Annotated in this window: 55 protein-coding genes and 1 pseudogene (2 of these 56 cut by a window edge); 24 read left to right on the top strand and 32 right to left on the bottom strand. The window is 61.5% G+C overall.

Annotation, left to right across the window (positions count from 1 at the left end):
- From lpdA to sdhC, 7 genes are all read right to left on the bottom strand, one after another.
- Positions 1–772: the 5' portion of a dihydrolipoyl dehydrogenase gene (gene lpdA / locus H0Z09_RS20100; RefSeq protein WP_186692878.1), read on the bottom strand. It extends 665 nt beyond the left edge of the window; 772 of the gene's 1,437 nt are visible here — the first part of the coding sequence; it begins with the start codon at positions 770–772; its stop codon lies off the left edge, out of view.
- 99 nt (positions 773–871) lie between these two features.
- On the bottom strand, positions 872–2,092 hold the full coding sequence (gene odhB / locus H0Z09_RS20095; protein WP_076950482.1) for a 2-oxoglutarate dehydrogenase complex dihydrolipoyllysine-residue succinyltransferase: 1,221 nt from the start codon (positions 2,090–2,092) through the stop codon (positions 872–874).
- A gap of 44 nt (positions 2,093–2,136) precedes the next feature.
- The gene (locus H0Z09_RS20090) at positions 2,137–4,968 is read right to left on the bottom strand and encodes a 2-oxoglutarate dehydrogenase E1 component (protein WP_186692876.1); all 2,832 of its coding nucleotides are present in this window, start codon (positions 4,966–4,968) and stop codon (positions 2,137–2,139) included.
- 262 nt (positions 4,969–5,230) lie between these two features.
- The gene (locus H0Z09_RS20085; RefSeq protein WP_003172807.1) at positions 5,231–5,935 is read right to left on the bottom strand and encodes a succinate dehydrogenase iron-sulfur subunit; all 705 of its coding nucleotides are present in this window, start codon (positions 5,933–5,935) and stop codon (positions 5,231–5,233) included.
- Between the two features lie 11 nt (positions 5,936–5,946).
- The gene (sdhA, locus tag H0Z09_RS20080) at positions 5,947–7,719 is read right to left on the bottom strand and encodes a succinate dehydrogenase flavoprotein subunit (RefSeq protein ID WP_186692874.1); all 1,773 of its coding nucleotides are present in this window, start codon (positions 7,717–7,719) and stop codon (positions 5,947–5,949) included.
- A 3-nt stretch (positions 7,720–7,722) separates the two neighbouring features.
- Positions 7,723–8,091 carry a succinate dehydrogenase, hydrophobic membrane anchor protein gene (gene sdhD / locus H0Z09_RS20075; RefSeq protein ID WP_065884231.1) on the bottom strand — a complete coding sequence of 123 codons (369 nt, stop codon included), beginning with the start codon at positions 8,089–8,091 and terminating at the stop codon, positions 7,723–7,725.
- On the bottom strand, positions 8,085–8,459 hold the full coding sequence (gene sdhC, locus H0Z09_RS20070; RefSeq protein ID WP_076950479.1) for a succinate dehydrogenase, cytochrome b556 subunit: 375 nt from the start codon (positions 8,457–8,459) through the stop codon (positions 8,085–8,087). The genes sdhD and sdhC overlap by 7 nt, the downstream gene beginning before the upstream one ends.
- Before the next feature lie 364 nt (positions 8,460–8,823).
- Here sdhC and gltA point away from each other — a divergent pair, with 364 nt between their 5' ends.
- Positions 8,824–10,113: a citrate synthase gene (gene gltA, locus H0Z09_RS20065; protein ID WP_003233249.1), complete on the top strand. Its 1,290-nt coding sequence runs from the start codon at positions 8,824–8,826 to the stop codon at positions 10,111–10,113.
- Between the two features lie 267 nt (positions 10,114–10,380).
- Here the strand turns inward: gltA and H0Z09_RS20060 are convergent.
- From H0Z09_RS20060 to H0Z09_RS20050, 3 genes and pseudogenes are all read right to left on the bottom strand, one after another.
- A pseudogene (locus H0Z09_RS20060) lies at positions 10,381–12,038 on the bottom strand (cation acetate symporter).
- Positions 12,035–12,346 carry a DUF485 domain-containing protein gene (locus tag H0Z09_RS20055; protein WP_003190001.1) on the bottom strand — a complete coding sequence of 104 codons (312 nt, stop codon included), beginning with the start codon at positions 12,344–12,346 and terminating at the stop codon, positions 12,035–12,037. The pseudogene H0Z09_RS20060 and the gene H0Z09_RS20055 overlap by 4 nt, the downstream one beginning before the upstream one ends.
- 256 nt (positions 12,347–12,602) lie before the next feature.
- Entirely contained in the window at positions 12,603–13,454 is an 852-nt protein-coding gene (locus H0Z09_RS20050) for a glycine betaine ABC transporter substrate-binding protein (protein WP_186692871.1), read from the bottom strand.
- Between the two features lie 332 nt (positions 13,455–13,786).
- On the opposite strand from H0Z09_RS20050, the gene H0Z09_RS20045 reads away from it, so the two are divergent.
- Positions 13,787–15,340, top strand: coding sequence for a glycosyl hydrolase family 17 protein (locus tag H0Z09_RS20045; protein ID WP_186692869.1), 1,554 nt, complete (start codon positions 13,787–13,789; stop codon positions 15,338–15,340).
- A gap of 89 nt (positions 15,341–15,429) precedes the next feature.
- On the opposite strand, the gene H0Z09_RS20040 is transcribed toward H0Z09_RS20045, so the two are convergent.
- A complete protein-coding gene (locus tag H0Z09_RS20040; protein WP_186692867.1) occupies positions 15,430–15,798 on the bottom strand; it encodes a hypothetical protein in 369 nt (122 codons plus the stop codon).
- Positions 15,799–16,034: 236 nt separating this feature from the next.
- Here H0Z09_RS20040 and H0Z09_RS20035 point away from each other — a divergent pair, with 236 nt between their 5' ends.
- Positions 16,035–17,333 carry a serine/threonine protein kinase gene (locus H0Z09_RS20035; RefSeq protein ID WP_076950474.1) on the top strand — a complete coding sequence of 433 codons (1,299 nt, stop codon included), beginning with the start codon at positions 16,035–16,037 and terminating at the stop codon, positions 17,331–17,333.
- Entirely contained in the window at positions 17,326–18,114 is a 789-nt protein-coding gene (locus tag H0Z09_RS20030; RefSeq protein WP_186692865.1) for an MlaA family lipoprotein, read from the top strand. The genes H0Z09_RS20035 and H0Z09_RS20030 overlap by 8 nt, the downstream gene beginning before the upstream one ends.
- A gap of 55 nt (positions 18,115–18,169) precedes the next feature.
- Here the strand turns inward: H0Z09_RS20030 and H0Z09_RS20025 are convergent, their stop codons facing one another.
- Positions 18,170–19,084 (bottom strand): DUF808 domain-containing protein, encoded by a 915-nt coding sequence (locus H0Z09_RS20025; protein ID WP_186692863.1) that lies wholly within the window; start codon positions 19,082–19,084, stop codon positions 18,170–18,172.
- A gap of 135 nt (positions 19,085–19,219) precedes the next feature.
- On the opposite strand from H0Z09_RS20025, the gene H0Z09_RS20020 reads away from it, so the two are divergent.
- Both H0Z09_RS20020 and H0Z09_RS20015 read left to right on the top strand, forming a co-directional pair.
- The gene (locus H0Z09_RS20020) at positions 19,220–19,825 is read left to right on the top strand and encodes a TetR/AcrR family transcriptional regulator (RefSeq protein WP_076950519.1); all 606 of its coding nucleotides are present in this window, start codon (positions 19,220–19,222) and stop codon (positions 19,823–19,825) included.
- 180 nt (positions 19,826–20,005) lie between these two features.
- Positions 20,006–20,464 carry a transposase gene (locus tag H0Z09_RS20015; RefSeq protein WP_186692861.1) on the top strand — a complete coding sequence of 153 codons (459 nt, stop codon included), beginning with the start codon at positions 20,006–20,008 and terminating at the stop codon, positions 20,462–20,464.
- Positions 20,465–20,606: 142 nt separating this feature from the next.
- Here the strand turns inward: H0Z09_RS20015 and H0Z09_RS20010 are convergent, their stop codons facing one another.
- Complete coding sequence (locus tag H0Z09_RS20010; RefSeq protein WP_076950470.1) at positions 20,607–21,047, bottom strand: heme-binding protein; 441 nt, start codon at positions 21,045–21,047, stop codon at positions 20,607–20,609.
- A gap of 266 nt (positions 21,048–21,313) precedes the next feature.
- Here H0Z09_RS20010 and gcl point away from each other — a divergent pair, with 266 nt between their 5' ends.
- The 8 genes from gcl (at position 21,314) to H0Z09_RS19970 (ending at position 30,752) form a co-directional block, all read left to right on the top strand.
- Positions 21,314–23,089 (top strand): glyoxylate carboligase, encoded by a 1,776-nt coding sequence (gcl, locus tag H0Z09_RS20005; protein WP_186692859.1) that lies wholly within the window; start codon positions 21,314–21,316, stop codon positions 23,087–23,089.
- Between the two features lie 10 nt (positions 23,090–23,099).
- A complete protein-coding gene (gene hyi / locus H0Z09_RS20000) occupies positions 23,100–23,903 on the top strand; it encodes a hydroxypyruvate isomerase (RefSeq protein ID WP_186692857.1) in 804 nt (267 codons plus the stop codon).
- Between the two features lie 100 nt (positions 23,904–24,003).
- A complete protein-coding gene (locus H0Z09_RS19995; protein WP_346656803.1) occupies positions 24,004–24,915 on the top strand; it encodes a 2-hydroxy-3-oxopropionate reductase in 912 nt (303 codons plus the stop codon).
- Positions 24,916–25,107: 192 nt separating this feature from the next.
- Positions 25,108–26,388 (top strand): glycerate kinase, encoded by a 1,281-nt coding sequence (locus H0Z09_RS19990; RefSeq protein ID WP_186692853.1) that lies wholly within the window; start codon positions 25,108–25,110, stop codon positions 26,386–26,388.
- Complete coding sequence (gene pyk / locus H0Z09_RS19985) at positions 26,378–27,793, top strand: pyruvate kinase (RefSeq protein WP_186692851.1); 1,416 nt, start codon at positions 26,378–26,380, stop codon at positions 27,791–27,793. Before H0Z09_RS19990 ends, pyk begins: the two co-directional genes overlap by 11 nt.
- A 121-nt stretch (positions 27,794–27,914) precedes the next feature.
- Positions 27,915–28,790 carry an urea transporter gene (locus H0Z09_RS19980; protein ID WP_186692849.1) on the top strand — a complete coding sequence of 292 codons (876 nt, stop codon included), beginning with the start codon at positions 27,915–27,917 and terminating at the stop codon, positions 28,788–28,790.
- A gap of 31 nt (positions 28,791–28,821) precedes the next feature.
- A complete protein-coding gene (locus tag H0Z09_RS19975; RefSeq protein ID WP_186692847.1) occupies positions 28,822–29,646 on the top strand; it encodes an ion transporter in 825 nt (274 codons plus the stop codon).
- Positions 29,647–29,747: 101 nt separating this feature from the next.
- Positions 29,748–30,752, top strand: coding sequence for a sulfate ABC transporter substrate-binding protein (locus tag H0Z09_RS19970; RefSeq protein ID WP_186692845.1), 1,005 nt, complete (start codon positions 29,748–29,750; stop codon positions 30,750–30,752).
- A gap of 38 nt (positions 30,753–30,790) precedes the next feature.
- Here the strand turns inward: H0Z09_RS19970 and H0Z09_RS19965 are convergent, their stop codons facing one another.
- Positions 30,791–32,149 (bottom strand): hypothetical protein, encoded by a 1,359-nt coding sequence (locus H0Z09_RS19965; protein WP_186692843.1) that lies wholly within the window; start codon positions 32,147–32,149, stop codon positions 30,791–30,793.
- Positions 32,150–32,475: 326 nt separating this feature from the next.
- On the opposite strand from H0Z09_RS19965, the gene H0Z09_RS19960 reads away from it, so the two are divergent.
- Positions 32,476–33,672 (top strand): MFS transporter, encoded by a 1,197-nt coding sequence (locus H0Z09_RS19960; RefSeq protein WP_186692841.1) that lies wholly within the window; start codon positions 32,476–32,478, stop codon positions 33,670–33,672.
- Positions 33,673–33,681: 9 nt separating this feature from the next.
- On the opposite strand, the gene H0Z09_RS19955 is transcribed toward H0Z09_RS19960, so the two are convergent.
- Positions 33,682–35,178, bottom strand: coding sequence for a M57 family metalloprotease (locus tag H0Z09_RS19955; RefSeq protein WP_186692839.1), 1,497 nt, complete (start codon positions 35,176–35,178; stop codon positions 33,682–33,684).
- A gap of 407 nt (positions 35,179–35,585) precedes the next feature.
- Between H0Z09_RS19955 and H0Z09_RS19950 the strand changes: the two genes are divergently transcribed.
- Positions 35,586–36,482 (top strand): LysR family transcriptional regulator, encoded by an 897-nt coding sequence (locus H0Z09_RS19950; protein WP_186692837.1) that lies wholly within the window; start codon positions 35,586–35,588, stop codon positions 36,480–36,482.
- 167 nt (positions 36,483–36,649) lie between these two features.
- On the opposite strand, the gene phnN is transcribed toward H0Z09_RS19950, so the two are convergent.
- From phnN to ccmA, 11 genes are all read right to left on the bottom strand, one after another.
- On the bottom strand, positions 36,650–37,222 hold the full coding sequence (gene phnN, locus H0Z09_RS19945) for a phosphonate metabolism protein/1,5-bisphosphokinase (PRPP-forming) PhnN (protein ID WP_186692835.1): 573 nt from the start codon (positions 37,220–37,222) through the stop codon (positions 36,650–36,652).
- A gap of 357 nt (positions 37,223–37,579) precedes the next feature.
- On the bottom strand, positions 37,580–37,975 hold the full coding sequence (locus H0Z09_RS19940; protein ID WP_186692832.1) for a hypothetical protein: 396 nt from the start codon (positions 37,973–37,975) through the stop codon (positions 37,580–37,582).
- Between the two features lie 16 nt (positions 37,976–37,991).
- Entirely contained in the window at positions 37,992–39,176 is a 1,185-nt protein-coding gene (gene ccmI, locus H0Z09_RS19935) for a c-type cytochrome biogenesis protein CcmI (RefSeq protein ID WP_186692821.1), read from the bottom strand.
- A complete protein-coding gene (locus tag H0Z09_RS19930) occupies positions 39,169–39,642 on the bottom strand; it encodes a cytochrome c-type biogenesis protein (protein WP_186692812.1) in 474 nt (157 codons plus the stop codon). Before H0Z09_RS19930 ends, ccmI begins: the two co-directional genes overlap by 8 nt.
- Positions 39,639–40,175, bottom strand: a complete 537-nt coding sequence (locus H0Z09_RS19925; protein WP_076950452.1) for a DsbE family thiol:disulfide interchange protein — start codon at positions 40,173–40,175, stop codon at positions 39,639–39,641. Before H0Z09_RS19925 ends, H0Z09_RS19930 begins: the two co-directional genes overlap by 4 nt.
- On the bottom strand, positions 40,172–42,160 hold the full coding sequence (locus tag H0Z09_RS19920; protein WP_186692810.1) for a heme lyase CcmF/NrfE family subunit: 1,989 nt from the start codon (positions 42,158–42,160) through the stop codon (positions 40,172–40,174). Before H0Z09_RS19920 ends, H0Z09_RS19925 begins: the two co-directional genes overlap by 4 nt.
- 3 nt (positions 42,161–42,163) lie before the next feature.
- On the bottom strand, positions 42,164–42,619 hold the full coding sequence (ccmE, locus tag H0Z09_RS19915; protein WP_049709262.1) for a cytochrome c maturation protein CcmE: 456 nt from the start codon (positions 42,617–42,619) through the stop codon (positions 42,164–42,166).
- Positions 42,616–42,792, bottom strand: coding sequence for a heme exporter protein CcmD (gene ccmD, locus H0Z09_RS19910; RefSeq protein ID WP_061435869.1), 177 nt, complete (start codon positions 42,790–42,792; stop codon positions 42,616–42,618). Before ccmD ends, ccmE begins: the two co-directional genes overlap by 4 nt.
- A complete protein-coding gene (locus H0Z09_RS19905; RefSeq protein WP_076950449.1) occupies positions 42,789–43,544 on the bottom strand; it encodes a heme ABC transporter permease in 756 nt (251 codons plus the stop codon). Before H0Z09_RS19905 ends, ccmD begins: the two co-directional genes overlap by 4 nt.
- An 84-nt stretch (positions 43,545–43,628) precedes the next feature.
- Positions 43,629–44,297, bottom strand: coding sequence for a heme exporter protein CcmB (gene ccmB, locus H0Z09_RS19900; protein WP_076950518.1), 669 nt, complete (start codon positions 44,295–44,297; stop codon positions 43,629–43,631).
- Positions 44,294–44,929: a cytochrome c biogenesis heme-transporting ATPase CcmA gene (gene ccmA, locus H0Z09_RS19895; protein ID WP_076950448.1), complete on the bottom strand. Its 636-nt coding sequence runs from the start codon at positions 44,927–44,929 to the stop codon at positions 44,294–44,296. Before ccmA ends, ccmB begins: the two co-directional genes overlap by 4 nt.
- Positions 44,930–45,129: 200 nt before the next feature.
- On the opposite strand from ccmA, the gene H0Z09_RS19890 reads away from it, so the two are divergent.
- Complete coding sequence (locus H0Z09_RS19890; RefSeq protein WP_186692808.1) at positions 45,130–46,707, top strand: flagellar hook-length control protein FliK; 1,578 nt, start codon at positions 45,130–45,132, stop codon at positions 46,705–46,707.
- Entirely contained in the window at positions 46,704–47,033 is a 330-nt protein-coding gene (locus tag H0Z09_RS19885; RefSeq protein ID WP_186692805.1) for an EscU/YscU/HrcU family type III secretion system export apparatus switch protein, read from the top strand. The genes H0Z09_RS19890 and H0Z09_RS19885 overlap by 4 nt, the downstream gene beginning before the upstream one ends.
- Before the next feature lie 641 nt (positions 47,034–47,674).
- Here H0Z09_RS19885 and glp read toward each other — a convergent pair.
- Together glp and moaB are read right to left on the bottom strand one after the other, a co-directional pair.
- Positions 47,675–48,901 carry a gephyrin-like molybdotransferase Glp gene (gene glp, locus H0Z09_RS19880; protein WP_186692803.1) on the bottom strand — a complete coding sequence of 409 codons (1,227 nt, stop codon included), beginning with the start codon at positions 48,899–48,901 and terminating at the stop codon, positions 47,675–47,677.
- Positions 48,885–49,424 carry a molybdenum cofactor biosynthesis protein B gene (moaB, locus tag H0Z09_RS19875; RefSeq protein ID WP_076950445.1) on the bottom strand — a complete coding sequence of 180 codons (540 nt, stop codon included), beginning with the start codon at positions 49,422–49,424 and terminating at the stop codon, positions 48,885–48,887. The genes glp and moaB overlap by 17 nt, the downstream gene beginning before the upstream one ends.
- Positions 49,425–49,500: 76 nt before the next feature.
- On the opposite strand from moaB, the gene mobA reads away from it, so the two are divergent.
- Positions 49,501–50,103, top strand: coding sequence for a molybdenum cofactor guanylyltransferase MobA (gene mobA / locus H0Z09_RS19870; protein WP_186692801.1), 603 nt, complete (start codon positions 49,501–49,503; stop codon positions 50,101–50,103).
- 79 nt (positions 50,104–50,182) lie between these two features.
- Positions 50,183–50,404 (top strand): YgdI/YgdR family lipoprotein, encoded by a 222-nt coding sequence (locus H0Z09_RS19865; protein ID WP_010211805.1) that lies wholly within the window; start codon positions 50,183–50,185, stop codon positions 50,402–50,404.
- 125 nt (positions 50,405–50,529) lie between these two features.
- Here the strand turns inward: H0Z09_RS19865 and H0Z09_RS19860 are convergent, their stop codons facing one another.
- The 3 genes from H0Z09_RS19860 to H0Z09_RS19850 all read right to left on the bottom strand — a co-directional run bounded on the left by H0Z09_RS19860 (position 50,530) and on the right by H0Z09_RS19850 (position 52,140).
- On the bottom strand, positions 50,530–51,420 hold the full coding sequence (locus H0Z09_RS19860; RefSeq protein ID WP_186692799.1) for a pseudouridine synthase: 891 nt from the start codon (positions 51,418–51,420) through the stop codon (positions 50,530–50,532).
- A 73-nt stretch (positions 51,421–51,493) separates the two neighbouring features.
- Entirely contained in the window at positions 51,494–51,829 is a 336-nt protein-coding gene (locus tag H0Z09_RS19855; protein ID WP_076950442.1) for a transcriptional regulator, read from the bottom strand.
- A 74-nt stretch (positions 51,830–51,903) separates the two neighbouring features.
- Positions 51,904–52,140, bottom strand: a complete 237-nt coding sequence (locus H0Z09_RS19850) for a glutaredoxin family protein (protein ID WP_076950441.1) — start codon at positions 52,138–52,140, stop codon at positions 51,904–51,906.
- Between the two features lie 170 nt (positions 52,141–52,310).
- On the opposite strand from H0Z09_RS19850, the gene H0Z09_RS19845 reads away from it, so the two are divergent.
- Complete coding sequence (locus H0Z09_RS19845) at positions 52,311–54,047, top strand: monovalent cation:proton antiporter-2 (CPA2) family protein (RefSeq protein WP_186692797.1); 1,737 nt, start codon at positions 52,311–52,313, stop codon at positions 54,045–54,047.
- On the opposite strand, the gene H0Z09_RS19840 is transcribed toward H0Z09_RS19845, so the two are convergent.
- Complete coding sequence (locus H0Z09_RS19840) at positions 54,034–55,242, bottom strand: ammonium transporter (protein ID WP_186692785.1); 1,209 nt, start codon at positions 55,240–55,242, stop codon at positions 54,034–54,036. The two genes, H0Z09_RS19845 and H0Z09_RS19840, sit on opposite strands and share 14 nt — an antisense overlap.
- Before the next feature lie 347 nt (positions 55,243–55,589).
- Here H0Z09_RS19840 and H0Z09_RS19835 point away from each other — a divergent pair, with 347 nt between their 5' ends.
- The 3 genes in view from H0Z09_RS19835 to H0Z09_RS19825 are tightly spaced (at most 4 nt apart) and all read left to right on the top strand, a layout consistent with a single transcriptional unit that may run on beyond the window.
- Positions 55,590–55,904 (top strand): YqjD family protein, encoded by a 315-nt coding sequence (locus H0Z09_RS19835; RefSeq protein ID WP_076950439.1) that lies wholly within the window; start codon positions 55,590–55,592, stop codon positions 55,902–55,904.
- A 4-nt stretch (positions 55,905–55,908) separates the two neighbouring features.
- Positions 55,909–56,292 carry a phage holin family protein gene (locus tag H0Z09_RS19830; protein WP_076950438.1) on the top strand — a complete coding sequence of 128 codons (384 nt, stop codon included), beginning with the start codon at positions 55,909–55,911 and terminating at the stop codon, positions 56,290–56,292.
- On the top strand, positions 56,289–56,579 hold the 5' portion of the coding sequence (locus H0Z09_RS19825) for a hypothetical protein (RefSeq protein WP_186692783.1). Its footprint extends 48 nt past the window's final position; only the first 291 of its 339 coding nucleotides appear in the window; its start codon is at positions 56,289–56,291; the stop codon falls past the right edge of the window. The genes H0Z09_RS19830 and H0Z09_RS19825 overlap by 4 nt, the downstream gene beginning before the upstream one ends.

Here is a 56,579-nt window from a genome sequence, read left to right as displayed (position 1 = left end):
TCACGACCACTTCTTCGCCGTTGACCTTGGAACCGGTAACGCGGGCACCCAGCTTGATGTCCAGACCTTGTTTGGTCAGGGTCTTGTAGGCTTCCTTGGACACTGCGGTGTCGGCAGCCAGCAGGAACGTGTCCAGGGCTTCCAGCACGGTCACTTCGGAACCCAGGCGGGACCATACCGAACCCAGCTCCAGGCCGATCACGCCGGCGCCGATCACGCCCAGACGCTTAGGCACTGCCTGGAATTCCAGGGCGCCGGTCGAATCGACGATCACGTTCTGGTCAACAGGAGCAGGCGGAATGTCGATTGGGCGCGAGCCTGGGGCCAGGATCACGTTTTCGGCTTCGATGACTTCCACCGAACCGTCCGGCTTGGTGATTTCAACTTTCTTGCCGGCCAGCAGCTTGCCGTGGCCTTGCAGGGAAGTGACGCCGTTGGCCTTGAACAAGGTCGCAACGCCGGAGGTCAGGCCTTTGACAATGTTGGCTTTACGGCCAACCATCGCAGGTACGTCCATGGTCACGCCGGCATGGTTGATGCCGTGAATCGCGAAACCATCCTGGGCTTCGTGGAATTTCCAGGAGCTGTCCAGCAGCGCCTTGGAAGGAATGCAGCCAACGTTCAGGCAAGTACCGCCCAGCGCCAGTTTGCCTTCCTTGTCGGTGTATTTTTCGATGCAAGCAGTCGAGAGGCCCAGTTGTGCGGCCTTGATAGCGGCAACGTAGCCGCCAGGGCCTGCACCAATCACTACAACGTCAAATTTCTGTGTCATGAAAATAGATCCTCTATTCAGCGACAAGCTTCAAGCGTCAAGCTGCGAGCCAAGCTGATTTTCCTTACAGCTTGCAGCTCGCAGCATGAAGCTGCTTTATCAGATGTCCAGCAGCAGACGAGCCGGGTCTTCCAGCAGATTCTTGATGGTCACCAGGAAAGTCACGGCTTCTTTACCGTCGATCAGGCGGTGATCGTAAGACAGCGCCAGGTACATCATCGGGCGGATCACGACCTGGCCGTTGATGGCCATCGGACGCTGGATGATGTTGTGCATGCCCAGGATTGCGGCTTGTGGCGGGTTGACGATCGGGGTCGACATCATCGACCCGAAGGTACCACCGTTGGTGATGGTGAAGGTACCACCGGTCATCTCATCGATGGTCAGTTTGCCGTCACGGGCTTTCTTGCCGAAGCCGGCGATGCCGCCTTCGATTTCAGCCAGGCTCATCAGTTCGGCATTACGCAGTACCGGAACCACCAGGCCACGGTCGCTGGAGACGGCAACGCCGATATCAGCGTAGCCATGGTAAACGATGTCGGTGCCATCGATGGAAGCGTTGACCGCCGGGTAGCGCTTCAGCGCTTCGGTAGCCGCCTTCACGAAGAAGGACATGAAGCCCAGGCGCACGCCGTTGTGGGACTTCTCGAACAGGTCCTTGTACTTCGAGCGCAGGGCCATGACTTCGGTCATGTCGACTTCGTTGAAGGTGGTCAGCATCGCCATGTTCGACTGTGCTTCAACCAGACGCTTGGCCACGGTGGCCCGTACGCGGGTCATCGGCACGCGCTTCTCGGTGCGGTCGCCGGCAGCGAACACAGGCGCGGCGGCAGCCGGTGCAGCCGCCTTGACGGGCGCGGCGGCCGGGGCGTTTTTCTTGGCTTCAACAGCGGCAACCACGTCTTCCTTGGTCACGCGGCCATCTTTGCCGGTGCCTTTGATGGACGCCAGGTTGATGCCGTTCTCGTCAGCCAGCTGGCGAGCAGCCGGTGCAGCGATCGGGTCTTCGCCACCCGCGGCCGGAGCGGCGGCTGGAGCCGAAGCGGCAGCCGGTGCGGCGGCGGCAGGCGCAGCAGCAGCGCTGCCCTCTTCGATCGAGCCCAGCACCTGGTTCGACAGAACGGTCGCGCCCTCTTCGGCAACGATTGCGCCCAGCACGCCGTCAGCTTCGGCCAATACTTCCAGCACGACCTTGTCGGTCTCGATGTCGACGATCAGGTCGTCACGCTTGACGGCCTCGCCTGGTTTCTTGTGCCAGGTGGCAACGGTGCCATCGGCAACCGATTCCGGGAATGACGGGGCTTTGATTTCGATAGCCATTATCTGTGGGTCCTTAAAATTCGGTTTCAGTCAGCGCGAAGGCGTTAAACAGTGAAGGCATCTTGCAGCAGTTTTTCCTGCTGTTCGGCGTGCATCGACGCATAACCACAGGCAGGTGCAGCAGAAGCATCACGACCGGCGTACTCCAGGCCCAGGGCCTTGTTATGGTTGCCGATGCTGCGACGCAAATGATGCTGGCTGCTGTACCACGCGCCCTGGTTCATCGGTTCTTCCTGGCACCACACCACGTTGGTGAGGTTGGTGTAAGGCGCGATGGCCTCCATCAGGTCGTCTTCCGGGAACGGGTAAAGCTGCTCGATACGCACAATGGCGATGTCTTCGCGGCCTTCGGCACGGCGTTTTTCCAGCAAGTCGTAGTAAACCTTGCCGCTGCACAGGACCAGGCGAGTCACCTTGGCCGCGTCCAGCGTGTCGATTTCCGGAATAACGGTCTGGAACGAACCATCCGCCAGGTCTTCCAGGGTCGAGACCGCCAGTTTATGCCGCAGCAGCGACTTCGGTGTCAGCACGACCAGCGGCTTGCGCAGCGGGCGGATCACCTGGCGACGCAGCAAGTGGTAGATCTGCGCCGGGGTCGTCGGCACGCACACCTGGATGTTGTGCTCGGCGCACAGCTGCAGGTAACGCTCCAGACGGGCCGAGGAGTGCTCGGGACCCTGGCCTTCATAACCGTGTGGCAGCAGCATGGTCAAACCGCACAGGCGGCCCCACTTGTGCTCGCCGCTGGTGATGAACTGGTCGATCACCACCTGGGCACCGTTGGCGAAGTCGCCGAACTGGGCTTCCCAGATCACCAGCGCCTGAGGCGTGGTGGTCGAGTAGCCATATTCGAACGCCAGTACGGCTTCTTCGGACAGGAACGAATCGTACAGGTCGAAACGCGGCTGGCCTGCGTACAGGTTCTGCAACGGGATGTAGGTGCCCGCGTCTTTCTGGTTGTGCAGCACGGCATGGCGGTGCGAGAACGTACCGCGGCCGATGTCCTGGCCGGTCATGCGGATCGGGTGACCTTCGAACGCCAGGGTTGCGTACGCCATGGTTTCGGCGTAACCCCAGTTGATCGGCAGGCCGCCGGCTTGCATCTTCTGACGATCTTCGTAGATTTTCGAGACCTGGCGCTGAACCACGAAGCCTTCCGGAATTTCCAGCAGCTTGGCGGACAATTCCTGCAAGGTCTTCAGATCGAAGGTCGTATCGTGACGCGCAGTCCAGGCATGGCCCAGGTACGGACGCCAGTCGACGAACAGCTCTTTGTTCGGCTCTTTAACCAGGCTTTTTACAACATGCAGACCATTGTCCAGCGCGTTGCGGTATTCATCGATCTTGGCCTGAACACGCGCCTCATCAACAATGCCGGCCTTGGTCAAGCTTTCGGCATACAGCTCACGGGTGGTGCGTTGCTTGGCGATCTGCTGGTACATCAACGGCTGGGTGCCGCTTGGTTCGTCGGCTTCGTTGTGACCGCGACGGCGGTAGCACACCAGATCGATCACCACGTCACGCTTGAACTGCATGCGGTAGTCGATAGCCAGTTGGGTCACGAACAGCACGGCTTCCGGATCATCACCATTCACATGGAGGATCGGCGCCTGGATCATCTTGGCAACGTCGGTAGCGTACTCGGTGGAACGCGCGTCCAGCGGGTTGCTGATGGTGAAGCCAACCTGGTTGTTGATCACGATGTGAACGGTACCGCCCGTCTTGAAGCCGCGGGTCTGCGACATCTGGAAGGTTTCCAGGACCACGCCTTGACCGGCGAATGCCGCGTCACCGTGGATGGAAATCGGCAGGACCTTTTCACCGGTGGTGTCATTGCGACGATCCTGGCGAGCACGGACCGAACCCTCGACCACTGGAGAAACGATTTCCAGGTGGGATGGGTTGAAGGCCATGGCCAGGTGAACTTCACCGCCGGTGGTCATCACGTTGGACGAGAAGCCCTGGTGGTATTTAACGTCACCGGAACCCAGTTCGACCTTCTTCTTGCCTTCGAACTCGTCGAACAGATCGCGCGGGTTCTTGCCGAAGGTGTTGACCAACACGTTCAGGCGACCCCGGTGGGCCATGCCGATCACGACTTCCTTGGTGCCGTACGAACCGGAACGCTGGATCATCTCGTCGAGCATCGGGATCAGGCTTTCGCCGCCTTCCAGGCCGAAACGCTTGGTGCCCGGGTATTTGGTACCCAGGTATTTTTCCAGGCCCTCGGCCGCGGTGACGCGCTCAAGCAGGTGGCCGCGGACGTCGGCGGACAGCACCGGACGGCCACGCACACCTTCCAGGCGATGCTGGAACCAGTGGCGCTGCTCGGAGTCGGTGATGTGCGTGAACTCAGCGCCGATGGTGCGGCAATATGTCTGCTGCAACGCTTCGTGAATTTCGCGTAGGCTCGCTTCCTCTTTGCCGATGAACAGGTCGCCGGCACGGAAGGTCGTATCAAGATCGGCATTGGTCAAGCCGTAATGATTGATCGACAGGTCAGCCGGCGCAGGACGCTGCCAGAGCCCCAGCGGGTCAAGCTGGGCCGCCTGGTGGCCACGCATCCGGTAGGCCTGGATCAGTCGCAATACTTCAACTTGCTTCTTCTCGTGCTCACTGCTCACGCTACCGGCGGAAACCGGTTGGGCGCGGCGCTGGTTCTTTGCCAGCAGCACAAACTGATCGCGAATCGTTGCGTGCGATACATCGGTGGCAGCGTTGCCGTCTGAAGACAACGTCTGAAATTTGGTGCGCCATTCTTCTGGCACAGCGTTAGGGTCGTGCAGGTAGAGCTCATAAAGCTCTTCCACATAGGCAGCGTTACCACCTGAAAGATAGCCGCTGTTCCACATGCGCTGCATCACGCTTTCTTGCATGCTTGGTCACCCTCGATTTGGGGACACCACCGGCGAAAACACCGAGTTTGCTTGCAAAAGGCCAAGTGCAGCGACCAAAACAAGCCACTTAGGATCACGCTGATAGTTCGGGTACCAACCCGAATGCCCCTGCTTGTCTCATTTCTTCAAAATAAGAGCCGCGGCTTTGTAAGTCGCTGCTCAAGTTAAAACTACGGCGCCGGTTGAAGCCTGCGCCGCAGCATTTACGGGCACAACGGTCCTGCCTTTACTACAACGCCGGTTACACGCCGCTCTGCAGCAGCATGTTACGGATGTGACCAATGGCCTTAGTCGGGTTCAGGCCTTTGGGACATACGTTGACGCAGTTCATGATCCCGCGGCAGCGGAATACGCTGAACGGGTCATCCAGCGAAGCCAGACGCTCGGACGTCTTGGTGTCACGGCTGTCTGCCAGGAAGCGGTACGCTTGCAGCAGGGCAGCCGGGCCCAGGAACTTGTCCGGGTTCCACCAGAAGGACGGGCAGGAGGTCGAGCAGCAAGCGCACAGGATGCACTCGTACAGACCGTCGAGCTTCTCGCGCTCTTCCGGGGATTGCAGACGCTCGATGGCCGGAGCCGGCGTGTCGTTCTGCAGGAACGGCTTAACCTTCTCGTATTGCTTGTAGAAGATGCTCATATCGACGACCAGGTCACGGATAACCGGCAAACCTGGCAGAGGACGAACGATCAGCTTGTTACCCTTGACCACGGCGGACAGCGGAGTGATGCACGCCAGGCCGTTTTTGCCGTTGATGTTCATGCCGTCGGAACCGCACACACCTTCACGGCAAGAGCGACGATAGGAGAAACCTTCGTCCTGCTCTTTGATCAGTGCCAATACATCCAGCACCATCAGGTCTTTACCACCGGTATCGACCTGGAACTCCTGCATGAACGGCGCAGCGTCCTGATCAGGGTTGTAGCGATAAACACTGACTTTCAACATGGCAGCCACCCTTAGTAAGTCCGAATCTTCGGTTCAAACGTCGGCACCGTCTTCGGCGAGAAGTTCACGGCACGCTTGGTCACGCGCTTGTCACCCGGGAAGTACAGGGTGTGGCACAACCAGTTCTCGTCGTCGCGGTCTTCAAAGTCTTCACGGGCGTGAGCACCACGGGATTCTTTACGAACCTCGGCGGCGATGGCCGTCGCTTCAGCCACTTCCAGCAGGTTTTGCAGCTCAAGGGCTTCGATACGAGCGGTGTTGAACGCCTGGCTCTTATCGTTGATCTTGACGTTGGCGATGCGCGCGCGCAGATCGGCCAACTGGGCGATACCCTTTTGCATGTATTCGCCGGTACGGAACACACCGAAGTAGTTCTGCATGCAGCTTTGCAGCTCGCGACGCAGGGTGGCCACGTCTTCGCCATCCGTGCGCTCGTTCAGAGCATTCAGACGCGCCAGGGCGGTTTCGATGTTGGCGTCGGTCGCGTCATCGTATTCGATGCCGTCGGTCAGCGCCTTTTCCAGGTGCAGGCCGGCAGCGCGGCCGAATACCACCAGGTCGAGCAGCGAGTTGCCGCCCAGGCGGTTGGCACCGTGTACCGATACGCACGCCACTTCGCCAACGGCGAACAGACCGTGGATGATCTCGTCCACGCCTTCGGCGTTCTGGGTGATCGCCTGGCCGTGAATGTTGGTCGGCACGCCGCCCATCATATAGTGGCAAGTCGGAACAACCGGAACCGGAGCAACCACCGGGTCAACGTGTGCGAAGGTCTTGGACAGCTCGCAGATGCCAGGCAGACGGCTGTGCAGCACTTCTTCGCCCAAGTGATCGAGCTTGAGCAGTACGTGGTCGCCGTTCGGGCCGCAACCGTTGCCGGCGATGATTTCCTTGACCATCGAACGGGCAACCACGTCGCGACCGGCCAAGTCTTTCGCGTTCGGAGCGTAACGCTCCATGAAACGCTCGCCGTGCTTGTTGATCAGGTAACCACCTTCACCACGGCAACCTTCTGTAACCAGTACACCGGCGCCGGCGATGCCGGTCGGGTGGAACTGCCACATTTCGATGTCTTGTACCGGCACGCCGGCACGCAGCGCCATGCCAACGCCGTCGCCGGTGTTGATCAGGGCGTTGGTGGTCGACGCGTAGATACGGCCTGCACCGCCCGTCGCCAGCACGGTAGCCTTGGCGCGGATGTAGGTGGTTTCACCGGTTTCGATGCAGATGGCAATCACGCCGACGAACTCGCCCTTGCCGTTCTTTACCAGATCGACAGCGTAGTACTCGTTCAGGAACGTGGTGCCGGCTTTCAGGTTGCCCTGGTAAAGCGTGTGCAGCAGCGCGTGGCCGGTACGGTCGGATGCGGCGCAGGTACGGGCAGCCTGCCCGCCTTTACCGTAGTCCTTCGACTGACCGCCGAATGGACGCTGGTAGATACGGCCTTGCTCGGTACGGGAGAACGGCAGACCCATGTGATCCAGCTCGAACACCGCGGCCGGGCCTTCCTGACACATGTATTCGATAGCGTCCTGGTCACCGATGTAGTCGGAACCCTTGACGGTATCGTACATGTGCCAGCGCCAGTCATCGTTCGGGTCGGCGGAGGCGATGGCGCAGGTGATGCCACCCTGGGCCGATACGGTGTGGGAACGGGTCGGGAACACCTTGGTGATCACGGCGGTCTTGTGACCGCCCTGGGCCAGCTGCAGCGCAGCGCGCATGCCGGCCCCGCCGCCACCAATAATGATGGCGTCGAATGAAATAGTTGGAATGTTAGCCATGAATCAGATACCCCAAAGAATCTGCACACCCCAGACGAAGTAAGCGAACATCGCGATGCCGCATACTGCCTGGAAGAGGAAACGGACTGCGGTCGCGGACTTGCCCAGCGCCATCGGCGTCAGGTAGTCGGTCGCGATGGTCCACATGCCGACCCAGGCGTGAGCGCCCAGGGCTACAAGGGCCAGCAGGCTGAAGATTCGCATCGCATTGTGGGCGAACAGGCCGTGCCATTGCTCAAAGCCGATGCCCGGGTTTGCGACGAGGTATCCGATCAGGAAAATGAAATAAGCCGCGAGAACGACCGCAGACACACGCTGTGCCATCCAGTCATAGAGGCCCGAACGCGACAGATTCGTAACGCTGGTTACCATATCCAAACTCCTGCCAGAACGATCAGCACCACGGAAATGGCGATGATGATTTTCGAGCCCAGGCGGCCGCCTTCCAGCGTCTCACCGATGCCCATGTCCATGATCAAGTGGCGCACGCCGGCTACCAGGTGATACAGCAGAGCGGACAGGAGGCCCCATGCTACGAACTTGGCCAGCGGGCTGGTCAAGTATGCCTTCACCTCGGCAAAACCTTCCTCGGAACCCAGGGATTTGCTCAATGCATAAAGCATGATGCCCAGGCCCAGGAACAGGATGATGCCGGAAACACGGTGCAGGAACGACGTAACGCCGGTGATGGGGAGTTTGATGGTCCTTAGGTCTAGGTTTACAGGTCGTTGGCTATTCACGGCTTTTTTTTCACACTTAAGAGCCCCTAACAATCAGGGCAAAGTTGTCGGGGAGTGCACTGGTCAGGTAAGCACCACCCAGGGAGTGCGACCCCCAATGAAAGCAAGCCCAAGAGCCCTTGGCGGTCGGTGGCCGAGTATAGACAGTTAGGTTACTAATGACAACGCGCGCTCCTCACCCTAATAGCGGATTGCGCTGGGGGGATAAAAGGCGTAAACGGCGTTCAATTTCGACGAAATAGTAGGGTTAAAGCCTTCTGGGGCAAGACTTTAGGCAAATTGACATCTGAATTTATCTCACTATAGTGGTGCGGGCCCTGCGTGGGGGGCTGTCTGATGATTTGAAGCATAAATAGGAGGCCACATGGCTGACAAAAAAGCGCAGTTGATCATCGAGGGCGCAGCCCCCGTCGAGCTGCCCATTTTAACCGGCACCGTTGGTCCCGATGTTATCGACGTACGGGGCCTGACGGCCACGGGCCGTTTCACTTTCGACCCAGGCTTCATGTCGACCGCCTCTTGCGAGTCGAAGATCACCTATATCGATGGCGACAATGGCATTCTGCTTCACCGCGGCTACCCGATCGAGCAACTCGCCGAACAGTCGGACTACCTGGAAACCTGCTACCTGCTGCTAAATGGCGAATTGCCAACAGCCGAGCAGAAGGCCCAGTTCGTCAGCACCGTGAAGAACCACACCATGGTTCACGAGCAGTTGAAGACCTTCTTCAACGGCTTCCGTCGCGACGCCCACCCGATGGCCGTCATGTGCGGCGTAGTCGGCGCCCTGTCGGCCTTCTATCACGACTCCCTCGACATCAATAACCCGCAGCATCGCGAAATTTCCGCGATCCGCCTGGTTGCCAAGATGCCGACCCTGGCCGCAATGGTTTACAAGTACTCCATGGGCCAACCCATGATGTACCCGCGCAACGACCTGACGTACGCGGAAAACTTCCTGCACATGATGTTCAACACGCCGTGCGAGATCAAACCGATCAGCCCGGTGCTCGCCAAGGCCATGGACCGGATCTTCATCCTCCACGCCGACCACGAGCAGAACGCCTCCACCTCTACCGTGCGTCTGGCGGGCTCTTCGGGTGCCAACCCGTTCGCCTGTATCGCCGCCGGCATCGCCGCACTGTGGGGCCCTGCCCACGGCGGTGCGAACGAAGCCGTATTGACCATGCTCGATGAAATTGGCGATGTCTCCAACATCGACACGTTCATCGCCAAGGCCAAGGACAAGAACGATCCGTTCAAGTTGATGGGCTTCGGCCACCGGGTCTACAAGAACCGCGACCCGCGCGCCACCGTCATGAAGCAGACCTGCGACGAAGTGTTGAAGGAACTGGGTATCAAAAACGATCCGCAACTCGAACTGGCCATGCGCCTGGAAGAGATCGCCCTGACCGACCCGTACTTCATCGAACGCTCGCTGTACCCGAACGTCGACTTCTACTCGGGGATCATCCTCAAGGCGATCGGCATTCCAACCAGCATGTTCACCGTGATCTTCGCACTGGCGCGGACCGTTGGCTGGATCTCCCACTGGAAAGAAATGCTCTCCAGCCCGTACAAGATTGGCCGCCCGCGCCAGCTGTACACCGGCTACGAGTCGCGTGACATTACCAAGCTGGAAGATCGCAAGTAAGCACTTGAGTTTTACTGAATAAGGCCTCCTCTGGAGGCCTTATTCATTTGTGCAATCTGTAGTGAGCGGGCTTGCCCCGCGCTGGGTGGCGAAGCCGCCCCATCTGAGGCACTCAGTTCTCCAATTAGAACCGAGGCGCATGGGTTTGGGGCGGCTTCGCCGCCCAGCGCGGGGCAAGCCCGCTCACTACAGACCAACCCTCACCGATATTCAGGTAAAAAAATGCCCCGACCATTCGACCGGGGCATTTCCTATTGCGCTACAACCTTAGTGGTTAACCGCCCCACTCGCCCCCAGGCCAGTCTGCGAACGAACAAACTGCGGGAAGAACAGCGCACGCTCTTTCTCTGCCGCCGCCGACTTGTCGGTGATGGAGAAGAACCAGATGCCGACGAACGCAATGATCATCGAGAACAGCGCCGGGTACTCATACGGGAAGATGGCTTTTTCATGATGCAGGATCGAGACCCAGATGGTCGGACCCAGCACCATCAGGCCGACGGCACTGACCAGGCCCAGCCAGCCGCCGATCATTGCGCCACGGGTGGTGAGGTTCTTCCAGTACATGGAGAGCAACAGCACCGGGAAGTTGCAGCTGGCGGCAATCGAGAACGCCAGGCCGACCATGAACGCGATGTTCTGGCTTTCGAACAGGATGCCCAGGCCGATCGCCAGTACCGCCAAGGCGATGGTGGTGATCTTCGAGACGCGAATCTCATCCTTGTCGTTGGCCTTGCCTTTCTTGATCACGCTGGCGTACAGGTCATGGGACACCGCCGAGGCACCCGCCAGGGTCAAACCGGCAACCACTGCCAGGATGGTGGCAAATGCCACGGCCGAGATGAAGCCCAGGAAGATACTGCCACCCACCGCGTTGGCCAGGTGCACCGCCGCCATGTTGTTGCCGCCGAGCAAGGCGCTGCAGCATCCTTGAACGCGGGGTTGGTGCTGACCAGCAGGATCGCGCCGAAGCCGATGATGAAAGTCAGGATGTAGAAGTAACCGATGAAGCCTGTGGCATACAGCACGCTCTTGCGCGCTTCCTTGGCATCGCTCACCGTGAAGAAGCGCATCAGGATATGCGGCAGGCCGGCGGTACCGAACATCAACGCCAGGCCTAGGGAGAAGGCCGAGATCGGATCTTTCACCAGGCCGCCGGGGCTCATGATCGCTTCACCTTTAGGGTGAACCTTGATCGCCTCGGCGAACAGCATGTTGAAGTCGAAGTTGACGTGCTTCATCACCATCAGCGCCATGAACGAGGCACCGGACAGCAACAGCACGGCCTTGATGATCTGCACCCAGGTGGTCGCGAGCATGCCACCGAACAGCACATACAGGCACATCAGGATACCCACCAGGATGACCGCGACATGGTAGTCCAGGCCAAACAGCAGTTGGATCAGCTTGCCCGCGCCCACCATCTGCGCGATCAGGTAGAACGCCACCACCACCAGCGAACCGCACGCCGACAGGCTGCGGATCTGGGTTTGCCCCAGGCGGTAGGATGCCACGTCGGCAAAGGTGTACTTACCCAGGTTACGCAGGCGCTCGGCGATCAGGAACAAAATGATCGGCCAGCCCACCAGGAAGCCGATCGAGTAGATCAGGCCATCGTAGCCGGAGGTGTAGACCAGTGCGGAAATCCCCAGGAAGGACGCAGCCGACATATAGTCACCGGCAATCGCCAAGCCATTCTGGAAACCGGTGATCTTGCCGCCTGCCGCATAGTAGTCGGCCGCCGACTTGTTACGCTTGGACGCCCAGTAGGTGATGCACAGGGTGGCCCCCACAAACGCAACGAACATCACGATGGCCGAGACGTTCAGGGGTTGCTTTTGCACGGCACCGGTCAATGCGTCCGCGGCCCAGACGGCCGGGGCAAACAGCGAAGCGCCGAATACTGCCAGTAGACGCCGGATCATTGCGCAGCCTCCTTGAGAATCGCATTGTTCAGGTCGTCAAACTCGCCATTGGCCCGGCGCACATAGATGCCGGTCAGGATGAAGGCGGACACAATCAGCCCGACGCCCAGGGGAATGCCCCAGGTAATCGACGAACCGGGGCTGATCTTGGCCCCCAGTACTTGTGGCCCATAGGCGATCAACAGGATGAAAGCGGAGTAAAGCCCTAGCATGATCGCCGAGAGAATCCAGGCGAACCTTTCCCTTTTTCTCACCAGCTCCTTGAAACGCGGGCTGTTTTGAATCGAGAGGTAAATGCTGTCGTTCATTGTTTTTATCCTCGCAGCACAGCTTTTTATTATTTTGGAACATGGCCACTGTATGCGGCTGTGGGGCAGGTTCCAGACGACCTTAGTAGTAGATCGAGTGTAGCGAGGGTTGGCGGGTGTGCAGAAACAATTAAGGGTGCAGAAATTAATGTGGGAGGGGGCTTGCTCCCGAAGGCGTCGTGTCAGTTAAACAGGTGTGACTGACACGACGCTTTCGGGAGCAAGCCCCCTCCCACAGGGGTTGTATCAGCGCTGGTTACTTAGCGATCCACTCGGCGACGCGTTCCGGGTGCTTGGCCACCCAATCCTTGGCTGCGGCATCCGGCTTGGCGCCTTCCTGGATAGCGAGCATGACTTCGCCGATTTCATCCTTGGAGGCCCACTGGAATTTCTTCAGGAAGGCTGCGACTTCCGGCGCTTTCTTCTCCAGGCCCTTGCTGCCGATGCTGTTGACGGTTTCAGCAGCACCATAAATCCCTTTTGGATCGTCCAGGAAACGCAGTTTCCACTTGGCGAACATCCAGTGCGGCACCCAACCGGTGACGGCAATCGAGTCCTTTTTGTCTTCGGCACGGGTCAACTCGGCGATCATCGCAGCGCCCGAGCTGGCTTGCAGTTTGTAATCGAGACCGTACTGCTTGATGGCTTCGTCGGTCTTGAGCATCACGCCTGAACCGGCGTCGATACCGACGATCTTGTTCTTGAAGGTGGTGTCGGTCTTGAGGTCTTCGATGGACTTGGCCTTGACGTACTCCGGCACGATCAGGCCGATTTTCGCATCCTTGAAGTTGGGGCCGTAGTCGACCACCTTGTCCTTGTTCTTGGCCCAGTATTCACCGTGGGTCACCGGCAGCCAGGCGGAGAGCATGGCATCGAGCTTGCCGGTGGCAACGCCCTGCCACATGATCCCGGTGGCGACCGCTTGCAGTTTCACGTCATAACCGAGCTTCTGCTTGATCACTTCAGCCGCCACGTGGGTGGTGGCAACGCTGTCCGACCAGCCATCGACATAGCCGATGCTCAGGGTTTTGCTGTCGGCGCTGGCCAGTGTGGAGCTCATCGCAACTACCAGAGTGGCAGCTGCGCCCAAGAGTCGTCGCATCTTCATAGTACTTCCCCGAAAGTGCTGCGCCCGGCGGATGCCGGGCGGCGTCAACCTGTTGTTATGTGGTGCACCGCGCCCCCTTCACGCGCATCGATCCGGCTGCTACGGCATCAGTGGAGTGCTGACAGTTTGATCATCAACCTGCCGGGGTCTTCGACCTGCTCTGTCAGCGACCTTATCCAAGCAGGAAACGACATCACCTGGCCAGTAGGACGTTTTGCGCGACTTGACGTCAAAATCCCGCCCGAACTTTGCATGTCAAAATCATGCAGCCCCACTGGCGCGGAGCAAATCCGGGTAAGATGCGCGCCTTTGCTCCCCCAGATAAGCCGACCATGCCCGCGACTGCCCGCTTCCCTGCCCTGCCCTATTTCTTCGCCTTGATCCTCGGCCTGCTGGCCCTGGCCGGCTACTGGTATGGCCTCGGCCGGCCCGTTGTGCTGCCCGATGTCGCCAGCGCCACGCACAAGATGCAGTGCGCTTCGTACACGCCCTTCGACAAAGACCAATCGCCGTTCGACCAGCCCTTCACGCTGCGCCCGGAACGCATGGACGCTGACCTTGCCCTGCTTGCCACGCGCTTCGAGTGCATTCGCACCTATTCCATGACCGGCCTGGAAGCCTTGCCGGACATGGCGCGCCGGCATGGGCTCAAGGTGATGGCCGGCGCCTGGGTCAGCAGTGACCCGGTGGCGACCCAAAAGGAGATCGAGCAACTGATCGCTGCGGCCAACGCCAGTCCGGACGTCGTGACTTCAGTGATCGTCGGCAACGAAGCGCTGCTGCGCAAGGAAGTCACCGCCACGCAGTTGGTGAAGCTGATCCAGACCGTCAAGAGCCGGATCAAGCAACCGGTGACCTACGCCGACGTGTGGGAGTTCTGGCTGCAACACCCGGAAATCGCCCCGGCGGTGGATTTCCTGACCATTCACCTGTTGCCGTACTGGGAAGATGATCCGTCCGGCATCGACCAGGCCCTCAAGCACGTAGGCGATGTGCGCCAGACCTTTGGCCACAAGTTTGCCCCCAAGGACATCCTGATCGGTGAAACCGGCTGGCCCAGTGAAGGCCGCCAGCGCGAAACGGCCGTGCCGAGCCGGGTCAACGAAGCCCGGTTCATGCGCGGTTTCGTGGCCATGGCCGAGGCCAATGGCTGGCGCTATAACCTGATCGAAGCCTTCGACCAGCCTTGGAAGCGTGCAAGTGAAGGCGCCGTTGGCGGCTATTGGGGCCTGTTCGATGCCAATCGCCAGGACAAGGGCATCCTTGCCGGGCCTGTGACCAATGTACCGTACTGGCCCGTGTGGCTGGGGGTCGGCGGCATTGTCCTGCTGGTTACCCTGGCGCTGGGCGGTCGCGTACGCAGCACGCGCGCCGCGATCACATTGCCCCTGCTGGGCGCGGTGGCCGCGTGTTCCATCGGCACATGGGCCGAACTCACCCGCGTGACCGCACGCTTTGGTGATGAATGGCTGTGGGCCGGTCTGCTGGTGGCCTTGAACCTGCTGGTGCTGGCCCATGCGGCATTGGCCTTGAGCGCGCGCGAAGGTTGGCGTGAGCGGGCGTTCAACTGGCTTGAGCAGCGTGCAGGCTGGCTGGTGGCGATTGCCGGGTTTGCGGGAGCGGTGATGATGCTGGCGTTGGTGTTTGACCCGCGCTATCGCAGCTTCCCGAGTGCGGCGCTGGTGCTGCCGGCCCTGGTGTACCTGGTGCGTCCGGTCACCGGGCCGCGTCGGGAGATTGCGTTGCTGACCTTTATCATCGGTGCTGGCATTGCGCCGCAGTTGTATCGTGAGGGCCTGTTGAATCAGCAGGCGTGGGGTTGGGCCGTGGTCAGCCTGCTCATGGTTGTAGCCTTGTGGCGGTGCTTGCGGGTGCGCAAGCTCTGAGACCGCTTTCGCGAGCAAGCCCGCTCCCACATTTTGACCGTGTGAATCCGATTAAATGTGGGAGCGGGCTTGCTCGCGAAGAGGCTCTATCAGGCGCCGCGAGACTTCCTGACCAACCGCAACCCCGCAATCACCACCGCAAACACCGCAAAGGTCGTGTTGTACAACGCCAGCGCCGGCAACCCGAACACCAGCCCCAGCACCGCCAACCCCCACCCGGCGCGACCCGGCACAAAAAACGCCAGTACCGCCGTGACCAGCGCCGCCCAGCCCAGCACCTTGAAGTGAATGATCAACCCCAGGGTCGAACGCAGCTGGCATTCCCAGCGGCTGGCCTCATCGGCGCAGATCCCCACCCACTGTCCGTCTTCCATGAAGCCGTAGCGCGCGCCGTAACTGGCGGCCAGCCACAGTGGCAGGGCAATAAGCAGCAGAATCAACGGCAAGCGACGGGACATCGGGGCACTCCGAAAGGCAAAAATGGCGCTCAGCTTAATGCCCCGGTGGCCGTTAACAAGGTGCATACACACAATTAGTGTTCATCCAGACGTGTCAACGTGTATCGTCTGGCTGTTATTACCCCGATTCCGACGTTATTTTCCGACTTTTCGTGCCGAGAGCTGGCACTTCGGTGGCAACGCGGTGGTCATAGCCTGCGAATTCATCAAGCACGTTTCCTCTTAGGGATTAAGTCATGCTCCGTTCCTTGCGCTGTGCTGCCTTACTGGGCAGCCTTTTTCTGAGTGCGTCAGCACTGGCCGTCGATATCGACCAAGCCAGCTATGGCTACCCTTTGACCAACCCGTTTGAAGCGACCATCGCCACCACCCCGCCTGACCTTCGGCCGAAACTGCCGAGCGATGACGAGATCAACCAATCCGACTACACCCTGAACATGCGCCCCGAGCGCGAATTCAGCCTGCCGGACAATTTCTGGGCGGTGAAGAAACTCACCTACCGTATCGCCAAGCAGGATCGCGCCGCGCCGCTGATCTTCCTGATCGCGGGCACCGGTGCGCGGTTTGACAGCAGCATCAATGAATACCTGAAAAAACTGTATTACCAGGCCGGCTATCACGTGGTGCAGCTGTCCTCGCCCACCAGCTTTGACTTCATCGCCTCGGCTTCGCGTTTCGCCACCCCCGGCATCAGCCAGGAAGACGCCGAAGACATGTACCGCGTGATGCAAGCCGTACGCGCGCAGAACGCTTCGTTGCCAGTGACCGACTTCTACCTGACCGGCTACAGCCTGGGCGCACTGGACGCGGCCTTTGTCAGCAAGCTCGACGAGACCCGTCGCAGTTTCAACTTCAAGAAAGTGCTACTGCTGAACCCGCCGGTCAACCTCTACACGTCCATCACCAACCTCGACAAGCTGGTGCAGACCGAGGTCAAGGGCATCAATAACACCACCACCTTTTATGAACTGGTGTTGAACAAGCTGACCCGTTACTTCCAGCAAAAGGGCTATATCGACCTTAACGACGCCCTGCTCTACGACTTCCAGCAATCCAAGCAGCACCTGACCAACGAACAGATGGCCATGCTGATCGGCACCTCGTTCCGCTTCTCGGCGGCTGACATCGCCTTTACCTCGGACCTGATCAACCGCCGTGGCCTGATCATTCCGCCGAAGTACCCGATCACCGAAAGCACCAGCCTCACGCCGTTCCTCAAGCGAGCGCTGCAATGCGATTTCGACTGCTACCTCACCGAACAGGTTATCCCGATGTGGCGCGCGCGCTCCGATGGCGGCAGCCTGCTGCAACTGGTCGACCAGGTCAGCCTGTACGCCCTCAAGGATTACCTGCACGACAGCCCGAAAATCGCAGTCATGCACAACGCCGACGATGTGATCCTGGGCCCGGGCGACCTCGGTTTCCTGCGTAAAACCTTCGGCGATCGCTTGACCGTCTACCCGCTGGGCGGCCACTGCGGCAACCTCAATTACCGCGTCAACGCCGACGCCATGCTGGAGTTCTTCCGTGGCTAAATATCTTCTGTTGCTCGCCGCTATGATGTGCGCGGGCGTGGCCAATGCCGACAACAGCAAGGCTCACGAGCCCACCGTGGTGGGCTCCGACGGCTTCAAGGAACCGCTGACCAAGCTCAAGTTCAATCCGGGCCTGGACCAGCGTGAATTCGAGCGTTCGACCCTCACCGCGCTCAACGTGTACGACCCGTTGGAAGCGTGGAACCGGCGCGTGTACCACTTCAACTACCGCTTCGACCAATGGGTGTTCCTGCCGGTGGTCGACGGTTACCGCTATGTCACGCCCAGCTTCCTGCGCACCGGCGTGAGCAACTTCTTCAACAACCTGGGCGATGTGCCCAACCTGTTGAACAGCTTGTTGCAACTCAAGGGCCACCGCTCCCTGGAAACCACCGGCCGCCTGCTGGTCAACACCACCATCGGCATCGCCGGCCTGTGGGACCCGGCCACCTCCATGGGCCTGCCGCGCCAGAGCGAAGACTTCGGCCAGACCCTGGGCTTCTATGGCGTGCCTGGCGGCGCGTACCTGGTACTGCCGGTCTTTGGCCCGTCGAACCTACGCGACACCGGCGGCTTGCTGGTCGACTACACGGCGGAAAACCAGATCAACTTCCTCAACGTCGCCGAAGTCAGCTCCAACCACCCGGAAATCTGGGCGTTGCGCGCGGTCGACCGGCGCTACCAGACCAGCTTCCGGTATGGGCAGATGAATTCGCCATTCGAGTATGAGAAGGTGCGCTACATCTATACCGAATCGCGCAAGTTGCAGATTTCCGAATAAGCAACGCGCACAAAAAAGGCCATTCGCGTGAATGGCCTTTTTTTGTGCCTGGGGTTCAAGCCCTGAGTGCTTTCCACGCCTTGCCGACCACGCTGACCACCGCCAGCACCAGCGCCCCCGCAATCACCCCCGCCACACCATTGAGCACGGGCGGCACCAGCCACGCCGCCGCGCCGGCGCCCTGGCTGAGCGTTTCGATCCAGTGATGCACCACCGGTACGCCATGGGTAAGAATCCCGCCGCCCACCAGGAACATCGCCGCCGTACCGATCACCGACAAGCTCTTCATCATGTAGGGGGCCGCGCGCAGAATGGCGCCGCCGACACTGCGCGCTACCTGGCCAGGCTTTTGAGTAAGCCACAGGCCCAGGTCATCCAGCTTGACGATACCCGCGACCAATCCGTAAACGCCCACGGTCATCACGATGGCGATGCCCGAGAGCACGATCACCTGTTGCGTCAGTGGCGCATCGGCCACGATGCCGAGGGTGATGGCGATGATTTCAGCCGAGAGGATGAAGTCGGTACGGATCGCGCCCTTGATCTTGTCTTTTTCGAACGCCACCAGATCGGTGGCCGGGTCGGCCACCGCCTCGGCCAACTGCGCATGTTCAGCCTGATCCTCAGCCTTGCTGTGCAGGAATTTGTGCGCGAGCTTCTCGAAACCTTCGAAACACAGGTAGGCACCGCCGAGCATCAACAGCGGCGTGACCGCCCAAGGTATGAAGGCACTGATCAGCAGGGCCGTCGGCACCAGGATCAGCTTATTGACGAATGAGCCCTTGGCCACCGCCCACACCACGGGAATTTCCCGTTCGGCACGTACGCCGCTGACCTGCTGGGCATTGAGCGCCAGGTCGTCGCCCAGCACGCCGGAGGTTTTTTTCGCGGCCATTTTGGTCATCAGGGCGACGTCATCGAGTACGGCGGCGATATCGTCGATCAACACCAACAAACTGCTTCCTGCCATGAATCGGGCTTCCGTATAGAGGGGGATGGGGCGAGCATAGCGCGGCGCAACGCTTTGCGGGCACATTGTTGAGGCTCGCGGATGGCCGGTGCTACCATGCGCAACCGCCTGTACTGGCAAGGAAACCCCTGGTTTATGAGCACCATTCGCGAGCGCAACAAACAAAAAATCCTGCGGGCGGCCAGCGAGGAGTTTGCCGACAAGGGCTTCGCCGCGACCAAAACCAGCGACATCGCCGCCAAGGCCGGGCTGCCCAAGCCCAACGTCTACTATTATTTCAAATCCAAGGACAACCTCTACCGCGAGGTACTCGAAAGCATCATCGAGCCGATCCTGGCCGCCTCCACGCCGTTCAACCGGGACGGCGAGCCCAAGGACGTGTTGAGCAACTACATCCGCTCGAAAATCCGCATCTCCCGCGACCTGCCTTTTGCCTCCAAGGTATTCGCCAGCGAAATCATGCACGGCGCCCCGCACCTCAGCGCTGAGCAGGTCGAGCAGTTGAACGCCCAGGCCAGGCACAACATCGATTGCATCCAGCACTGGGTGGATCGCGGCCTGATCGCGCCGATCGACCCCCACCACTTGATGTTCAGCATCTGGGCGGCGACGCAGACGTACGCGGATTTCGACTGGCAGATCTCGGCGGTGACCGGCAAGGCCAAGCTGGATGAGGCGGATTATGAAGCGGCGGCGCAGACGATTATTCGGTTGGTGTTGAAGGGGTGTGAGCCGGACTGAGAGACCGCTCTCATAGGAATTCTGTGTAAGACACAAAATGTATGAACACCGCGAAACCAATGTGGGAGCGGGCTTGCTCGCGAAAGCGCCCGCCCAGACACATCCTGCCAAAAGCCCGCCAATCAGTTTCAAATAACCTGATCTAGCCTCTCAGAACATCATCTGAAGAGAGGCAATGGAATGCCAGAATTAGCCACATCACATCGCCTGCGTATCGGAAGATTCAGCGAGCCCAACCGCGTCTACCTGATTACCACCAATACTCATGAGCGTGTGCCGGTATTCATTGACTTTCATCTAGGTCGTTTAGTGGTCTGGCAATTCAGACTCGCCCAATACCAAGGACTGGCAAACTCCCTGGCCTGGGTGGTGATGCCCGACCATTTCCACTGGTTGCTCGAATTACAAAAAGGTTCGCTGGGCGATTTGATGTGCCAAATGAAGTCCAAAAGTACTCGAAGCGTGAACGGCGCTTCCGGGCGTAAAGGGAGGCTTTGGCAAACCAGCTTTCATGATCGTGCGCTGCGCAAGGAAGATGACTTGGTAAAGATGGCGAGGTATGTAGTGGCCAATCCTCTGCGGGCGGGTTTGGTAGAGCGAATTGGCGACTATCCTTTGTGGGATGCCGTTTGGGTATAGAGCCCATACCGAGTCGCCACCTTCGCGAGCAAGTCGAATCGTCGCACCGCCGCTCCCACATTTGCCCGTGTACATCCTTTGGAATGCGGTCGAATGTGGGAGCGGGCTTGCTCGCGAAGGGGCCGCTCCAGTCACCGAAGACTCAAGCCAACACCCCCGCATCCGCCATCAACCCCACCCCCTCGATTGCCGTAATCGCGCACTGCTCATCAATGTCCGAGGTATCCCCACTGATGCCGATCGCGCCCAGCACCACGCCCTGTTGATCCCGAATCAACACACCGCCCGGTGCCGGCACCACGCTGCCCTGCCCCAGGCTGTTCAACGCCGCGATAAACGCCGGGCGCTGTTGCGCATCCAGCGCCAGCAGGCGTGAACCCTTGCCCAGGGCAATCGCGCCCCAGGCCTTGCCGACCGCGATCTGCGGGCGCAGCAGGCTGGCGCCGTCTTCGCGTTGCAGGGTGATCAGGTGGCCGCCGCTGTCGAGCACCGCGATTGTCAGTGGTGCGGTGCACAGGGTGCGCCCTGCACTGAGGGCATGACTGGTCAATTGGGTGGCGATTTTCAAGGTTAAAGCGCTCATGGTGCCGTCCTTCTTTGTTATTGGGGAAGCGGTGGAGGCCTGAATGATCAGAAACCGGATCAAACAAATAGAACACAATAGTCATATATTTTGTATACAATATTTTCCAACAAGGCTTCCGCATGTCCAGAAAACGGTCGTAAAGCCCCTTACGGCGAACGCCAGAATCAAAAACAAAATGCATTGACCTGCGCCGCCCACCGTGAATACACTCTGGCAAGAACACCACTTGTATACAATTACAAAACGCAAGAGGCACCAAAACCATGAGCAAAATGAGAGCAATCGAAGCCGCCGTCCTGGTGATGCGCCGTGAAGGCGTGGACACCGCCTTCGGTATCCCGGGCGCCGCGATCAACCCGCTGTACTCGGCCTTGCAAAAGGTGGGTGGCATCGATCACGTCCTTGCTCGCCACGTTGAAGGCGCCTCCCACATGGCCGAGGGTTATACGCGCACCAAGGCCGGCAATATCGGCGTGTGCATCGGTACCTCGGGCCCGGCGGGCACCGACATGGTCACCGGCCTGTACAGCGCCTCGGCCGATTCCATTCCGATCCTGTGCATCACCGGGCAAGCACCCCGCGCCCGCATGCACAAGGAAGACTTCCAGGCCGTGGACATCACCAGCATCGTCAAGCCGGTGACCAAGTGGGCGACCACCGTTCTCGAACCTGGTCAAGTACCGTATGCGTTCCAGAAAGCCTTCTTTGAAATGCGCTCCGGCCGCCCGGGCCCGGTGCTGATCGACCTGCCGTTCGACGTGCAGATGGCCGAGATCGAATTCGACATCGACGCCTACCAGCCGCTGCCCCTGGCCAAGCCCTTGGCCACGCGCATCCAGGTGGAAAAAGCCCTGGCGATGCTGGACCAGGCCGAGCGCCCGTTGCTGGTCAGCGGCGGCGGCGTGATCAACGCCGATGCCAGCGAACTGCTGGTTGAATTCGCTGAATTGACCGGTATCCCGGTGATCCCGACCCTGATGGGCTGGGGCACCATCCCCGACGATCACCCGCAGATGGTCGGCATGGTCGGCCTGCAAACCTCCCACCGCTATGGCAACGCGACGATGCTCAAGTCGGATGTGGTGCTGGGCATCGGCAACCGCTGGGCCAACCGCCACACCGGTTCGGTCGAGGTCTACACCGAAGGCCGCAGGTTCATTCACGTCGACATTGAGCCGACGCAGATCGGCCGCGTATTCACACCGGACCTTGGCATCGTTTCCGACGCCGGCGCCGCGCTGACGATGTTCATTGAAGTAGCCCGCGAGTGGAAAGCCGCAGGCAAGCTCAAGGACCGCAGTGCCTGGCTCAACGACTGCCAGCAGCGCAAGGCCACCCTGCACCGCAAGACACACTTCGACAACGTGCCGGTCAAGCCGCAACGGGTGTACGAAGAGATGAACCAAGTGTTCGGCAAGGACACTTGCTACGTCAGCACCATCGGCCTGTCGCAGATCGCCGGCGCGCAATTCCTGCACGTGTACAAGCCGCGTCACTGGATCAACTGTGGCCAGGCCGGCCCGCTGGGCTGGACCATCCCGGCGGCCCTCGGGGTGGTCAAGGCCGACCCGAGCCGCAAGGTGGTGGCGCTGTCCGGCGACTATGATTTCCAGTTCATGATCGAAGAGCTGGCGGTGGGCGCGCAGTTCAAGCTGCCGTACATCCATGTGGTGGTGAACAACTCTTACCTGGGCCTGATCCGCCAGGCCCAGCGCGGGTTTGAAATGGACTACTGCGTGCAGCTGTCCTTCGACAACCTCAATGCACCGGAACTCAACGGTTACGGTGTCGACCACGTGGCCGTCGCCGAAGGCCTGGGGTGCAAGGCGCTGCGCGTATTCGAGCCGGGCGAGATCCAGCCAGCACTGCGCAAGGCCCAGGAAATGATCAAGGAGTTCAAGGTTCCCGTGATCGTTGAGATTATTCTGGAGCGCGTGACCAATATTTCCATGGGCACCGAGATCAACGCCGTCAACGAATTCGAAGACCTGGCCCTGGTCGGCAATGACGCACCGACTGCCATTTCCCTGCTCGATTAAGGAGAACCCTATGCCGCGTTTCGCCGCCAACCTGTCCATGCTGTTTACCGAACAGGACTTCCTGGCTCGCTTCAAAGCAGCCGCCGACGCTGGCTTCGAAGGTGTCGAGTACCTGTTTCCGTATGAGTTCAGCTCTGCCGAGATCAAGGCGCAACTCGATGCCCACGGCCTGACCCAGGTGCTGTTCAACCTGCCGGCCGGCGATTGGGCCAAGGGCGAACGCGGCCTGGCGTGCCACCCGGACCGGGTCGAGGAGTTCCGTGCCGGGGTCAAGCTGGCCATCGCCTACGCCCAGGTGTTGGGCAACACCCAGATCAACTGCCTGGCGGGCATTCGGCCACAAGGCATCGATGACCAAACCCTGGAAAAAACCTTTGTCGCCAACCTCAAATATGCCGCCGACAAGCTGCAAGCGGTGGGCATCAAGCTGGTGATGGAAGCGATCAACACCCGCGACATTCCGGGCTTTTACCTCAACAACACGGCGCAAGCCCTGGCGATTCGCGAGCAGGTGGGCAGTGCCAACCTGTTTTTGCAATATGACATCTATCACATGCAAATCATGGAAGGCGACCTGGCCCGCACCATGGCCGCGCACCTGGGCGAGATCAACCATATCCAGCTGGCGGACAACCCTGGGCGCAACGAGCCGGGCACCGGTGAGATCAACTATCGGTTTCTGTTCGAGCACCTGGATCGTATTGGGTACGCGGGTTGGGTGGGCTGTGAGTACAAGCCGTTGACCACGACCGAAGCGGGCTTGGGTTGGCTCAAGACCCATGTGGGAGCGGGCTTGCTCGCGAATGCAGTCTGACATTCAGCATTGATGTTGACTGATACACCGCTTTCGCGAGCAAGCCCGCTCCCACATTGGATCGCCTGTGTTTGCGGGACCGTATCTGGCTGCACATCGAATAAAAAAAGAGGATTTCTTCATGGCTAAAATCGGATTCATCGGCACCGGCATCATGGGGCAACCCATGGCCGCCAACCTGCAGCAAGCGGGTCACCAACTGTTCCTGTCCGAGCATCACGGCAAGGCCCCGCAAGCCCTGATCGACGCGGGCGCGGTGGCCCTGGCCAACCCGCAGCAAGTGGCGCAGGAAGCCGAGTTCATCATCGTGATGGTGCCCGACACGCCACAGGTCGAAGACGTGCTGTTGCGCGCCGACGGCGTGGCCGCCGGCTTGTCGCCAGGCAAGGTAGTGATCGACATGAGTTCGATCTCGCCCACCGCCACCAAGGCATTTGCCGCACAGATCAACGAAACCGGCGCGCAGTACCTGGACGCGCCGGTGTCCGGTGGCGAAGTCGGCGCCAAGGCCGGCACCCTGAGCATCATGGTGGGTGGCGAAGCGCAGACCTTCGAGCGCGCCTTGCCGCTGTTCCAGGCCATGGGCAAGAACATCACCTTGGTGGGCGGCAATGGCGACGGCCAGACCGCCAAGGTGGCCAACCAGATCATCGTTGCGTTGAACATCCAGGCGGTGGCCGAAGCGCTGCTGTTCGCCGCCAAAAACGGTGCCGACCCGGCCAAGGTGCGTGAAGCGCTGATGGGTGGTTTTGCGTCGTCGAAGATCCTCGAAGTGCACGGCGAGCGCATGATCAAGGGCACCTTTGATCCGGGCTTTCGCATCAACCTGCACCAGAAGGACCTCAACCTGGCCCTGGCCGGCGCCAAGGAGCTGGGGATCAACCTGCCGAACACCGCCGGTACGCAGCAGGTGTTCAGCACATGCGCGGCGTTGGGCGGTGGGAACTGGGACCATTCGGCGTTGATCAAGGGCTTGGAGCATATGGCGAACTTTTCGATTCGCGATAAATAAGATACACCGCTCCCAACTTTGAAATGCGGTCGAATGTGGGAGCGGGCTTGCTCGCGAAAGCGGTGTATCCGTCAACATGGAGGTTGGATGTCAGTCCGCATTCGCGAGCAAGCCCGCTCCCACATTTGATCGCATTCCAACGCTCAAATTTGCTGCACCTCTAATAACAAAAAAGCCCCTGGGAGCCCGCTTATGTCGGTCGATCCGCAACACCTGCTTCGCGAGCTGTTTGCCACAGCCATCGACGCCGCCCATCCCCGGCAAGTCCTGGAACCCTACCTGCCCGCCGACCGCAGCGGCCGCGTGATTGTGATCGGTGCCGGCAAGGCTGCCGCCGCCATGGCCGCCGTCGTCGAGCATTGCTGGCAGGGCGAAGTCACAGGCCTGGTCGTCACCCGTTACGGGCACGGCGCGCCGTGCAAAAGAATCGAAGTGGTCGAAGCCGCCCACCCGGTGCCGGATGCCGCCGGCCTGGCCGTGGCCCAGCGCGTGCTGGAATTGATCAGCAACCTCAGCGAAGACGACCGTGTGATTTTCCTGCTGTCCGGCGGCGGCTCCGCCTTGTTGGCCCTGCCCGCCGAAGGCATCACCCTGGCCGACAAGCAAACCCTCAATAAAGCCCTGCTCAAGTCCGGCGCGACCATTGGCGAGATGAACTGTGTGCGCAAGCACCTCTCGGCCATCAAGGGCGGCCGACTGGCCAAGGCGGCATGGCCGGCGACGGTCTACACCTACGCGATTTCCGATGTGCCGGGCGACCAGGCCACGGTGATTGCCTCCGGCCCCACCGTCGGCGACCCCAGCACCTCGCAACAGGCCCTGGCGATTCTCAAGCGCTATCACATCGAAGTACCCGCCTCCGTGCGCAGTTGGTTACAGGACCCGGCGTCGGAAACCGTCAAGCCCGGCGACCCCGTGCTCGCCCGCAGCCATTTCCAGCTGATCGCCCGCCCGCAGCAGTCCCTGGAAGCGGTGGCGGTAAAAATACGCCAGGCCGGTTTCAGCCCGTTGATCCTCGGTGACCTGGAGGGCGAAGCGCGGGACGTGGCCAAGGTGCACGCCGGGATTGCCCGGCAGATCGTGCAACATGGCCAGCCGCTGGCGGCGCCATGCGTGATCCTGTCCGGCGGTGAAACCACCGTCACCGTGCGCGGCAATGGCCGTGGCGGGCGCAATGCGGAGTTCCTGCTGAGCCTCACCGACAGCCTCAAGGGCCTGCCCGGCGTGTACGCCCTGGCCGGCGATACCGACGGCATCGACGGCTCCGAAGACAACGCCGGCGCGATCATGACCCCAAGCAGTTACGCCCGCGCCGAAGCCCTCGGCCTGTCGGCCAGCGATGAGTTGGATAACAACAACGGCTACGGCTATTTCGCCGCCCTCGGCGGTTTGATCGTCACCGAACCGACGCGCACCAACGTCAACGACTTTCGCGCCATCCTGATTCTTGAGACTGCCAACCATGACGCCTGACAAGAAAGTCAAAATCCTCGCCACCCTGGGCCCCGCCACCGACGGCATCGATGACATCCGCGAGCTGGTGGAAGCCGGGGTCAATATTTTCCGCCTCAATTTCAGCCACGGTGACCACGCCGATCACGCCCAGCGTTACCAGTGGATTCGCCAAGTGGAGCGCCAGTTGAATTACCCGCTTGGCATCCTCATGGACCTGCAAGGCCCGAAGCTGCGGGTCGGCCGTTTTGCCGAGGGCAAGGTGCAACTGGTGCGCGGCCAGGCCCTGCGCCTGGACCTGGACGAAACACCGGGCGATCAACGCCGGGTCAACCTGCCCCATCCGGAAATCCTCAAGGCGCTGGAACCCGGCATGGACCTGTTGCTGGACGACGGCAAGCTGCGCCTGCGGGTCATCACCAAACACGCGGATGCCATCGACACCACGGTGCTGAACGGCGGCGAATTATCTGACCGCAAAGGTGTGAACGTGCCACAAGCGCTGCTGGAACTCAGCCCGTTGACCGCCAAGGATCGGCGCGACTTGAGCTTCGGCCTGGAGCTGGGGGTGGACTGGGTGGCGCTGTCGTTCGTGCAACGCCCGGAAGACATCCGCGAAGCCCGCGAGTTGATCGGCGACAAGGCCTTCCTGATGGCCAAGATCGAGAAGCCGTCGGCCGTGCAATGCCTGCGGGAAATCGCCGAACTGAGCGACGCAATCATGGTGGCCCGAGGCGACCTGGGCGTGGAAGTGCCCGCCGAAAGCGTGCCGCAGATTCAGAAAGACATCATCCGCACCTGCCGCCAGTTGGGCAAACCGGTGGTGGTGGCCACGCAGATGCTGGAATCCATGCGCTTCTCGCCGGCGCCGACCCGTGCCGAAGTCACGGATGTCGCCAATGCAGTGGCCGAAGGCGCGGATGCGCTGATGCTGTCGGCGGAAACCGCGTCCGGCGAATACCCGCTGGAAGCCGTGCAGATGATGAGCAAGATCATCCGCCAGGTGGAAAGCGGCCCGGACTACCAGACGCAACTGGACGTCAGCCGGCCCAAGGCGGATGCCACGGTGTCGGACGCCATCAGCTGCGCGATCCGCCGCATCAGCAGCATCCTGCCGGTGGCGGTGCTGGTGAACTACAGCGAGTCCGGCAGCTCCAGCCTGCGCGCGGCGCGGGAACGGCCGGCGGCAGCGATCCTCAACCTCACGCCGAACCTTGCCACGGCGCGGCGGTTAAGCGTGGCGTGGGGCGTGCATTCGGTGGTCAACGACCGGCTGCGCCAGGTAGATGAGGTGTGTTCCACGGCGCTGGAGATAGCGCAGGCGCAAGGCATGGCGCAGCGCGGGGATACGTTGGTGATTACCGCCGGGGTGCCGTTCGGGCAGCCGGGGTCGACCAATTCGCTGCGTATCGAGACGTTGATTTAGCGCCTGCCAGGGCCTCATCGCGGGCAAGCCCGGCTCCCACATTTTTGAATTGTGAATACAGTTAAATGTGGGAGCTGGCTTGCCTGCGATGGGATCACCTCGGTCTAACTGACTTAACCTAATGCCCAACCAGACCTGCCCCGACTGGGCCGAAGCCCTGCTCAACGGCTTCAGCCAGATCTTCCTGCAGCGCCATCCGCTGTGTGGCGTGCTGTGCCTGCTGGCCATCCTGGTCGGCGCCCCGGCTGCCTTCGGCGCAGCGTTGCTGGGCGGTGTGGCGGGCCTGCTCACGGCCCAGCGCCGCGGGTATCCCAAGGTGGAACGCCAGGCCGGCCTTTATAGCTACAACGGTGTGCTGCTGGGCTTGTTGATCAGCCAGCACTTTGCCTGGTCGGCCTTGTTGCCGCCGCTGATCCTGGCGTGCGGTGGCTTGAGTGCGATCCTGACGCGGCAATGGTTCAAACGCGCCAGCCAGCCTGATGATTTGCCGGCCTATACCGCGCCTTTTGTCGGCCTGGGCTGGTTGCTGCCGGGCACGGCGCCGCCGGGCACGTTGGCCTTGAGCGAACCCGACACGGTGGCCCTCTTCACCGCGCCTTTTACCGGGCTTGCCCAGATCATGCTGCTGGACCAGCCCCTGGCGGGTGGCCTGATTACGCTGGGCCTGTGGCTGGCCGACCGGCGCGCCGCCGTGTGGGCGCTGATCGGCGCCAGCGCTGGATTGCTGGCCGCGCTGTGTCTGCACGAACCGGCCGGCGCCCTTCTCGGCCTGCACAGTTACAACTCCGCATTGGCGGCGCTGGCCCTGAGCCAGGTACGTCGCCAGCCCTGGTGGCCACTGCTCGGCATCCTGCTGGCGGTCCTCCTCACGCCGGGCTTTGCCGCCCTGCACCTGCCCACGTTGACCGCGCCGTTCATCCTCGCGTGCTGGTTGGTGCGTGCAGGCGCGCGCGTGCTGCGCAAACCCCGCATGGACAGTCCCTTCGAATCCCCCTAGGCTTGCCCGATATCAGTTTCAGGCGGGATTTATGGACAGCAATAACGACTGGCGCCAGCGGCTCTACGTCATGGTTTTCCAAAGCGACACCGCTGCCGGGCGGCGTTTTGACGGCATCCTGTTGCTGATCATCCTCGCCAGCCTGGTGATCGTGATGCTCGACAGCATCGACCAGATCCACCAGAACTACGCCGACGTGCTGGCCTATATCGAGTGGGGCTTCACGCTGATCTTCCTGATCGAGTACGGGTTGCGCCTGTACTGCTCGCCGAAGCCGCTGCGGTATGCCTTCAGCTTTTACGGGCTGGTGGATCTGCTGGCCATCGTGCCCGGCATCCTCGCCCTGTACTACAGCGATGCCCAGTACCTGTTGATCATTCGCATCATCCGCATGCTGCGCATCTTCCGGGTGCTCAAGCTCAGCCCGTACCTCAAGCAAGCCAATTATCTGATGGCGGCGCTGCGTGGCAGCAAGCAGAAGATAGTGGTCTTCCTGGTGAGCGTGTGCACGCTGGTCACCGTGTTCGGCACCTTGATGTACGTGATCGAAGGCCCGGAACACGGCTTTACCAGCATCCCCAAGGGCATCTATTGGGCGATCGTGACCCTGACCACCGTGGGCTTTGGCGATATCGTGCCGAAGACGCCGCTGGGCCAGGTAATTTCGTCGTTGGTGATGATCACCGGTTACTCGATCATTGCCGTGCCCACCGGCATCTTCACCGCTGAATTGGCGAGTGCCATGCGTGGCGAACAGCTGCAAACCGACTGCCCGGTGTGCAAAAAGAACAGCCATGAACCCAACGCAGCCTTTTGCTCACGCTGTGGCAATGCGCTGTTCAAGAAAGTGGAATAAGCACAGCACGTTTTATTCTTTAAGCGTGCAGGTCGCGCCCGCTATAGTCGCTGGCATATTGCCCTCAATTGACAACCGTCTCGAACAACAAGGAATGAGCAGTGAAAAAACTCGTTAGCGCCTCCCTCCTGGCCGCCGGGCTTGCCTTGGCCGGCGCCGCCCAGGCAGCCCCCGTCACACTGCTCAACGTCTCCTACGACGTGATGCGCGATTTCTACAAGGACTACAACGCCGCCTTCCAGAAACACTGGGAAGCCGAGCACCCGGACGACAAGCTGACCTTGCAGATGTCCTTCGGCGGTTCCAGCAAGCAAGCGCGCTCGGTCATCGACGGCCTTCCGGCGGACGTGATCACCATGAACATGGCCACCGACATCAACGCCCTGGCGGACAACGGCAAAATGGTGCCCGACAACTGGGTCACCCGCCTGCCGAACAACAGCGCGCCGTTCACCTCGGCCACGGTGTTTATCGTGCGCAAAGGCAACCCTAAAGCCCTGAAGGACTGGCCGGATCTGTTGAAAGACGGCGTACAGGTGATCGTGCCCAACCCGAAAACCTCGGGCAACGGCCGCTATACCTACCTGTCGGCATGGGGCTACGTGTTGAAGAACGGCGGCGACGAAGACAAGGCCAAGGCGTTCGTCGGCAAGCTGTTCAAACAGGCGCCGGTGCTGGATACCGGCGGCCGTGCCGCCACCACCACGTTCATGACCAACCAGATCGGCGACGTGCTGGTAACCTTTGAAAACGAAGCGGAAATGATCGCGCGTGAATTCGGCCGTGACCAGTTCGAAGTGATCTACCCAAGCGTCTCCGCCGAAGCCGAGCCGCCGGTGTCGGTGGTCGACAAAGTCGTCGACAGGAAGGGCACCCGAACCGCTGCCGAGGATTACTTGAAGTACCTGTGGTCGTCGCAAGGTCAGGAAATTGCAGCCAACAACTACCTGCGCCCGCGCGATCCGAAGGTGTTGGCCAAGTACACCGACCGCTTCCCGAAAGTCGATTTCCTCTCGGTGGAGAAGACCTTTGGCGACTGGCGCACCGTGCAGAAGACCCACTTCAATGATGGTGGGGTGTTTGACCAGATTTATTCCGGTCAATAAGCCCTGGTGTAAAGCCCCTGATTTCAGGGGCTTTTACTTTACGCAGCGATGCACCAGATAGGCTCAGCACTGGCACCTTTCACGGGAAACGGCGTGTCGATCTCAAATCCATCGCCTTTCAACCGCAGACGCTCGGCCGGACCGCTTGGAAATTCACTTGCGGCGATGGGCACCACCAAAAATTCGTCCTTTTCACCACAGGCATTGCTGACAGCCCCTGTTATCGTGCGCCCCTTGAACGTGACGCGCCCGCCTGACGGCGAGAGCTGCGCCGAAAATCCCAACCATATCGAGTCGGCCCCTTGTTCCAGCTGATAACTGCCGCTATACATCATCGACCCGGCTACGGCACTCATCGGAACCATCACACGCACGGTGTCGGGATGCTTCAACTGGGCAATGACAGGCTCAATCAGCAGTGCCAGCTCTCGATTTTGCGCGTCTACGTGTTCTGAAATCCGTTGTTCAAGCGCTGCATCAGGTACATCAACTACCTGCGGCACAGTCGCCAGTAAACGTTGGACGGGCGTTTGTCCGTCTATGATTGCCTGCCAACCCTTGGCGTCGCGGCGGTCCAGAATGTAGATGGCCAAGGCGCCCAACGCGTAGCTTTCACCGTCCAACGACAAGACATCGGCGCGCGGGAACGCCCCTTTCGCCCAGGCTTCAGGCCTACCAGCCTCCCCACCGGCGAAGGCCTGAGCGAGCCCTTCGATGTAAGAGGCGGTGCCTTCAATAATGTCGTAGAAGCGAATTTGCCGGGCTTCCTGGGCGAACTCGGACTGCCAACGCTCATGCCAGTAGCGCGCCTTGCCCAACGCCTGGGTATCACCTTGCAGTGATGCATGTAAGGCTTTGAGCAGATGATGCCGGTACTGCCTGGGCTGGGCCTGGAGCGGATAGCGCGAGTCGCGCGACCCCACGTCCAGCTGCCAATCGTTCTCTTGGCCGAAGAAATGGAAGGCCTCGTGGGTGGCCAGTGCAAACAACTCCGGCACCGCACCAGGATGGCGCATGCGGCGCGCTTCTTCATCCGGCAGCCCTTGGCCCATGCCTATATAAACCGTGGGTCGGTTTTCCCACAGCAGTTCCGCGAAGTTTAAATAGTCCGATGACAGGCCAAGCGCTTGGACAGGTCCAGCCGCAACCGGCCGATAGCCGTTTGCATCGATCAACCAGGCCGAAACGCCGTCGTAAAGCAGAATCTGCGCCCGAGCATAGAACCCGGTCTGGTTTTTCAAGCGCTCCATTGTCGCCAACTTCGGCCAGGCGGACGCGGTGGCGGCCGCCATCCGCTCGGCGTATTCAGCGTGAGTGATCGTTTCGACCTTTTCTTCAGCAACCGCCGTGATTGCCGACACGAACAGCCATAACATCAACACCTTGATAATCCGCATATTGAGGTTCCTGCCTTGGGTCAGCCTGCGAAAATGCAAACGTCGAATCTAGTGCAGGCAGGCCGCGCGGTCTTGCCAGAGGCGTCTTCTAACAGCGTCGGAGGCATCCTTTTCGAGAAGCCGAGTACATGGATGGGGTTACGCCATCCTGAGTGGATTTCCTGTTTCGGCAGTTGTGTCTGAATGTATCATTGCCTGTCAAACTGAATCTTAACGTTCCAGTCATCAATGCCCGGCATGAGTGTTATCACCGCGAGCGGCCTACTCGGCGTTGGGCCTTGTCTTTACTCTCGCTCGCCATCTCCCTCGCCTTTTATGAGAACACCATGAACGCTACCCCACACGCTCCAAGCACCATGACCCGCGGGATGGTGATGCTGTTTGCGTTTTGTTGCGGCGCTATCGTCGCCAATATCTACTACGCGCAACCGATCATCGAGATGATCGCGCCGGATATCGGCCTCACGCCCGCCATGGCCAGCCTGATCGTATCGCTGACGCAAATCGGCTACGCCCTGGGCCTGTTTTTCCTGGTGCCCCTGGGTGACCTGCTGGAAAACCGCAAGCTGATGATCGCCACCACGGTGCTGGCCATTGTCAGCCTGCTGGGCGCGGCGGTGACCGAACAACCGAACCTGTTCCTGCTGGTGTCGTTGTTGATCGGGTTCAGTTCGGTGTCGGTGCAGATCCTGATTCCATTGGCCGCGCACCTGGCGCCAGCCGAGTCCCGTGGCCGTGTGGTCGGCAGCATCATGGGCGGCCTGTTGCTGGGCATCCTGCTCGCCCGGCCCGTGTCCAGCGTCGTGGCGGATCACTTCGGCTGGCGTGCGATGTTCATGGCGGCGGCGGCGTTGATGGCGTTTATCAGCGTGGTGTTGCTGATCACCATCCCCAAGCGTCAACCCGACCACAGCGCCAGCTATGGCCAACTGCTGCGTTCCCTGGGCACGCTGCTGCGTGAACAACCGGTGCTGCGCCAACGGGCGTTCTACCAGGGCTGCATGTTCGCCAGCTTCAGCCTGTTCTGGACCGCCGTCCCGCTGGAACTGGTGCGCAACCACGGCCTGAGCCAGACCCAGATCGCACTCTTCGCCCTGGTGGGCGCCATTGGCGCCATCGCCGCGCCGATTGCCGGCCGCCTGGCCGATGCCGGCCACACCCACCGCGCGTCCCTGCTCGCCATGGTCCTGGCGGTGCTGAGCTTCCTGCCGGCCTTCGTCCACCCGTTGTACAGCGTGATCGGCCTGGCCGTGACCGGCGTTGTCCTGGACTTCTGCGTGCAGATGAACATGGTCCTCGGCCAGCGCGCCGTCTACGCCCTTGACGCCAAAAGCCGCAGCCGCCTGAACGCGCTGTACATGACCAGCATCTTCATCGGCGGCGCCTTCGGCTCGGCAATCGCCAGCAGCGTGTACGAACACGGCGGCTGGCTGGGTGTGGTGCTGGTGGGCAGCGCGTTCCCGCTGGTGGCACTGTTGCGGTTCCTGGGTGCGTCGCGCCAGGCCAGGGTGGCGACCGCTTGAGCGACGGGCTTAAACCTGGTTTTTTTGCGCGGGAGCTTGGCCGGACGGCGACGTCAGCAAGCCCAGCAACTGCGAGAAAAACCCTAACAGGGTGATAGCAAGCAGTTGGATCAAGCCGGCGGTGTCTTCCTGGGTCTTATCCACCAACGGGGCGGGCGCGGGGGGTGTAGGTGCAGGTGCAGGCACGGGCCGGTCCCCAGGCGTATGGCCGTTCCAGCGCACATCGGCAGGTTTTATCGCCCTCTTGCTCTGGACCAACAGGTCCGCCTTGCCCGTACCCTTGAGATCAATAGCCAGGCTCGAACCGCCCGTACTGGCATCCTGCTTGAGCACCGCCTCCCCGGCTCGGCCAGTGAACCGATCGGTAAATACCAGTGCAGGTACACCCGCCTCCTTCATTGCGCCCGACACATCGATCGTATCGGTGCCGCTGATGAAGTCCTCGATCATGTCCGGGTCGGATGGCGTGGAGTCGCTGGCCTTGTCGTAGACAAAGGTATCCGCGCCGCCACCGCCTTTCAAGGTATCGCCCCTCCCGCCGCCCTTGAGCCGGTTGGCAGCCTCATTGCCCGACAGCGTGTCGCGGCCTGAGCCGCCGATGGCATTTTCAATCACGCAGCCCTTGGCGATGGAGACATTGCCCTTCAACCCGCCGACGTCAGAAAACGATTCGGCGTTCAGGTTGATGTGCTGGTCCTGGGCGAAACCGGAGAAATCCAGGGTGTCGACACCGCCGCCGTCCCACACACAGAAGACGGGTTGGTCCGTGGCGCTCTTGAGGCTCAACGCCTCCCGTTCGGTGTTGGAATTGAAGCCGTAGGTGGTGTCGGTGTGACGGGTTTGATGATTGGCGCCGTACAGGCGTTGCGCCGCCGCAATATCATCCATCATCGGCGCGGACGGGTTCTGTCGCTTGAAATCGTGACCCTTCTGTTTGGTCTCCGACCAATAACTCATTACCGTGCGCGCCTTTGTATCTTCGGCATAGACCGCTTCCTTGTTGTAATCGAAGTTTCGCCCGTAGTCTCCCGGGTGGTGCAGGCCGATGGCATGACCGATTTCGTGTATCGCCGTCACCGCAAAGTGACTGCCCAGCGCCGGGGACCGGCTTTCCCCTTGCGTGCCAATGGTGGCCGAGGTGCTGGTGGTAAAACGGTTGGGAAACGTGGCGACACCCCGATTGCCGCTGGGGTTGTTGCGAATGTTGAGCGTGCCGTCCGAACCACCTGGCTGTTCGTGAAAATTGATGTTGGCCACGTCCTGCCAGGACTGCACCGCCTGCCGCACGCGCCGCTGCTGGGCCTGAGTGAAACTTGTGTCTACGGTGTAATTCACATCGATTCTAGAATCGCCGTTGCGGTCATGGAAGCGCAGGTTTTGTCGCGTGAGTTGCCTGGCTGCCTGGTCCGTTGTGTAAGAGGGCTTATTACCAAATCCGCTCTCAAACGAGCCGGGACCCGGCAGGTGATCAAGACGACTGACACTTCGCGGTTCAACAGTATTCATTGGGCAATACCTTCGGTTTTACAAAGAGAGCCGAATCAGTTCAGTTCGGCGTTCGAGTCATCAAGACCGCAGATAAGCTCGCACGCCGAAAAAGCTGATACCAATGTAAATGTGGTACTGACCGCAACACTTGCACAGCTCGAAATACGGGGCGACACAACGAACAATTCATTTGCAATTCACACACTCGAACACAAAAGGCTTTGGGTGGCATCCAGTTGTTTTCACAAGATAAAAACAAATTCTAAAGAACATCCATCGTTCAACTACATCGTTTTCCCAGCTTGCAGGACATCTGCGTTAAACCTTGCGCTGGACGCCAAAGCGGTGCTCAACACTGGAAACACATGACACCCATCGTTCATCGCCTTAGGCTTGAGCGCCGCCAAGCCAAACAGGGAACACCGATGGACCGCCTCACCGCCATGGAAACCTTCGTCCACGTCGTCGAAACCGGCTCGTTCTCCGCTGCCGCCAAGCGCCTGGGCGTCGGCCAGCCCGCCGTTTCCAAAAGCATTGCGCAGCTTGAGACGCGCCTGGCGGTACGTTTGGTGCTGCGCTCCACGCGGGGCCTGACGCCAACTGAGGCAGGCCTGGCGTTTTTCGAAAAGGCCCGGCGCGCCATCGAGCAAGCCAACGCCGCCGACGATGCCGCCCGTGGCGCCGGCGCGGGGCTCAGCGGCAACCTGAGGATCAGCGCCCCGGTGACCTTCGCCCGGATGCATATCGTTCCTCACCTGGGCCCCTTCCTGGCGCAATTTCCCGAATTGAATGTGGACGTGGTGCTCGACGACCGCAGCCTCAACCTGGTCGAGGAAGGCATCGATGTGGCGCTGCGCATGGGCAATCTGGTCGACTCAAGCCTGACGGCACGCAAGATCGGCGAATCGCCGTGCGTCATCCTGGGCACCCCGGTCTATTTCGAGCGCTTCGGCGAACCCGCCACGCCAGCGGATCTGTTGCAACATGAAGCCGTGATCTACACCCGCAGCGAAGGCGCGCATTGGAACTTCACCCAAGGCGACACGCAGTACCCGTTGCTCGCCCATGGCCGCGTGCGCGTGACGGCGGCCGAAGGCGTGCGCGCAGCCGTGTTGAGCCATCTGGGGCTGACCTTGTCGTCCACCTGGATGTTTGCGCCGGAACTGGCCAGCGGCGAGGTGAAGCCGGTGCTGACCGACTGGACATTGCCGGCCCGGGACTTATGGGCGGTATTTCCCACGGGCAGGATGGCGAGTGCCAAGGCGCGGGCGTTTGTGGAATATGTGGAGCGGTTGCTGGCCGGGGCCCTGCGCCCAGACTAAATGGCGAAGCTACACACTGTAGTGAGCGGGCTTGCCCCGCGCTGGGGGGCGAAGCCGCCCCAATAAAGCCACCGCGGTGCTTCAGCTAGAACCGAGTCGCCTGGGTTGGGGCGGCTTCGCCACCCAGCGCGGGACAAGCCCGCTCACTACAGGCTCCCATGTCCATGTCAGGCGCGCGCCGAGTGCCCGTGGTCGAGGCAACACAGCAGGCGTTCTACCGTCTGTTCCAGGGGCCCGGAGTTATCCAGCACCCGTAACCCCGCGCCATTGTCGGCGATCAACTCGGCGGTAAACTGCGCATTGCGTGCCAGCCGCGCCTCGACATCCACCAGCGCTTCACGCCCGCGCGCGATCAAGCGTTGGCGCAGCACCGCCTGGTCCACCGTCAGCAGCAACACCAGCGCCGTCGGGTAACGCTCACGCATCTGCACCAGGTGCGCGCGGGAGCCGTTGACCAGCACGTCGTTACCCGCCGCCAGCCAGTCGTCGATCTGCCGGGGAATGCCATAACACAAGCCGTTCGCCTGCCAACTGAGGGCAAACGCGCCCTCGGCCTGCATTGCGGCAAACTGCTGCGAGCTGACACCCTGCGCCGCCTCGCCGACCGCTTCAGCCGAGCGCGTGATGACGCGGCGCACGATGCGGCAACCGCGCTCGGCCAAGCGTGCGCGTGCGGCGTCCAGCAGGCTGTCCTTGCCCGAGCCGGAGGGCCCGATGAGATAGATCAACCTGCCTGCCATCAAAACACCCTCTTCGCTTGTCGACCGCGGCCACATTACCGGAGTGCCACCCGCCGCGCACTACGTTCGGTGCGCCCATCAAACAGGTAATGGCCGTTGTACAGACTGGTGAGATGGCACGGCTGTTGATGCAGGAACGCTGGATCTGGAGTGTCCTGTGTCCAGATGGCTGAAATGATCTCCTGTGGGGGCGGCGGTTCGACGCTTCGACTTGCTCGCGAATGCGGTGTATCAGCGACGAATTTGCCAACTGACCCACCGCATTCGCGAGCAAGCCCGCTCCCACATTTGGATACGCGTTGGTGTAGAGAATGTATTTCAAGGCCAACAAAAAGGCGACCCGAAGGTCGCCTTTTGTCATTGCGCGTACTGCTTGCTCAGCCCCGGTGGCACGCCCTGCACGTCGGTTTCTTCCCACGGCCCGTTGGGGCTGATCGAACGGCTCCAGCCGTTGCTCCAGCGGTAGTAGGTGCGCTGGCGGTAGAAGGTGTCGGGCTGGCCGTCGAGCACATACACCTGCATCTTGCCGTCCCAGTGGCTGGCCGCGCCCGGTGGTGGGGCGAAGGTCGGGGACTTACTCGGCAGCGGCTTCGGCGGCGGGGTCACCGGGCCGGAGGGTTTGGTGCTCGGCTGGGTCGAAGGGCCCGAGGGCGGGATGGTCGGGCCGGTGGGCCCCGGAGGTGGGCGGTGGACCGCACAGGCGCTCAGGCCCAGTACCAGGCTGAGCAGGGTGATGCGTGCAAATGCGGTCATGGGCGTTTCCTCGAAATTACTTGTCCGGAGTGTCGATGGTCAGTTGCTGCAGCGCGGTGGTGCTGCTGGCCACAGGTTGGCTGCGGCCGATCCACTCGCCCGTGGTCGGCTGACCGGCCCGGGACACGCGTGCAACCAGTTGGACTTCAGGGAAGTTGGACAGTTTCAACTGCGGCATCATCGCGTCGGCATCGCCCAGTTCGACGGTGACCGGCAGCTCGGCGACTGTGACGCGCTTGACCGCCAACGGCGCCGGCGGGCCGTTCACGGCACGGGCGAAGATGAATACGCTGTCGGTCGGCAGGGCTTTGGCTTTGACCTCGGCGGATAAATCTACACGCACTTTCATCACGGCTTTTTGCGCGACAGTGCCACCGCTCTCCTTGAGCTTTTGCGCAGCGCGGTCAATCCCGCCCTGCAGCGCCGCACGGGAGTTGTCCTGAGGTGGCAGTTGCGCCAGCAGGCGGTTCCAGTAGTCGATCGCTTCCTGGTAACGCTGGCCTTCAAAGGCTGCGATCCCCAGCAGGCCGAGGCTGGTGACTTCCTTCGGATCAAGCTTCAACGCCTCGTCGGTCAACGCCTGGACCTTGGGCGACCACTGTTTGTTGTCGGCAAAGTACTGCGCCTGGGCCCACTGGCCGAGCAGTTCCGGCTGGCGGCCGGCCAGGGCCACGGTCCGTTCGAAAACGTTGGCTGCATCAGCCGGACGGTCCTGGGCCATATATGCGCGGCCTAGGAAGTACAGGCCTTCGGCCGAATCCGGTTGGGCCACGGCGGCGCGTTCCAGGCGCTGGGTCATGTCTTGCATGGACACCGGCGGCTGGGAGAATTCGCGGGTCAGCTCGACCTTGTCGCTGGCGCCGAAGTGCAAATACAGACCCAGACCAAGCACGGGGACCAGCACGGCGGCGAGCAAGGGCAACGGTTTGCCCAGACGCGATTCGCGGGGTTTTTCCACGCCTTCGGTATCGGCCAGCAATTCACGGGCCGCTTCGGCGCGGCCGCTGTCGAGTTGCGCGGCATTCAGCACGCCTTCGTCCTGCTGCACTTGCAACTCGGCGACGCGTTCCTGGTAGAGCGCCACGTTCAGCGCGGTGCGATCCTCTTCGCGCTGGGCACGGCGGCCACGCAGTACGGGGATCAGCAGGAAACTCAGGGCAATCAGAAGCAGCAAGCCGGCTGCGAGCCAGAAATCAATCATCAGTCTTGGTGTCCAGCAATTGGTCGAGGCGTTTACGCTCTTCAGGCGACAGCGCGTCGGCGCCATCGGCGGGCGCGGCGCGGCGGCGGCGCACGATCACCGCCATCACCACCACGCCGGCCAGCAGCAGCCCGGCGGGGCCGAACCAGAGCAGCGCGGTCTTGCCGGTGAGAGCCGGTTTATAGCGCACGAAATCTCCGTAGCGGTCGACCATGAAATCGATGATCTGCTGGTCGTCCTTGCCCTCCCCCAGCATGCGGAAGATTTCCCGGCGCAGGTCGGTGGCGATGGGCGCATTGGAGTCGGCGATGTCCTGGTTCTGGCATTTGGGGCAGCGCAGTTCCTTGGTCAGGTCGCGAAAGCGCTGACGCTCGGCGTCGTTGGCGAATTCGTAGGTGTCGATGGCGGCCTGGGCCACGCCGGCCAATCCCAGCGCCAGCACCGCAGCGGCGAGCAGACGCTTCATGGCGTGGCCTCGTCGACCAGCGCCTGGTACTTGGCGGCCAGTTGTTCGCGCCATACGGCCTCGTCGATCACACCGACATACTTGTCGCGGATCACGCCCTTGGCGTCGATAAAGAAGGTTTCCGGCGCGCCATAGACGCCGAGATTCAGGCCGAGGTTGCCGTCTTCATCGCGGATATCCAGTTGATACGGGTTGTGGAACTCGGCCAGCCACTTCAAGGCCGCCGCGTTGTCATCCTTGTAGTTGATGCCGTAGATCACCACGCCCTTTTCGGCCAGCTTGTTCAGCACCGGGTGTTCGACGCGGCAGGAGATGCACCAGGTGCCCCACACATTGACCAGCGCCGGCTTGCCACGCAGGTCGGCCTCGGTCACGGTCTTGTCGCCCTGTACCGTCGGCAGGGAAAACGCCGGGAACGGCTTGCCGATCATTGCTGAGGGCAACTCGGCCGGGTCCAGGTAAAGACCGCGATACAAAAACACCGCCACCACCAGAAACAACGCCAGCGGCACGACCATCAACCAACGCTTCATACCGCCGCTCCTTGCAGGCCGAGGGCTTCACGCACCCGGCTCTTGACCTTGACCCGGTAACGCCGGTCCAGCGCGGCCAGCAAACCACCAAAGCCGGTAAGCAAACCGCCAAACCAGATCCAGCGCACGAACGGCTTCACATGCACCCGCACCGCCCACGCGCCCTCGCCCAGGGGTTCACCCAGGGCCACGTAGAGGTCACGGGTGAAGCCTGCGTCGATACCCGCTTCAGTCATCATCGAGCTTTGCACGGTGTACAGGCGTTTTTCCGGGTGCAGCACGGCGATTTGCGTGCCGTTGCGCACGACGCGCACGGTGCCTTTGTCGGACGTGAAGTTGGGCCCTTCAAAGTGCTTGGCGCCTTCGAAGATGAACTGGTAACCGCCCAGGTCCATGGACTCGCCCGGCGCCAGGCGCAGGTCGCGCTCGGCGCTGTTCTGGCTGGAGAGCACCACGCCCAGGGCGCACACGGCGATGCCGAGATGCGCGATCTGCATGCCCCAATAGCTGCGGGTCAAGGTCGGCAGGCCTTTGATCAGACCCTTGTGGCGGGTCTTGTCGGCGATATCGCGCACGCCGGCCAGCAACACCCAGGCCGCGAGCAGGAAGGTGGCGAGCACCGCCCAGTTGAAGTCGCCATAAGCGACACCTGCGATCACCGCCAGGGCCACGCTGCCCAGCAACACCGGCATCAGCATGCCCGCCAGCCATTTGACCGGGGTGTCTTTCCAGCGCACCAGCATGCCGACGGCCATCACCACCATCAACAGGCCCATCAGCGGAATAAACAGCGCGTTGAAGTACGGCGGGCCGACGGACAATTTGGCGCCGCTCAAGGCATCCAGCACCAGCGGATACAGGGTACCGAGCAGGATCATCGACGCGGCCACCACCAGCACCAGGTTGTTGCCCAGCAGCAGGGTTTCCCGCGACCACAGGTTGAAGCCGACCTGGCTCTTGACCACTGGCGCGCGCAACGCGAACAACGTCAGCGAGCCGCCGACCACAAACAGCAGGAAGATCAGGATGAACACGCCGCGCGCAGGATCAGAGGCAAACGCATGCACCGACGTCAACACGCCCGAACGTACAAGGAAAGTGCCGAGCAGGCTGAGGGAAAACGCGGCGATGGCCAGCAGCACGGTCCAGCTCTTGAACACACCGCGCTTTTCGGTGACGGCCAGCGAGTGAATCAAGGCGGTGCCGACCAGCCAGGGCATGAAGGAGGCGTTTTCCACCGGGTCCCAGAACCACCAGCCGCCCCAGCCGAGTTCGTAGTAGGCCCACCACGAGCCCAAGGTAATACCGATGCCGAGGAACGCCCAGGCGACGATGGTCCATGGCCGCGACCAGCGCGCCCAGGCCGCATCCAGGCGCCCGCCGAGCAAGGCGGCGATGGCAAAGGCGAACGCCACCGAGAACCCCACGTACCCCATGTAAAGCATCGGCGGGTGCACGATCAGGCCGATGTCCTGCAGCAGCGGGTTGAGGTCGTGGCCGTCCACCGGGATCTGCGGCAGGATGCGGCTGAAGGGGTTGGAGGTCATGATCAGGAACAGCAGGAAGCCGATGCTGATCATGCCCATCACCGCCAGCACACGGGCCAACATGACTTGCGGCAGTTGCCGCGAGAACACCGACACGGCGAAGGTCCAGCCGCCGAGGATCAGCGCCCACAGCAGCAACGAGCCTTCGTGGGCGCCCCACACGGCGCTGAACTTGTAGTACCAGGGCAAGGCGCTGTTGGAGTTATTGGCAACATAGGCGACGGAAAAATCGTCGGTCATGAAGGCGTAGGTCAGGCAACCGAACGCGAACAGCAAAAAGGCGAACTGGCCCCAAGCGGCCGGCTGCGCCAGGCTCATCCACAGGCGGTCGCCGCGCCAGGCGCCGAGCAACGGCACCACGGCCTGGACCATGGCGAAGCACAGGGCGAGGATCATCGCCAACTGGCCCAGTTCCGGAATGAACAGTGCGGACGTCATCAATTAGCCCTCTTTCGCAGGGGTGGGAGCCGATTGGCCGCTGTCTTTCAAAGCCTTGGTCACTTCCGGCGGCATGTATTTTTCATCGTGCTTGGCCAGAACCTCGTCGGCCACCACCACGCCGTCGGCGTTGAGCTTGCCCAGGGCGACGATGCCCTGGCCTTCGCGGAACAGGTCCGGGAGGATGCCGCGGTAGGTGATGGTCACGGATTTGCTGAAGTCGGTGACCACGAAGGTCACGTCCAGGGAATCGCCGGAGCGCTTCAAGGAGCCCTTCTCCACCATGCCGCCGGCGCGTATGCGCGTATCGACGGGCGCTTCGCCGTTGGCGATCTGGGTCGGGGTGTAGAACAGGTTGATGTTCTGCTGCAAGGCGCTCAAGGCCAGGGCCACGGCGATGCCGACGCCGGCCAGGATGGCAAGGATAATCAACAGACGCTTTCTACGCAGCGGATTCACTTTTCGGTCTCCCGGCGCAGACGACGCGCCTCTTGTTGCAGGTAACGCTTGCGGGCCAGGATCGGCGCGGCGACGTTGAGGGCCAGCACCGCCAGGCAGATGCCATAGGCCGTCCAGACATAAAGGCCGTGATGGCCCATGGCGAGAAACTCGCTGAAAGAAGCAAAACTCATGCGCGCGCCCCCAGGCTGTTTTGCACTTCGGCCTTGACCCAACTGGCGCGGGCTTCACGCTTGAGCACTTCAAGGCGCATGCGCATCAGCAGCACGGCGCCGAAGAAGCAATAGAACCCCAGCACCATCAGCAGCAGCGGCGCCCACATCTCCACGGGCATCGCCGGTTTTTCGGTGAGGGTGAAGGTGGCGCCCTGGTGCAGGGTGTTCCACCACTCCACCGAGTACTTGATGATCGGGATGTTGATCACACCGACAATCGCCAGCACCGCGCAGGCCTTGGCGGCGCTGTCACGATTGCTGATTGCGTTGCCCAGGGCAATCAGACCGAAGTACAGGAACAGCAGGATCAACATGGACGTTAGTCGCGCATCCCACACCCACCACGAACCCCAGGTGGGCTTGCCCCAGATCGCACCGGTGACCAGCGCCACGGCGGTCATCCACGCACCGATGGGCGCGGCGCACTGCAGGGCGACGTCCGCGAGCTTCATCTTCCACACCAGGCCGACGACACCGCACACCGCCAGCATCACGTAGCAGGACTGGGCCAGCATCGCGGCGGGCACGTGGATATAGATGATGCGAAAGCTGTTGCCTTGCTGGTAGTCCGGCGGCGCGAAGGCCAGACCCCAGACCAGGCCGATGCCGATCAGCAACATCGCGGCGACACTCAACCACGGCAGCAGCCTGCCACTGATGCCGTAGAACCATTTGGGCGAGCCGAGCTTGTGAAACCAGGTCCAGTTCATTGCTGTTTCCATCACGGGTGCTTCTTGTCGTTGCAAGAAGCCTAGGGTCTTTACTGACCAGACATAACGCTTGGTCAGACCTCATTATTCGCCGACGCTGATCTTCAGGCCGGCCGCTATAGCAAAGGGTGTCAGGGTTACCGCCAGGGCGGTCAGGCTACCAAGCCACAGGAGGTAACCGGTCGCCGGCATGCCCATGAGCGCGGCTTGCAAAGCGCCGCTGCCCAGGATCAACACCGGGATATACAAAGGCAAGATCAGCAGGGCCAGCAGCAGGCCACCGCGCTTCAAACCCACGGTCAATGCCGCACCCACCGCGCCCAGCAGGCTCAGGGTGGGCGTGCCGAGCAGCAACGACAGGAGCAACACCGGCAGGCACTCGGTGGGCAACCCTAGCATCATCGCCAGCAACGGCGAGAGCAGCACCAGCGCCAGCCCGGAAAAAGCCCAGTGTGCCAGTACCTTGGCCAGTACCAGAAGTGGCAGGGGGTGCGGCGAAAGGACCCACTGTTCGAGGGAACCGTCTTCGAAATCGCTGCGAAACAGCCCGTCCAGCGAGAGCAATACCGATAACAGCGCCGCGACCCACACCAGTCCAGGAGACAAGGTTTGCAACAGTTTAGTCTCCGGCCCCACCGCCAACGGGAACAACGCAATCACGATGGCAAAGAATACCAGCGGGTTGGCCAACTCGGCCGGGCGACGACACAGCAGGCGGGCCTCACGGGCAACCAACAGACCGAACACACTCACGGCAACCACCGCCCCAGGTCCAGGTCACGGTAACCGGCGGGCACGCGGGCCAGGGTGTGGTGGGTGGTAAGCACCACCAGGCCGCCCTGCTCGCAGTGTCGGGCCAAATGTTCTTCCAACTGGGCGACGCCGTGTTTGTCGAGGGCCGTGAAAGGTTCGTCGAGAATCCACAGCGGCGGTCCCGGCAAGTACAAACGCGCCAGGGCCACGCGGCGCTGCTGGCCGGCGGACAGGGTGTGACAGGGAACGTCTTCGAAGCCCTTGAGGCCGACGGCGGCGAGGGCCTGCCAGATGGCATCACGGGACGCGCGATGATGCAGGGCGCCAAGCCAACTGAGGTTCTCTTCGGCGCTCAGCACGTCCTTGATACCGGCGGCGTGGCCGATCCAGATCAAGTTGCGCGCAAGTTCCGTGCGCTGTTGGTCGAGGGGCTTGCCGTTGAGTCGAACCTCACCGGCCGTCGGCTGCATCAAGCCGGCCAGCAGGCGCAGCAAACTGGTCTTGCCGCTGCCGTTGGGGCCGCTGACTTGCACCATGTCGCCGCCGGCCAGCCGCAGCTCGAGGTGCTCGAACAGCAGGCGCAGGTCGCGTTCACAGGAGAGCGCTACGGCTTCAAGAAGAGGGCTGGTCAAGAGATCGCGGGCCTTTACGGTTCAAGTCGGCGGTGCAGCGGCCGTTATAGAAAGAAGCACAATAACGGCTTTGGCGACCGATTTTAGAGAGCTGGATCAAATAGTTGTGAGGTTTTTAGCGCTCTCTTTGCAGACGGGCGGCATTATACATGCGATGCCCTACGCTAAAGAGGGCAATTTCCCCTGAGACGATGCGCACGATGACCGGCGAGATCAACCTTCCTACGCTCCCTCCCACGCCGGCCGCCGGGCAGGCGCCCGCGCCCGCGGCAGGTGCCTTGCTCAAATTGCTGGAGCCGCAGATCGGCTTGATTGACCCCGGGAAAACCGCAAATGCCGAAGTCATCGCCCTCAAGCAAGGCGGTGAAGCGTTTCAACTGTTGCTCAAGCTGACCCTGGAAGGCGGCCGCCAGACCCTGGTGCAGGCCAGCAGTGCCCAACCCTTGCCGCTGGGCAGTAACGTGGCGGTGAGCCAGACGCCCGCCGGCAACCTCACCCTCAGTCTGCAACAGGCGTTGAGCGCGAATGTGGCGGCCCTCACGCGCATCGATACCGCCAAGATACCGGAAGGCACTCTGCTGCAAGCCAAGGTGCTGACCACCCAGATGTTGCCCCAGGGCAGCGCGCAACCGGCGATCTACCGGTCGCTGGTGACGGTACTCAATAACGCCCTGGCCGGGGCGACGCTGACGCTGGAAAGCCCGCAACCCTTGCGCGTGGGCAGTCTGCTCAGTGCCGTGGTGCAGAACGCGCAGACCCTGAATTTCGTGCCGTTGAGCGGGCTCAAGGATCAATTGGCAATCACGCAGCAACTCTCCACCCAGCAAAGTCGCCAAGGTTCGCTGGATGCGGTGTTCACTGCACTGCAGAACCTGCCGCGCGGCGACAGCACCTCCGCCGACCTGCGCGCCGCCGCCGACCGTTTGCTGGCGGCGTTGCCGGACCTGGCACAGGTGAGCAACCCCAAGGTGCTGGCCCAAGTGATCCAGAACAGCGGGGCCTTCCTGGAGGCCAAATTGCTCGCAGGGCAAAATCCGCAAGTACCACCATTGGACATGAAAGGCGCCTTGTTGCGCCTGGTCGCCGATCTGGTGCCCGCCCTGCCCGCCAGCACTAACCTGAATGCCATCCTCGCCGCCAACACGCTGGCGCAGATGTTGCCCAATTTTGTCCGCAGCCCGCTCAATACCCTTGGCCAAGTCAGCGCACGCCAGGCGCCGGTCAGCTTCCCGCTGCCCGAGCGACTGATGGGCAAGCTGGAAGGCGAAGGCGACCTGGAAAACCTGCTGCGCCTGGCTGCCGGGGCGATCTCGCGGTTGCAGAGTCATCAGCTGTCGAGCCTGGAGCAGACCGGCACCACCGCCGACGGCCGCCTGCAAACCACTTGGCAATTGGAGATTCCCATGCGCACCCTGCAAGACATCGTGCCATTGCAGGTCAAGTTCCAGCGCGAAGAACCCGCGCCGGACAAGGACCAGCCCGAACGCAAAGACAAAAAGGACGTCAAGCAGATGCTCTGGCGCGTCGAGCTGGCCTTCGACATGGAGCCGCTGGGGCCGTTGCAGGTCCAGGCGCAACTGAGCCAGGGGAAACTGTCGAGCCAGCTGTGGGCCACTCGGCCGTTCACCGCCAGTTTGATCGAAAGCCACTTGGGCAGCCTGCGCGAACGCCTGGTGACGTCGGGCCTCAACGTCGGCGATCTCGACTGCCACCTCGGCACCCCGCCACGCGGGCCAAAAACCGGGTTGGAGCAACGCTGGGTGGATGAAACCGCATGAACAACGCCAACCCACCGCGCCAGGCGATTGCGCTTAAATACGATGAACAACAAGCCCCGACCCTGACGGCCAAGGGCGATGACGCCCTGGCCGAAGCGATCCTGAAGCTGGCGCGGGAAAACGAAGTGCCCATCTACGAAAACGCCGAGCTGGTGAAGCTGCTGGCGCGGATGGAACTGGGCGACAGCATTCCGGAAGAGCTGTACCGCACGATTGCCGAGATCATCGCGTTTGCGTGGACGTTGAAGGGCAAGTTCCCGGTGGGGTATGACCCTAACGCCGCGCCGGTGGAGCGCGACGTGACCGAATGTGGGGATGATTACTGAGTTTTATCGGACTCACATCGATCCGACTGTGGGAGCTGTCGAGCTTCAGCGAGGCTGCGAAAGCGGTGGGTCAGGCGAAAAAAATGCCAGCAGTGCCGCCGCCTTCGCAGCCTCGCTGGGGCTCGACAGCTCCCACATTTTGAACCGAGTTCGACATGAATACCGGTCGGCTCTAAGGCCGCCGCGCTTTGTTTTTGATCTTGATCTGGGGCGCCCCGTCAACCACGCTGGCCGTAATTCGATATTGATTTGGGGGGTAAACCGGCAGGACGCCGGTTTAGCCGCCCCGCGCCATGGATGGCGCGTGGCGGCGGCCCCCCAAATCAATGTCGGATTACGGGCATGCCGAGCCTAGGCGAGGCACCGAGTGGTGGGGCGAAGCGTTTTTGGTTACTTTTTGCGCTCTTCAAAAAGTGACCCGCCGTAAGGGCGGAACCCTAAGCCGCCGTTACCGCAGCAACGGATATGTACTCGGTCAAACCCAAAAAAAACGGTCGGCCCGAAGGCCGCCAAGCAAGCTCCTCGCCACACACCGTTGAAAGTTGTGTAGATACCCATGCTGCGATAGCCCTAGGTCCCTAAAACTTTAAAAGGTTGAAAGTCTCCTGTAGGCACCCAGCTCCCACTTTGGAGGTGCAGGGTTAGTTGAGTACTTCACTCAGGGGAATGAAGTTGACCCGGTCGCCGACCTCCAAAGTCGTCCCTTCCAGCACTTCCACAAACCCCTCCGCCCACGCTGCACTCCTCAGCACGCCCGAACTCTGGTTGCGGTAGATGATCGCCTTGCCTTGCTCGATGCGCCCGCGCAGGTACTCGCGGCGGTTGCCCGGCTTGGGCCAGGCGAACCCCACCGGCACTTCAAAGCGCAGTGGCTCGACGTCTTGCACGCCTTGGCGACGCAGCAGATAAGGGCGCGCCAGCAGGGCGAACGTCACCAGGGTCGACGCCGGATTGCCCGGCAGGCCGATCACCGGCACGCCACGGAAGTGGCCGAAGGTCAGCGGCTTGCCCGGCTTGATCGCCAGTTTCCACAAAGCCAGCTCACCCTCCTCACGCAGGGCGATACCGAGAAAATCCGCCTCGCCCACCGACACACCACCGGTCGACAGGATCAGGTCAACGCTGCCCAGCTCGGCCAGGCGTGTGCGAGTCTGTTCCAGATCATCAGGCAGGATGCCGGCGTCGACGACTTCGCAGCCCATGCGCGTGAGCCATGTACACAGCACTCGTCGGTTGCTGTTGTAGATCTGGCCGGGGCCCAGCGGCAAGCCCGGCTCGATCAGCTCGTCGCCAGTGGACAGCACCGCCACGCGTGGGCGGCGGACTACCTCCAGGCGGTCACGGCCAAGTGAGGCGGCGAGGCCCAGTTCGATCGGGCCCAGGCGCGTGCCGGCCGACAAGACACATTCGCCGACAGTGGTTTCCTGGCCCTGGGGACGTATGTTCTGGCCCGCCCGCAACGGCTCGGTAAAGCCCACGCGCTCGTCAGCGTGAACCACGGCGTTTTCTTGCATTTGCACACAGTCGGCCCCTTCGGGTACCGGCGCGCCGGTGAAGATGCGCGCGCAGGTGCCTGCGGCCAATGGCAGCGGTACAGCGCCTGCGAAGATGCGCTGGCTGACCACCAGCGGCTCGCCGCTCCAGTCCGACAGGCGCAGGGCGTAACCGTCCATGGCGCTGTTCGGCCAGGGTGGCAGGTCGAGGGTGGAGATCAGGTCTTGCGCCAGGACGCGACCATCGCAGTCCGCCAGCGCCAGGGTTTCCCGCTCGCGGATCGGCGCGGCTGCGGCCATGGCCTGCAGTTGCTCCAGTGCGTCTTCGACCGGCATCAGCGCGCCGCTCTTGCCCGGCTTACCCACGGGATTCACAAGGCTCGGCCTGTTTGAGGTGCGGCACGAAGTTGCACGGGCGGTGGCGGTTGTCCAGTTGCTCGGCGAGGATGCCATCCCAACCGGTGCGCACCGCATTGGTGGAACCTGGCAGGCAGCACACCAGGGTGCCGTTGGCCAGGCCGGCCAGGGCGCGGGATTGCACGGTGGAGGTGCCGATATCGGCCACGGAAATCTGGCGGAACAGTTCACCAAAACCATCGACCTGTTTGTCCAGCAGGCAACTCACGGCTTCAGGCGTGCTGTCACGGCCGGTGAAGCCGGTGCCGCCGGTGATCAGCACCACCTGCACCACGTCTTCGGCGATCCAGTGGGCGACCTGGGCGCGGATCTTGTAGAGGTCGTCCTTGAGCAGCACGCGCTCGGCCAGCCTGTGGCCGGCGGCGGTCAGGCGGTCGACGAAGACCTGGCCGGACGTATCGGTTTCCAGGGTACGGGTGTCGCTGACGGTCAATACGGCGATATTCAGGGGTACGAAGGGCGCATCTGCCTTGGCGTTCATGGCACGGTCCGGTTGTCGAAGGAACAGCCCGATGTTATATCACAGGCCCCCCTTTTGCTGCCGCTGCGGAACCGCCATGCCTATCGATTCATCCCCCCTGCCCTGTTCGGTCCTGCTGCTGTCCGGTGGCCGCGGCCAACGCATGGGCGGCCAGGACAAAGGCCTGCTGGAATGGCGCGGCCAACCCTTGATCGCGCATTTACAGCGCCTGGTTCGGCCGCTCACGGATGACCTGATCATCTCCTGCAACCGCAACCCGCAACAGTACGCGGCGTATGCCGACCGGCTGGTGAGTGACGACAGCCCGGACTTTCCCGGCCCGCTCGCCGGTATCCGTGCGGGACTCGCCGTCGCGCGTCATGGGCACTTGCTGATTGTGCCGTGCGACGTGCCGAATCTCGACGACCGACTGCTCGCCGACCTGCGTGAGATGGCGCAGCAGCACCCGCTGCTGCCGGTGATGGTGCGCCATGGCGAGTTCTGGGAACCGCTGATCTGCATCATCCCGACCACCCTACGCGACGCGGTGGACAGCGCCTGGCACGCCGGTGAACGCAGCCCGCGCAAGCTCTTGCTGCAACTGGGCGGCGTGGGCCTTGAGTGCCCGGCGGACGACCCGCGCCTGGCCAACCTGAACACGCCGGCGCTGTTAAAGACGCGCTCGGGCGTGTCAGAATGAACCTCGCACAAGGAACTTTGTCGGCGCTCCACGCGTCACAAGGTCAGCATTTAAAAAGTATTCTCTCGGAGACACACCCATGACTCAACGGACCATCGCCGCTCTCATGCTTGCACTGGGCCTCGCTACCCTCGCCGGTTGCGCCTCGCCGACAGTGATCACCCTGAATGACGGTCGCGAAATCCAGGCCGTCGACACCCCGAAATACAACGAAGATTCGGGTTTCTACGAATTCGAACAACTTGACGGCAAGCGCACCCGCATCAATAAAGACCAGGTTCGCACCGTTAAAGACCTGTAGTGAGCGGGCTTGCCCCGCGCTGGGTGGCGAAGCCGCCCTAAACGGGACGCCGCGCAGTATCAGAAAGCCCCAGCTATCCGGTTAACCCAAGGCCCGCCTCGCGCGGGCCTTGTCGTTTCCGGCGCTTACCAGTCGAGGCTGATCCGGCTGCGAAAGACACGCTCGTGACCTGTGACCGGATCGATGAAGCGCACGCCCTGGGCCAGCAGTTTCAGCGGGTTGGCGTAGTCGTCCACGGCGTCCTTGATCACGTCCGGGTAGAACGGGTCATTGCAGATACTTGCGCCAAGCGCGGTCATGTGCACGCGCAACTGGTGCTTCTTGCCCGTCACCGGAAACAAGCCGTAGCGCCACAGGTTGCCGCTCTTTTCCCGCACCTCCACGGCCGTTTCGGTGTTGGCGATACCGTCGCCTTCCTGCATGCGAAAAAACGGTTCGCCATCGACCAGGCGGCTTTTATGCACCAGGGGAAACGTCAGGTCAGGCAAGGCCGGAGCGATGGCTTCGTAGAATTTATCGATCTTGCGCGTGGGAAACAGTTGTTGATACGCGGAACGACTGGCCGGGTTGGCCGAGAACAGCACCAGCCCCGCCGTATGCCGGTCGATGCGATGCAAGGGCACCAGCGACGGATTGTCCAGACGACGAATCAGGCGGCGCAGCAGAGTCTGTTCTACGTACTCACCGGCCGGTGTCACGGGCAGGAAGTGCGGTTTGTCCGCGACCACCAGATGCGCGTCGGCATACAGGATGGTCTCCTGCACCGGGATTACCTTCTCGTTCGGCACTTCCCGGAAGTAGTGGATGCACAGGCCTTCCTTGTAGGCCAGGTCCAGGGCAATCGGGCTGCCGTTGATGTCCAGCACCCGGCCTCGGGCGATACGGTCCAGCCAGTGCTCACGGCCAATCGCCGGGAAGTGTTCGCACAGGCAATCGAGCACTGTCGCCCAGGGGCCGGGCGGCAAATACAAGGTGCTGGCTTGGTGCCGGGAGGCGGAAAAACCGGATGTGGACATGAACCTGCTCGAACCTGGGAAAAAACTGGCAGGCATTATCCCGCATGGAGCGGGATTGAGCCTAGGGCCTATCTCAGGCCTTGAGCAACTCGGGCCGCAGGATCTTTGAGGCACTCGCGGCCTCGGTGAATTCCTTGAGCCAGCGCAATACGTCCACCGCTTCCCAGCGGCCCGGATCGTATAACGCGTACAGCAACCCCTGGTAACCCACCACATCCAGTTGCTTGTGATAGCCGGCGCGCTGGAACAGCGCCTCGATCTCGGCAAAGCAGGTATTGAAATGCACTTTGTTAAACGGCGTCTTGCCTTCCGTGACCAGGCCATCGAGGCGCAGCTCGTTCACCGCGTCGCGCACGACATCGGCGGACATGCGATTGACGCTGCTTTTCAGTTGTTCAACATTCACCACGGTCGTTCCCTCTATTCAATCGCTGTACAAACATACAGTAACGTAATATTCGGAAACCCGCCATCGCATAAATGTCAGCGCAGGAAGGCGACCACCTGCTCAGTGTCGAAGGGCCAGTCCAGTTCAGCACCGGTATCTACCCGGCGAAGCACCGGAATCCGCAGGCCGTAGACCTCGGTCAGGTCGTCGGGGTCGGTGATGTCCACCAGTTCCACCAGCAGGCCGTGTTCGACGAGCGGCATGACTTCGGCTTCGGCGATCTCACAAAGATGGCAACCCAGGGTGCCGAACAACTGGCATTCAGGAAGCATGGCGAATAGACCTGGTCAGAACGTAGGCAGACATTCTAAGCCCGCACAATACCTGTGGCGAGCGGGCTTGCCACAACAAGCCTGCCACACATAAACCCTGACCCACGTCACAATGGCCTATAACTGACTCAGCAATACTTGCAGGCTTTTGCCTGCCCCTTGCAATGGAGATGCGTGTGTTTGCCAACCTGCTGATCATTCTGGCCTCATCCCTGGTGGTGATTGCGCTGTTTCGCCGGCTGCAATTGCCACCCGTGCTGGGCTATTTGTGCGTCGGCCTGGCCGTGGGGCCCACCGCCCTGGACTGGGTGAATGACAGCGAAGAGCTGCCCGACCTCGCCGAACTGGGCGTGGTGTTCCTGCTGTTTTCCCTGGGCCTGGAGTTTTCCCTGACGAAGATGTTCGCCCTGCGCCGCGTGGTGTTTGGCCTGGGCAGTATGCAGGTGTTGGGGTGCGGGGCGCTGCTGGGGGGCTTGCTGATGACCCTGGGCGTAGCGCCGGGCATCGCCTTGTTGCTTGGGGCGGGGCTGGCGTTGTCCTCCACGGCCATCGTCAGCAAGGAGCTGAGCAGCCTGGGGGAGATCTTCAGCAGTCACGGCCAGAACGCAATTGGCGTACTGCTGTTCCAGGATGTGGTGGCAGTGCTGCTGCTAACCCTCGTGCCGGTATTTGCCGGCACCGGCGAGCAAGCCTGGTACATGGCGCTGCCGTTGACCCTGGGCAAGACCGTGGTGTTGTTTGTCGGCCTGCTGCTGGCCAGCCGCTGGCTGCTGCCGCGCTTATTCCGTGAAGTCGCCGCCTCCCATTCGGCGGAGCTGTTCGTGCTGCTGGCGCTGGTGATTGTGCTGCTGACGGCCTGGCTCACGCACTTGTTGGGGCTCTCCCCTGCCCTCGGCGCGTTCCTGGCCGGCATGCTGCTGGGCGAAAGCCACTACCGCCACCAGATCGAGGCGGATATCCGTCCGTTTCGCGACATCCTGCTGGGGCTGTTTTTCGTCAGTATCGGCATGCTGATCGACCTGCAGTTGTTCGTTAGCCACAGCCTGCTGATCCTCGGCCTGACCTTGACCCTGATGCTGGTCAAAGGCTGCGTGGTGGCAGCACTGGTCAAGTTGCGCGGCAGCGACGCCGAGACGGCCTGGCGCAGTGGCCTGGCACTGGCCCAAGGCGGCGAGTTCTGCTTTGCGCTGATGGCGCAGATGCAGCAGAGCCGGCTGATCCCCGACGAATTCAACGGCCTGCTGCTGGCCGCCACCTTCTGTTCGATGCTGCTGACCCCGCTGCTGTTGCGCGCCGCGCCGCGCATTGCCCTGCGTCTGCACCGCAAACCCAACCAGCAAGTGCAGTTGGAACACATCACCGCGTTGAATGCCGAGTTACGCGGGCACGCGGTGATCTGCGGCTATGGACGCGTCGGCCAATCCATCGGGCGTTTCCTGCGCAAGGAACAACAGGCCTTCATCGCCCTGGATGACGATCCGGAACGGGTTCAGGAAGCCGCCACCGAAGACAGCAGCGTGCATTATGGCGACTGCCGGCGGGGCGCCCTGCTGAGTGCGGTCGGCCTGGAACGCGCGCGGCTGGTGGTGATTGCGGTGGACAACACCGATGTGGCGCTGGTGGTGCTGAAGGAGGCGCGCCGGATCAACCCCCAGGTGCCGATCCTGGTGCGTACTCGCGATGACAGCCAACTGGCTGAACTGAAAGCCGCGGGCGCCACCGAAGTGGTACCCGAGCTGTTGGAGTCGAGCCTGATGCTCGCCTCCCATGCGTTAATCCTGCTGGGCCTGCCGGACCAACAGGTGCAGACGCGGGTCGATGAAGTGCGGCAGAACCGCTATCGCCTGCTGCACGGTTTTTACGCGCAACCGGACGACGAAGAACAGGCGCCGATCAATCCTGACTGACCGCGCCGATCTTGTGGATCGACAGGTCCGCACCGTAATACTCCTGCTCCTGGCTCAGGCGCAGCCCGGTGACGCGCTTGAGCACGCCGTACACCAGCAAGCCGCCGAGCAGCGCCACCAGCACGCCGAGGGCCGTGCCGATCAATTGGCTGATCAGGCTCACACCGCCCAGCCCACCCAGGGCGGTCTGGCCGAAGATGCCACAGGCAATGCCGCCCCACACGCCGCAGAGGCCGTGCAACGGCCACACACCCAGTACATCGTCGATCTTCCAGCGATCCTGTGCCGCGATGAAACACCACACGAACAACCCGCCGGCGACAGCACCGGTCACCAGCGCGCCCACCGGGTGCATCAGGTCTGAGCCGGCGCAAATGGCCACCAGCCCGGCCAGCGGGCCGTTGTGCAGGAAGCCCGGGTCATTGCGGCCGATGATCAACGCAGCGACCGTGCCGCCGACCATCGCCATCAGCGAGTTGACCGCCACCAGGCCGCTCACGCCGTTCAGGGTCTGTGCGCTCATCACGTTGAAACCGAACCAACCGACGATCAGGATCCACGAACCCAACGCCAGGAACGGAATGCTCGACGGCGCGAACGCCACCAGGCGCCCTTCGCGGTAGCGCCCATTGCGCGGGCCGAGCAACAACACCGCCGCCAGTGCCAGCCAGCCGCCCATGGCGTGTACCACCACGGAACCGGCAAAGTCATGGAAGCTGGCGCCAAAGGTCGCGAGCAGCCAGGCTTGCAGGCCGAAATTGCCGTTCCACGCCATGCCTTCGAAAAACGGGTAGATAAACGCCACGATCAACGCCGTGGCGCAGAGCTGTGGAGCGAACCTTGCACGTTCTGCGATGCCACCGGAAATGATCGCCGGGATCGCGGCCGCAAAGGTCAGCAGGAAGAAAAACTTCACCAGGCCATAACCATGGTCGGCGCTGATCACCGCAGCCGGTTGCATGAAGCTCACGCCGTAGGAGATCCAATAGCCTATAAAGAAATAAGCCAGGGTGGAGATGGCGAAGTCGCTGAGGATTTTCGACAGCGCGTTGACCTGGTTCTTCTGACGCACCGTGCCGACTTCCAGGAACGCGAAGCCGGCGTGCATGGCCAGGACCATGACCGCACCGATCAGGATAAACAGGGTGTTGGAGCTGTGGACGAGCGTGTCCACTGCACTTTGCAGAGTTTCCATGGAAGTTGGCAGGCCTGCAGTAAGGCAAAAAAGCACCAAAGCGGGTCAAGCCAGGTATTTGCGCACTAAATTGGCACCTGCGGCCCCACCCCTTTTCAGAGGGCGTGAACCGCTTTAGCGCAGCGATCAACACAACAGGCCGTTACCGACAGGGTTTTTCCGCGAGTTTGAGTTATTTAGGGTAAGGTTTTTCAAGGCTTGCTGCCCCACCGCCCGGATTCAGCGCAGACTCGTTGGCCCGCGCACCAAGGCGTAGCAAAAGCTGTACCAGACAATTGCACTGAACCTTCACCGAGCCCGGTGACTCGAAACCACTACATACCGATCAGCCAATCACGGAGATAACCATGGCCCGAAGCACTGCAAAGAACGCCCAGGAAATACTGATGGCGGATTTTCAAACCCTGGTGACTGACACCGAAAGGTTGCTGAACGACACCAAGGTACTCGCGGGCGACCAGGCCGATGAGCTGCGCGCCAAGATCCAGGAATCGCTGCTGCAGGCCCGTGAAACCCTGAAGTTGACTGAAGACTCCCTGCGCGAACGCGGCCAGGCGGCGGTCACCGCCACTGAAGACTACGTGCAGGCCAACCCTTGGCAGTCGGTGGGCATTGCCGCCGGCGTGGGCTTTTTGATCGGCCTGCTGGCCACAAGGCGCTAATACCATGTCTATCGGCGAATCCAGCTCGACCACGAGCTCAACCTCAAGGCGTCTGGGCGCGGCCGTGCTGGGCTTGCTGCACAGTCACGTCGAATTGTTTGGCATTGAATTGCAGGAACAGAAGGCCCGCACCGTCAGCCTGTTGCTGTTTGCCGGCCTGGCGCTGGTGTTTGCGCTGCTGTTGCTGGTGGGGTTATCGACGTTGGTGATGATCCTGGTGTGGGACACCGGCTACCGGCTGACCGGGATTATCTGCCTCTGCGTGTTCTATACCCTGGCCGCCGCGTTCTGCGGGGTGCGCTTGAAAGCGGCGGTATTCGATGAGTCCACGCCTTTCCACGCCACCCTCGAAGAATTGGCCAATGACCGGGAGCGCCTGCTGCCATGAGCTCGAATGAAAACCAGCAAACCTCCCGCCGAGAAATGCGCAAGGCTTTGATTCGCCTGCGCATGGAAATGCACCGTCAGGAGATCCGCCACGAGTCCCAGCAGTTGATGCTGCCGCTGAACAAGGTGCGCAACATGGGCCAGAGTCTGCAGGGCGGCCTGGGCATCAAGCACGCGCCGCTGTGGGGCGTGGCCGCCGTGACCCTGATGGGCTTCTTCACGGGCAAGGGCGCCAAGGGTGGCGGCATCGGCGGCGTGACGCGCCTGGTGCGCCTCGGTGCCGGCTTG

Source organism: Pseudomonas sp. SWRI18, assembly GCF_014268345.1.
GTDB classification, from domain to species: domain Bacteria; phylum Pseudomonadota; class Gammaproteobacteria; order Pseudomonadales; family Pseudomonadaceae; genus Aquipseudomonas; species Aquipseudomonas cedrina.
This window is presented reverse-complemented; position numbering and strand designations above follow the sequence as displayed.

Bases quoted from the DNA above. Each gene is read 5' to 3' on its own strand.
- H0Z09_RS20025 (WP_186692863.1), bottom strand. From the start codon at position 19,084: ATGGCAGGAAGCAGTTTGTTGGTGTTGATCGACGATATCGCCGCCGTA.
- H0Z09_RS19960 (WP_186692841.1), top strand. From the start codon at position 32,476: ATGAACGCTACCCCACACGCTCCAAGCACCATGACCCGCGGGATGGTG.
- H0Z09_RS20090 (WP_186692876.1), bottom strand. From the start codon at position 4,968: ATGCAAGAAAGCGTGATGCAGCGCATGTGGAACAGCGGCTATCTTTCA.
- H0Z09_RS19950 (WP_186692837.1), top strand. From the start codon at position 35,586: ATGGACCGCCTCACCGCCATGGAAACCTTCGTCCACGTCGTCGAAACC.
- sdhD (WP_065884231.1), bottom strand. From the start codon at position 8,091: ATGGTAACCAGCGTTACGAATCTGTCGCGTTCGGGCCTCTATGACTGG.
- H0Z09_RS20015 (WP_186692861.1), top strand. From the start codon at position 20,006: ATGCCAGAATTAGCCACATCACATCGCCTGCGTATCGGAAGATTCAGC.
- H0Z09_RS19975 (WP_186692847.1), top strand. From the start codon at position 28,822: ATGGACAGCAATAACGACTGGCGCCAGCGGCTCTACGTCATGGTTTTC.
- H0Z09_RS20035 (WP_076950474.1), top strand. From the start codon at position 16,035: ATGCTCCGTTCCTTGCGCTGTGCTGCCTTACTGGGCAGCCTTTTTCTG.
- ccmD (WP_061435869.1), bottom strand. From the start codon at position 42,792: ATGAGTTTTGCTTCTTTCAGCGAGTTTCTCGCCATGGGCCATCACGGC.
- H0Z09_RS20085 (WP_003172807.1), bottom strand. From the start codon at position 5,935: ATGTTGAAAGTCAGTGTTTATCGCTACAACCCTGATCAGGACGCTGCG.
- H0Z09_RS19905 (WP_076950449.1), bottom strand. From the start codon at position 43,544: ATGAACTGGACCTGGTTTCACAAGCTCGGCTCGCCCAAATGGTTCTAC.
- H0Z09_RS19890 (WP_186692808.1), top strand. From the start codon at position 45,130: ATGACCGGCGAGATCAACCTTCCTACGCTCCCTCCCACGCCGGCCGCC.
- H0Z09_RS20055 (WP_003190001.1), bottom strand. From the start codon at position 12,346: ATGAACGACAGCATTTACCTCTCGATTCAAAACAGCCCGCGTTTCAAG.
- H0Z09_RS19920 (WP_186692810.1), bottom strand. From the start codon at position 42,160: ATGACGTCCGCACTGTTCATTCCGGAACTGGGCCAGTTGGCGATGATC.
- mobA (WP_186692801.1), top strand. From the start codon at position 49,501: ATGCCTATCGATTCATCCCCCCTGCCCTGTTCGGTCCTGCTGCTGTCC.
- H0Z09_RS19990 (WP_186692853.1), top strand. From the start codon at position 25,108: ATGTCGGTCGATCCGCAACACCTGCTTCGCGAGCTGTTTGCCACAGCC.
- odhB (WP_076950482.1), bottom strand. From the start codon at position 2,092: ATGGCTATCGAAATCAAAGCCCCGTCATTCCCGGAATCGGTTGCCGAT.
- H0Z09_RS19850 (WP_076950441.1), bottom strand. From the start codon at position 52,140: ATGCTTCCTGAATGCCAGTTGTTCGGCACCCTGGGTTGCCATCTTTGT.
- hyi (WP_186692857.1), top strand. From the start codon at position 23,100: ATGCCGCGTTTCGCCGCCAACCTGTCCATGCTGTTTACCGAACAGGAC.
- H0Z09_RS19980 (WP_186692849.1), top strand. From the start codon at position 27,915: ATGCCCAACCAGACCTGCCCCGACTGGGCCGAAGCCCTGCTCAACGGC.
- H0Z09_RS20040 (WP_186692867.1), bottom strand. From the start codon at position 15,798: ATGTCCCGTCGCTTGCCGTTGATTCTGCTGCTTATTGCCCTGCCACTG.
- moaB (WP_076950445.1), bottom strand. From the start codon at position 49,424: ATGAACGCCAAGGCAGATGCGCCCTTCGTACCCCTGAATATCGCCGTA.
- H0Z09_RS20045 (WP_186692869.1), top strand. From the start codon at position 13,787: ATGCCCGCGACTGCCCGCTTCCCTGCCCTGCCCTATTTCTTCGCCTTG.
- pyk (WP_186692851.1), top strand. From the start codon at position 26,378: ATGACGCCTGACAAGAAAGTCAAAATCCTCGCCACCCTGGGCCCCGCC.
- H0Z09_RS19925 (WP_076950452.1), bottom strand. From the start codon at position 40,175: ATGAAGCGTTGGTTGATGGTCGTGCCGCTGGCGTTGTTTCTGGTGGTG.
- gcl (WP_186692859.1), top strand. From the start codon at position 21,314: ATGAGCAAAATGAGAGCAATCGAAGCCGCCGTCCTGGTGATGCGCCGT.
- H0Z09_RS20010 (WP_076950470.1), bottom strand. From the start codon at position 21,047: ATGAGCGCTTTAACCTTGAAAATCGCCACCCAATTGACCAGTCATGCC.
- H0Z09_RS19955 (WP_186692839.1), bottom strand. From the start codon at position 35,178: ATGAATACTGTTGAACCGCGAAGTGTCAGTCGTCTTGATCACCTGCCG.
- H0Z09_RS20020 (WP_076950519.1), top strand. From the start codon at position 19,220: ATGAGCACCATTCGCGAGCGCAACAAACAAAAAATCCTGCGGGCGGCC.
- H0Z09_RS20050 (WP_186692871.1), bottom strand. From the start codon at position 13,454: ATGAAGATGCGACGACTCTTGGGCGCAGCTGCCACTCTGGTAGTTGCG.
- H0Z09_RS19940 (WP_186692832.1), bottom strand. From the start codon at position 37,975: ATGACCGCATTTGCACGCATCACCCTGCTCAGCCTGGTACTGGGCCTG.
- sdhA (WP_186692874.1), bottom strand. From the start codon at position 7,719: ATGGCTAACATTCCAACTATTTCATTCGACGCCATCATTATTGGTGGC.
- ccmI (WP_186692821.1), bottom strand. From the start codon at position 39,176: ATGATTGATTTCTGGCTCGCAGCCGGCTTGCTGCTTCTGATTGCCCTG.
- H0Z09_RS19840 (WP_186692785.1), bottom strand. From the start codon at position 55,242: ATGGAAACTCTGCAAAGTGCAGTGGACACGCTCGTCCACAGCTCCAAC.
- phnN (WP_186692835.1), bottom strand. From the start codon at position 37,222: ATGGCAGGCAGGTTGATCTATCTCATCGGGCCCTCCGGCTCGGGCAAG.
- H0Z09_RS19830 (WP_076950438.1), top strand. From the start codon at position 55,909: ATGTCTATCGGCGAATCCAGCTCGACCACGAGCTCAACCTCAAGGCGT.
- H0Z09_RS19860 (WP_186692799.1), bottom strand. From the start codon at position 51,420: ATGTCCACATCCGGTTTTTCCGCCTCCCGGCACCAAGCCAGCACCTTG.
- H0Z09_RS19835 (WP_076950439.1), top strand. From the start codon at position 55,590: ATGGCCCGAAGCACTGCAAAGAACGCCCAGGAAATACTGATGGCGGAT.
- H0Z09_RS19885 (WP_186692805.1), top strand. From the start codon at position 46,704: ATGAACAACGCCAACCCACCGCGCCAGGCGATTGCGCTTAAATACGAT.
- gltA (WP_003233249.1), top strand. From the start codon at position 8,824: ATGGCTGACAAAAAAGCGCAGTTGATCATCGAGGGCGCAGCCCCCGTC.
- H0Z09_RS19965 (WP_186692843.1), bottom strand. From the start codon at position 32,149: ATGCGGATTATCAAGGTGTTGATGTTATGGCTGTTCGTGTCGGCAATC.
- H0Z09_RS19865 (WP_010211805.1), top strand. From the start codon at position 50,183: ATGACTCAACGGACCATCGCCGCTCTCATGCTTGCACTGGGCCTCGCT.
- H0Z09_RS19845 (WP_186692797.1), top strand. From the start codon at position 52,311: ATGCGTGTGTTTGCCAACCTGCTGATCATTCTGGCCTCATCCCTGGTG.
- H0Z09_RS19930 (WP_186692812.1), bottom strand. From the start codon at position 39,642: ATGAAGCGTCTGCTCGCCGCTGCGGTGCTGGCGCTGGGATTGGCCGGC.